We start from the raw sequence: 57,671 nt of genomic DNA, 5'->3' as shown, positions 1-57,671 counted from the left end.
GCGACGCGCTTGACGATCGCCAGCCCGAGCCCGCTGCCCGACACGTCGGCGCGCGCCCGCGCGGAGCTGTCGCGGTAGAAGCGGTCGAACACGCGCTCGCGCTCGTCGGCCGGGATGCCGGGGCCGCTGTCGCCGATCTGCACGCACACGCGGCCGGCCGCGTCGCGAGTCAGCGACACGTCGATGCGGCCGCCGTCCGGTGTGTACTTCACCGCGTTGTCGAGCAGGTTGCCGAACATCACGCGCAGCGCGCCGACATCCGCGACGACGGTCGCCGCGCTGCTTTCCTCGAAGCCGAGATCGATGCTGTGCCGTTGCGCGAGCGGTGCATGCGCGGCCACGCATTCGACGAGCAGCGCCTGCAGATCGACCGGCTCGCGCATCGTCGCGCCGTCCGGTTCGGCGCGCGCCAGCGCGAGCAACTGCTCGGCGAGCCGCGTCGCGCGCGTGACGCCGGCCTGTAGATCGGCAACCGCCTCGCGGCGCGACGTGTCGTCCTTCGCGCGCGCGACGAGCTGCGCCTGGATCTGCACGGCCGCGAGCGGCGTGCGCAGTTCGTGCGCGGCATCGGCGACGAAGGCCTTCTGCGTGTCGAGCGCCGCCGACAGCCGCGCGAGCAGCCCGTTCAGCGCACGCACGAGCGGCTGCACCTCGAGCGGCAGACGCGCATCGGGCAACGGATCGAGCGCTTCGGGCCGGCGCGCCTCGACCGCGCGCGTCACGCGGCCGAGCGGCGCGAGCCCGCGCCCGACGATCACCCAGACCGCCGCCCCGAGGAACGGCAGCAGTACGATCAACGGCCACAGCGTGCGCAGCGCCACGTTCGCCGCGAGCCGGTTGCGCACCGACAGCGGCTGCGCGAGCTGCACGACGTTGTCGCCGACGATCGCGCCGTACACACGCCATTCGCCGCGATCGGTGCGCTCGGTCGAGAAGCCGAGCTCCGCGCGCGGCGCGATCGGCGCACGCGGATGCGAGAAGTACATCAGCACGCCGTTGCGGTTCCAGATCTGGATCACGATGCCTTCGTCGCCGTTGGTGCGCGAACCGAACACCTGCGAGAACGGCTCGGACGGCAGCGCCGCGGCGATTTCCTGCAGCTGGTAGTCGAACAGCTCGTTCGCCTCGGCGAGCGCCTGGCGATAGATGAGCCAGCCCGCGGCGCCCACGCCCGCGACGACGATCGCGAGCAGCCAGATCAGCAATTGATGACGAATCGACCTCACGCGTCAGCTTTCCTTGACGACCATGTAGCCGAGCCCGCGCACGTTGCGGATCAGGTCCGAGCCGAGCTTCTTGCGCAGCGCGTGGATGTAGACCTCGACCGTGTTGCTGCCGATCTCCTCGCCCCAGCCGTACATCTTTTCCTCGAGCTGGCTCTTCGACAGCACCGCGCCGGGCCGCGCGAGCAGCGCCTCGAGCAGCGCGAACTCGCGCGCGGACAGCGCGACGGGCGCGCCGTCGAGCGTCACCTGATGCGACGCGGGATCGAGCGTCAGCGCGCCGTGACGGATCAGCGACTCGCTGCGCCCCGCCTGGCGGCGGATCAGCGCGCGCATCCGCGCGCCCAGTTCGTCGAGGTCGAACGGCTTGACGAGGTAGTCGTCGGCGCCCGCGTCGAGCCCCTTCACGCGATCGGCCACCGCATCGCGCGCGGTGACGATCAGCACCGGCAGCGACAGCCCGCGCGCGCGCAAAGTGCGCAGCACGTCGATGCCGTCGCGCTTCGGCAGGCCGAGGTCGAGCAGCAGCAGGTCGTACGTCTCGCCGCCGAGCGCCGTGAGCGCGGCGTCGCCGTCCTGCACCCAGTCGACCGCGAAGCCGTCGGCGCGCAACGCCTTGCGTACGCCCTCGGCAATCATTCGATCGTCTTCAACAAGCAGAATCCGCATCGGAGCTGGAACCCATCGGGCGAGTGAAACATGGCGACCATTGTAGCGCCGCGAATCGCGTGCGCCCCGTGCAATGCAACAGAAAGGCGGATTGCAAGGGACGTGTGCGCACTTGTCTCTACAATGTGCGCTCCGGCGCCGCGCGCGCCCTGCCCGAATCCCGTGCTTTTCCCGTATTCGCCCATGCCGATTTCCGACCTTTCCGTCCGGTTCGCCCCCCGCGCCCGCCCGTTCCTGCGCGCGGCCGCCGTCGTCGCCACCTGCACGGCCCTTGCGTTCGCACCGTCCGCGCAGGCCCGCAAGAAGTCCCACAAGGAAGCGCGCAAGACCGCCGTCGTGTCGCCCGCCGCGCGGGCGGCCGGCCTGCCGGCGTCCGTGCTCGTCGCGCTGCAGCGCGCGAAGGTGCCGGCGTCTGCGATGAGCGTCGTCGTCGAGCGCGTCGGCGATCCCGAGCCGCTGATCGCATGGAATGCGAACCGACCGATGATGCCGGCGTCGACGATGAAGCTCGTCACGACCTTCTCGGGCCTGTCGATCCTCGGCCCCGACTACCGCTGGCGCACCACCGCGTATGCGGACGGCCCGGTCGATCCGGACGGCACGCTGCAGGGCAACCTGTACATCAAGGGCACCGGCGATCCGAAGCTCGTACCGGAGGAACTGATCGACCTCGTCGACAAGATCCGCAAGGCCGGCGTGAAGCGCGTGGCCGGCGGCCTCGTGCTCGACAAGAGCTATTTCGCCGCGTCGACGCGCGACCTGCCGTCGTTCGACGACGACGCGAGCGCACCGTACAACGTCGGCCCCGATCCGCTGCTGTATGCGTTCAAGGCCGTGTCGTTCACGGTCACGCCGGGCGACGACGGCAAGATCGCCGTCGACGTGCTGCCGCCGCTCGCGAACCTGTCGATCGACAACCAGCTGTACGAGGGCACCGGGTCGTGCGGCGCGGCGGCGGCGGCCGCGCGCCCGACGCTGTCGGCCGGCGGCGGGATCATGACCGCGTCGTTCGCCGGCGACTATCCGCTGCGCTGCGGCGCGCACACGACCAACCTCGCGATCCTCGATCACACGACGTTCTTCGCGCGCGGCTTCCTCGCGCTGTGGCAGCAGGACGGCGGCACGATCGCGGGCCCCGTCAGCGAAGGCAAGGTGCCGACCGCCGCGCGCCCGCTCGCCGTCCATCACAGCCCCGTGCTCGGCAGCATCGTCTACGACATCAACAAGTTCAGCAACAACGTGATGGCGCGCAACCTGTTCCTGACGATCGGCGCGGCCGCCGGCAAGCCGCCCGCGAGCCCCGAGCAGTCGAGCCGCGCGATTCACGCGTTCCTGCAGAAGAGCGGAATCGCGATGCCCGACCTCGACCTCGAGAACGGCTCGGGCCTGTCGCGCGAGGAGCACGTGAGCGCGCAGTCGCTCGCCGCGCTGCTGCAGGCCGCGAACGCGAGCCCCGTCGCGCAGGCGTTCATCGATTCGCTGCCGATCGCCGGCATCGACGGCACGATGAAGAACCGCCTGACCAACGCCGGCGTGCTCGGCAACGCGCACATCAAGACCGGCACGCTGCGCGACGTGCGCGCTATCGCGGGCTACGTCGCGGGCGCCGACGGCCAGAGCTACATCGTCGTCAGCTTCATCAACGACGATCACGCGGAAGCCGCGCGCGCCGCGCACGACACGCTGCTCGAATGGATCTACGCGGGCGCGCACTGACGACGCACTCGCCGCGACGCGGCGCGGCGCACGCATGTCCGGCTGTTGGCTTGCGTCGATCGCAGGGAGACACCGTGCGTCGGGCGCCCCGCCGCCGGCGATTTCGCCCCGTGCGGTTTGAAACGACCTCGGCCGCGGCGCGCCGCACACGGCCCGCCAGCCGTGCCCAAAAAACGGGGCCGCACCGCGTAGCCCCGTTGCGCATGACTTCCGTAGAAACCCTGTCCTCTGAGGGAACCCTCTACGCTCCCCCCTCGCCTAGCGCGTGGCGATTGCGTAGGCTGTTGGCCTGACCGATATCTACAACGGGCCGTACGCCCGGCTTCACGGCTTGCAGGGGAAAGGAGGAGACACGTCCATGCGATTCGACGTCGAATTGCTTCTGCTCGCGCTGGCGCCCGTCTTCCTGCTCTGCATCGCGTGGGAAGCCTGGCACCTCGCCCGCACGCGTGCGCAGGACCATGTCTATGCATGGCGCGACACGCTGTGCAACGCGGCGCTCGCACTGATGCACCAGGGCGCCGACAAGCTCGCGTGGCTGTTCGTGATCCCCGTTTATGCGTACTGCTACGCACATTTCCGGCTGTTCACGTGGCACGACGGCTGGCTGTCGTTCGCCGTGCTGTTCGTCGGCCAGGACTTCCTCTACTACGTGTTCCATCGCGCGAGCCATCGCGTGCGCTGGCTGTGGGCCGCGCACGTCGTGCATCACTCGTCCGAGCGGATGAATTTCTCGACCGCGTTCCGGCAGAGCCTGATGTATCCCGTCGCGGGCATGTGGGCGTTCTGGCTGCCGCTCGCGTTCCTCGGCTTTCCGCCGCAGCAGATCGTCGGCATCGTGCTGATCAACCTCGCGTTCCAGTTCTTCGTGCACACGCAGGCGATCGGCAAGCTCGGCTGGCTCGAATACGTGTTCAACACGCCGTCGATCCATCGCGCGCACCATGCACGCAACCCGCGCTACATCGACCGCAATTACGCAGGTGTGCTCGTGATCTGGGACCGCCTGTTCGGCAGCTACGTCGAGGAGTCGCCCGACGATCCGCCGCAATACGGAATCGTCGAGCCGCTCGGCTCGAACAATCCGCTCGTCGCGACGTTTCACGAGTGGGTGTCGATGGCGGCCGACGCGTTGCGCGTCCACGGATGGCGCAACAAGCTGCGCGCGATTTTCGGCCCGCCCGAATGGGCGAGCGCTTATCATGCGCAGATCGCCGAGGCCGCGAATCGCGATCCGCGCACCGTGCCGCTTGCGGCCGTGCGCGACCAATAACCGTTTCAGCCAACGGCCGCCGCGCAGCCCGGATCCGAGCCGGCGCGCGGCAGATGAGAAACACATCGGGCCATATCTACGAGGAGATCGAACGATGCAGTCACAACGACAATTCCCGTCGCGCACCCGTCAACGCCTGCTGCGCACCGCGCAGGTCGCGATCGCGGGCGCCGCGCTCGCCCTGCTCGCCGCGTGCGGCGGCGGCGACGACAACAACAGCAGCGCGTCGAACACGCCGCCGTCCGGCGTGAAGATGCAGGTCGTGTCGTTCGGCGACAGCCTGTCGGACGCCGGCACCTACTCGCAGATCAAGCTCGGCTTCGGCGGCGGCCGCTTCACGACCAACCCCGGCCAGGTGTGGACGCAGGACGTCGCGCAGTACTACGGCGACACGCTGCAGCCCGCGAACCAGGGCGGCTTCGGCATTCCGCTGCAGGCCACGGGCGGCCTCGGCTACGCGCAGGGCGGCTCGCGCGTGACGCTGCAACCGGGTATCGGCCACGCCACCTCGAGCGTGCCGAACGCCGACTACGCGCAGGCCACGACGACCCCGATCGCCGACCAGGTCAAGCAATACCTGACGCAGCACGGCAGCTTCAACGCCGGCCAGATCGTGCTGATCAACGGCGGCGCCAACGACATCTTCTATCAGGCACAGGTCGCGCAGGCGCAGGGCAACACGCCGGCCGCGCAGCTCGCGGCCGCGCAGGCGATCGGCCTCGCCGCGCAGCAGCTCGGCGGCATCGTCCAGCAGATCGTCGCGGCCGGCGCGTCGCACGTGTTCGTCGCGACGGTGCCGGACATCGGCGGCACGCCGCTCGCACTGCAAGGCGGCCCGCAGACGCAAGCCGCGTTCACGCAGCTGTCGGGGCTGTTCAACCAGACGCTGGTCGGCACGCTCGCCGCGCTGAAGGTCGACACGACGAAGTACGCGGTGGTCGATGCGTTCAAGTGGCAGGACGGCATCGCGGCCAACTACCAGGCGAACGGCTTCAGCGTGTCGAACACCGACACCGCATGCAACCTGAAGGCGATGGTCGCGGCGGCGACCCAGTACGGCGTCGCGGACGCGACCGCCTTCGGCTCGTCGCTGTTCTGCTCGCCGCAGACCTACACGACCGCCAACGCGGACCAGACCTACATGTTCGCCGACACGGTCCACCCGACGACGCGCCTGCACGCGCTGTTCGCGCAGTACGTCGAACAGCAGATCGCGGCCTCGGGCGTCGGCAAGTAAGCCGGGCGCCACGCGCGCAAGCGAAAACGCCCGACCGGTTCGCCGGTCGGGCGTTTTTCATTTCATGAGCGGATACGAACGACTGCGTCAGTCGCGCGCTTCGAATGCGGCGGCCGCACGACCGAGACGATCGTTGACCGCGATCCATTCAACGGTCTCGGGCAGTTTCTCAACGAGGATGCGAGCGACCTGCGCGCGGTCCAGCGCGCGCAGCATGCCGTACAGGTCGCGCGCATACGCCTGCGGATCTTCCGGCGCCGCGACGAAATGCACGCCGTCGGCCTGCGCCCAGCGTCCCGCGCGCGACGCGCGTGCGACGAGCGCGACACGTTCGCCATCGGTCTGCGCCGCCGCGAGCAGCGGCTCGAGCGCATCGAACGGCAGCAGCGCGAGCGGCGTGCGCGGCGCGTAATGCGCCTTCAGCGTGCCCGACGCGCGCGGTGCGGTCGCGTCGCTGCCGTCGGGCAGGCGCGGCGCGCGGCCGAGCACGTCGGCGATCTGCTGCGGCGTCACGTGGCCGGGGCGCAGTAGCGCCGGGAAGCCGCGCGACAGGTCGAGGATCGTCGATTCGATGCCGACTTCCGATGGGCCGCCATCGAGCACGTGCACGGTGTCGCCGAATTCGTCGCGCACGTGTTGGGCGGTGGTCGGGCTCACGTGACCGAAGCGGTTCGCGGACGGCGCGGCGACGCCGCCGTGGCCGCCGCGCCGCGCGCTGAACGCGGCCAGCAGCGCCTGCGCGACCGGATGCGACGGACAGCGCAGGCCGACCGAATCCTGACCACCGCTCACGGCGTCCGGAATGCGCGCATGGCGCTTCAGGATCAGCGTCAGCGGGCCTGGCCAGAATTCATCGATCAGCGCCCGCGCATCGGCCGGCAGGTCTTCGACCCAGTAACCGGGATCGCCGCCGGGCGGCAGGTGCACGATCACCGGATGGTTCGCCGGACGCCCCTTCGCCGCGTAAATGCGCGCGACGGCCTCGGGATTCGCCGCGTCGCCGCCGAGCCCGTACACGGTTTCGGTCGGGAACGCGACGAGTTGCCCCGCGTCGAGCAGCGCGGCAGCCGCGTCGATCTGAGCGGGCGTCACGGAGTTCGGGAGATCGATGGACATCGGCTGGCGCCTCAGTCGAGCGGCACGCGCAGCAGCTGCGCGCACGCGGTGGCGGCGGCAACGGCATCGTCGCGCGTCTCGGCCGTGAAGTTCACGTGGCCCATCTTGCGGCCGACGCGCGCTTCTTCCTTGCCGTACAGGTGCAGGTGCGCAGCCGGCATCGCGGCGACCGTGTCCCACGGCGGCGTGACGGCCTCGGCCGCGGCGCCGTTCGGGAACCACACGTCGCCGAGGATGTTCAGCATCGCGGCCGGCGAATGCTGGCGCGGATTGCCGAGCGGCATGCGCGTCATCGCGCGCACCTGCTGCTCGAACTGGCTCGTTGCGCACGCATCGACCGTGTAGTGACCAGAGTTGTGCGGGCGCGGCGCCATTTCGTTCGCGACGAACGAGCCGTCTTCCAGCACGAAGAATTCGACGCAGAGCACACCGACGTAGCCGAGCGTATCGGCGATCCGGACGGCTGCCTGCTGCGCCTCCTCGACGCGCGCGGCATCGGCGGCCGGCGCCGGCACGACGGTCAGCGCGAGGATGCCGTTGTGATGCACGTTCTGCGCGAGCGGGAATGCGGCCGAGCGGCCGTCCGCGCCGCGCGCGATCAGCGCGGACACTTCGTATTTCAGCGGCAGGCGCTTTTCGAGCACGCACGGCACGCCGCCGAGCGACGCATGCGCGTCGCGCGCTTCCCGCGCGGTGTTCACGCGCACCTGGCCCTTGCCGTCGTAACCGAGGCGCGCCGTCTTCAGGATGCCCGGCAGCACCGCGTCGAGCGCGGCATCGTCGAGCGCGGCGAGCGCCGCCGCCGATTCGATCACGACGTGCGGTGCGACCGGCACGCCCGACGCCTCGATGAAACGCTTCTCCGCGATCCGGTCCTGCGCGACCGCGACGCAGCGGCCGGCCGGTGCGACGAACGTCGTGCGCGCGAGGAAATCGAGGCTCGCGGCCGGCACGTTCTCGAATTCCGTCGACACGGCATCGCACAGCCCGGCCAGTTCGGCGAGCGCGGCTTCGTCGTCGTAGGCCGCGCGCAGGTGACGGTCGGCGACCGCGCCGGCGGGGCTCGTCGGATCGGGATCGAGCACGGCGACGCGATAGCCCATCGACTGGGCGGCAAAGCAGAACATGCGGCCGAGCTGGCCGCCGCCGACCATGCCCAGCCACGCGCCGGGCAGGATCGGGGAAACGGAATCAGGAGTTGCGGTCATGTCAGTGGTCGGTCGCGGCGGGCGCTGCCCGCCGCAGTGATGAGGATCAGGCGGCCGCTGGAACGGCAGTGCGGCCGCCGGTGCGCCGTCATGCGAGCGGCGGCAGCACCATCGCGTGCGCGGCTTCGTTCTGGCGCACGCGGAACGCGGCGAGGCGGTTCGCGTAGTCGACCGACGTGCCGGACAGAATCGACACCGCGAACAGCGCGGCGTTCGCGGCGCCGGCCTCGCCGATCGCGAACGTCGCGACCGGCACGCCCTTCGGCATCTGCACGATCGAGTGCAGCGAATCGACGCCCTTCAGGTACTTGCTCGCGACCGGTACGCCGAGCACCGGCACCGTGGTTTTCGCGGCCAGCATGCCGGGCAGGTGCGCGGCACCGCCGGCGCCCGCGATGATCGCGCGCAGCCCGCGCTCGCGCGCCTTCTCCGCGTAGTCGAACATCTCGTCGGGCATCCGGTGCGCGGACACGACCTTCGCTTCGTACGGCACGCCGAATTCCTGCAGGATCGCGACCGCGTTCTTCATCACGTCCCAGTCGGAACTCGAACCCATCAGCACGCCGACGAGCGGCGCGCTGTGCGTGTGGGCAGTCTGGACTTCACTCATTTCGTGCGTTCCTTCCTTCAGGCGAGCGGCTGGCCGGTGATGCGCTCGAGCGCTTCCTGGTACTTCGCGGCCGTCTTCTCGACGACGTCGGCCGGCAGTGCCGGTGCCGGCGCGGTCTTGCCCCACGGCTGCGCCTCGAGCCAGTCGCGCACGAACTGCTTGTCGAACGACGGCGGGTTGGTGCCGACCTGGTACTGGTCGGCCGGCCAGAAGCGCGACGAATCGGCCGTCAGCACTTCGTCCATCAGGTACAGCTTGCCGTGATTGTCGAGGCCGAATTCGAACTTCGTGTCGGCGATGATGATGCCGCGCGTCGCCGCGTAGTCGGCTGCTTCCTTGTACAGGCGGATCGAGATGTCGCGGATCGTCGCGGCCAGCTCGGTGCCGATGCGGCGCTCGGTTTCCTCGAACGTGATGTTCTCGTCGTGCTCGCCGAGCTCGGCCTTCGCGGCCGGCGTGAAGATCGGCTCGGGCAGCTTTTGCGCGTTCTGCAGGCCTTCCGGCAGCTTCACGCCGCACACGGCGCCCGACTCCTGGTATTCCTTCCAGCCGCTGCCGGCCAGGTAGCCGCGCACGACCGCCTCGATCATGATCGGCTCAAGGCGCTTGACGACCACGCCGCGGCCCTTGACCTGCTCGACCTCGTCGGCCGAGACGACCGCTTCCGGCGCATCGCCCGTCAGGTGGTTCGGCACGATGTGCGCGAGCTTGTCGAACCAGAAGTTCGCCATCTGGTTCAGCACGCGGCCCTTGTTCGGAATCGGCTCGCCCATGATCACGTCGAATGCCGACAGGCGATCCGTCGTGACGATCAGGAGCTTGTCGTTGCCGACCGCGTAGTTGTCGCGGACCTTGCCGCGACCGAGGAGCGGCAGCGAGCGGAGCGTGGATTCGTAAAGGGTAGACATCGTCTTTTCGCAGATAAGGAGCCAAACAAAAAGGGAAACGCCGTTCCCCGCGGCAGGCGGGAACGGCGGTCTTGCAATGCGTCGGCGAACCGGCGGGCGATCAGGCCCGCCGGCTGCCGGCCGGCCCTTGTTCGGCCGGACGGAACGGCCGCCCCGAGGGCCGGATCGAATCCGGCGCCCGGGCGGCCAGCCCCGGCCCGGCGGCAAGACCGGGCGGGGCAATCGTACTACAGTCTCAGCGCACGACCTGCGCAAGCGCGCCGGACTTGTACTGTTCGGCGATCTTGTCGAGCGACACCGGCTTGATCTTCGCGGCCTGGCCTTCGCAGCCGAACGCGAGGTAGCGGTCGACGCACACCTGCTTCGCCGCTTCGCGCGCGGGCTTCAGGTAGTCGCGCGGATCGAACTTGCCCGGGTTCTCGAACAGGTAGCGGCGGATCGCGCCGGTGATCGCGAGACGCAGGTCGGTGTCGATGTTGATCTTGCGCACGCCGTGCTTGATGCCTTCCTGGATTTCCTCGACCGGCACGCCGTAGGTTTCCTTCATGTCGCCGCCGAATTCGCGGATCTCGGCCAGCAGTTCCTGCGGCACCGACGACGAACCGTGCATCACCAGGTGCGTGTTCGGGATGCGTGCGTGGATTTCCTTGATGCGCTGAATCGACAGGATGTCGCCCGTCGGCTTCTTCGAGAACTTGTACGCGCCGTGCGACGTACCGATCGCGATCGCGAGCGCGTCGCACTGCGTGAGCTTCACGAAGTCGGCGGCCTGCTCCGGATCGGTCAGCAGTTGCTCGCGGGTCATCGTGCCTTCCGCGCCGTGGCCGTCTTCCTTGTCGCCCTTCATCGTCTCGAGCGAGCCGAGCACGCCGAGTTCGGCTTCGACCGTCACGCCGATCGAGTGCGCCATCTCGACGACCTTGCGCGACACCTCGACGTTGTATTCGTACGAGGCGACCGTCTTGCCGTCGGCTTCGAGCGAACCGTCCATCATCACGCTGGTGAAACCGCTGCGGATCGCGCCCATGCACACGGCCGGCGACTGGCCGTGGTCCTGGTGCATCACGACCGGGATGTGCGGATACGACTCGACCGCCGCTTCGATCAGGTGGCGCAGGAACGGCTCGCCCGCGTACTTACGCGCGCCGGCCGATGCCTGCATGATCACGGGCGCGCCGACCTGATCCGCCGCCGCCATGATCGCCTGGACCTGCTCCAGGTTGTTCACGTTGAAGGCCGGCAGGCCGTAACCGTGCTCTGCCGCGTGGTCCAGCAATTGACGCATTGATACGAGAGGCATTGTGGAACTCCTTGGAATGAAAACCGGTGCGCCCTGACGCCGGCGCGGTGCTCGGCCCCGTCGAAACCGGGGCGGCACGGCGCGGCTGAGCGTCGAATAGCCGCATTTTATCGCGAAGCGCCTCCGATTCCGACCGGCCGGTAGCGCGTACTCGCAATTTGTTACCTTCGCACGGCACAATCCGGCCAAAAAACAGAAAAAAAGCCGCGCGGGGCATCAGACCCCGCACGGCTTTCGTCAAAAAAACGGTGCCCGATCGGCTCGGGCGGCCGGTGAACCGGCCGCCGGGCCGGCCCGGCGCATGCCGGCGCTCAATAATGCTCGCCGACCCGCACAATCTTCAGCGTGTTGGTGCCGCCCGCCTGCCCCATCGGCTCGCCGACGGTCAGCACGACCATGTCGCCGTGCTGCACGTAGCCCTGCTTGACGACGATCTCGAGCGCCGCCTGCAGCGCCGAATCGCGATCGCTGTTGAAGTCGACGTGCAGCGGCGTCACGTTGCGGTACAGCGCCATCGTGCGCTCGCTGCCGACGCGCGGCGTCAGCGCGAAGATCGGCACGTGCGTGTAGTGACGCGACATCCACAGCGCGGTCGCGCCCGATTCGGTCAGCGCGACGATTGCCTTCGCACCGAGGTGATACGCGGTGAACAGCGCGCCCATCGCGATCGACTGGTCGATCCGCGTAAACGTGCGGTCGAGGAAATCCTTGTCCAGCTCGACGTGCTCGGACTTTTCCGCCTCGACGCACACGGCCGCCATCGTCTCGATCGTGACGACCGGGTACTTGCCGGCGGCCGTCTCGGCCGACAGCATCACCGCGTCGGTGCCGTCGAGCACCGCGTTCGCGACGTCCGACACTTCCGCGCGGGTCGGCACCGGCGCGTGGATCATCGATTCCATCATCTGCGTCGCGGTGATCACGAGCTTGTTCGACTCGCGCGCCATCCGGATCATCCGCTTCTGCAGCGCCGGCACGGCCGCGTTACCGACTTCCACCGCGAGGTCGCCACGCGCGACCATGATGCCGTCGGACGCGTCGAGAATGCTCTGCAGCGCCGGAATGGCCTCCGCGCGCTCGATCTTCGCGATCATCTTCGGCTTGATGCCGTATGGCGCGCCCGCGATGTTCGCGAGCTGGCGCGCCATTTCCATGTCCGTCGCATTCTTCGGGAACGACACCGCGACCAGATCCGCGCCGAGCGACATCGCCGTGCGGATGTCTTCCATGTCCTTCGCGGTCAGCGCGGGCGCCGACAGACCGCCGCCCTGACGGTTGATCCCCTTGTTGTTCGACAGCTCGCCGCCCACCTTGACGATCGTGTGGATCTCGTCGCCGAGCACGCGCTCGACGGTCAGCACGATCAGGCCGTCGTTCAGCAGCAGCAGGTCGCCCGGCTTCAGGTCGCGCGGCAGTTCCTTGTAGTCGAGGCCGACGCGCTCGTCGTTGCCGAGTTCGCAGCCCGCATCGAGGATGAAGGCCTGGCCCGGCACGAGGGTCGTCTTGCCGTTCTCGAACTTGCCGACGCGGATCTTCGGGCCCTGGAGGTCGGCCATGATCGCGATCTCGCGGCCGACCTTGCGGGCGGCCTCGCGCACCATCTCGGCGCGCTGGCGGTGATCGTCGGCCGTGCCGTGCGAAAAGTTGAGCCGCACGACGTCGAGGCCCGCCTGCATCATCTGCAGCAGAATCTCCGGCGAACTGGAAGCCGGGCCGATCGTGGCGACTATCTTGGTGGCGCGCTGCATGAAACTCCTCATCTGGATCAAGGTGGATGCGCTGGGTGAAACGCTGCGAGAGCCGGAATCGGCGGGCCCAGCGGCGGCCGTTCCGGGGGGCGTGCCGGTGCTTGCGCCCGGCATCGCTTTGTTCTGAATCTCGTGGTGCTGCACGACCGCGTCGCCGGCGGCCGCCGGTGCGCGCGGGGTCGAGTTCGCCCGCGCGGGCGCGCGTTTGCGCTTGCCCGCGCCGGCCGGCTGCTCCGCCTTCGCGGAGCGCGCGGCCCTCGTCACCCCTGCGCGCGCCGCCACGCTCAGGCCGCCCGCGTTTCGAGCACTTCCACTGCCGGCAGCTTCTTCCCCTCGAGGAACTCGAGGAAGGCGCCGCCGCCCGTCGAGATGTAGCTGACCTGGTCATGGATGCCGTACTTCGCGATGGCCGCGAGCGTGTCGCCGCCGCCCGCGATCGAGAACGCGGACGATTTGGCGATCGCTTCGGCGAGCGTCTTGGTGCCGTTGCCGAACTGGTCGAACTCGAACACGCCGACCGGGCCGTTCCAGACGATCGTGCCGGCCTTCTCGAGCTGGCTGGCGAGCGCCTTGGCCGTATCCGGGCCGATGTCGAGGATCATGTCGTCCGCTTCGATGTCGGCGACCTGCTTCACCGTGGCCGCGGCCGTCGGCGAAAATTCCTTGGCCGTCACGACGTCGGTCGGGATCGGCACCGACGCGCCGCGCTCGCGCGCCTCGTCGATGATCGCCTTCGCCTCGGCGACGAGATCGGCTTCCGCGAGCGACTTGCCGATCGACAGGCCGGCCGCGAGCATGAACGTGTTCGCGATGCCGCCGCCGACGATCAGCTGATCGACCTTGCCGGCGAGCGACTTGAGAATCGTCAGCTTGGTCGACACCTTCGAACCGGCGACGATCGCGACCAACGGGCGAGCCGGGTTGCCGAGCGCCTTGCCCAGCGCGTCGAGTTCGGCGGCCAGCAGCGGGCCCGCGCACGCGACCGGCGCGTACTTCGCGATCCCGTGGGTGGTCGCTTCCGCGCGGTGCGCGGTGCCGAACGCGTCATTCACGTAGACGTCGCAGAGCTTCGCCATCTTCTGCGCGAGCTCGTCCGAATTCTTCTTCTCGCCCTTGTTCACGCGGCAGTTCTCGAGCAGCACGACCTGGCCCGGCGCGACGTTCACGCCGTTCTCGACCCAGTTCGAGACGAGCGGCACGTCACGGCCGAGCAGTTCGGCGAGACGCTTCGCGACCGGTGCGAGCGAGTCTTCCGGCTTGAACTCGCCTTCGGTCGGACGACCGAGGTGCGACGTGACCATCACGGCCGCGCCGGCGTCGAGCGCGGCCTGGATGGCCGGCACGGACGCGCGCACGCGCGTGTCTTCGGTGATGTTGCCGTGATCGTCCTGCGGGACGTTCAGGTCGGCGCGGATGAACACCCGCTTGCCGGCGAGCTGGCCGGCGGCGATCAGGTCGGTAAGACGCTTGACTTGGCTCATGTTGAACAGATTGAAGTAGTGGATGGGGAAAGGGGGTTCACGCTGGACGTGCGCGGGCTGCCGCGAAAGGGCGCCGGATGCGGCCGTGGCTGGCGGTTCGCATGACGCGCACGGGTAAAAAATCTCGAACGGGCATTCTAGCCGATCCACCCGGCAGACTGACCCGTGCGGCGGCGAATTCCGCCTATTTGGGATCGTAAGCGGCCGTCGACACATTTCCGCAACGCAACAATACGCGCTTGCCCTTGGCCGGCACCCGGTGGGCGGGCACGGCGATTCGTCAGAAGATCAGCCGCAGCACGGTGAAAACGAGCATCCCGACGACGATCGTGCCGAGCATGCTGCGCCGCCACAAAAACCAGCCGAGACCGGCGAGCGCGGCGTAAAACGGATGGTTGGATAGCGCGAACGACAGCCCGGTCGGCGTTTCGAGCACGTCGGGCAGCACGACCGCGACGAGCGCGGCGGCCGGCGCGTAGCGCAGCGCGCGCTGCGCGCGCTCGGGCAGCACGGTGCGTTCGCCGCCGATCAGGAACAGCGCGCGCGTGACGGCCGTGACGATCGTCATCCCGACGATCACGATCCAGATTTCCGTCGCGCTCATTCGATTTCCTTTTCGTGCACGGTTTCGGTGCGGATGCGGCGCCAGTCGGCGCGTTCGACGAAGAAATCGGCCGTGCACCCGGCCGCGAGCGCGGCCAGCACCGCGATCGGCAGCGCGAGCCGGTACGGCAGGTCGAACGCGATCAGCGACACGATGCCCGCGACCGCGACGGCCGCGAGCGTCGAGCGGTTCGCGACCGCCGACACCATGATCGGGAGCAGTGCGAGCGTGCCGGCCAGCTCCAGCCCCCAGCTCGCGGGAAAGAAGCTCGCGAGCAGGATGCCGGCGAGCGACGACACCTGCCACGACGCCCAGCTCGCGAGCGCCATCCCCCAGAAATACGCCTCCTTGCCCGGCGCGTGGCCGTATGCGAAGCCCTGTTTCTGGAACAGCAGGTAGATCACGTCGCCGTTGAAATAGCCGATCGCGAGGCGCCGCCACAGCGGCAGGTAGGAAAAATGGGGCGCAAGCCCGGCGCTGAAGATCACGAAGCGCATGTTGACCATCGTGGCCGTGAGCAGGATCGTCCAGATCGGCAGCTTCGCGACGAGGAGCGGCAGCACCGCGAGCTGCGACGAGCCCGCGTAGACGAAGATCGACATCGCGCTCGCCTGCCCGAGCGTCATCACCGACTTGCTCATCGCGACCCCGGTGACGAGCCCCCAGGACAGGATCGCCATCAGTGTCGGGGAATAGTCGCGCGCGCCCTGGATCAGCGCGAAGCGGTCGGTGGCGGAGAATCGAGCGAGCATGGGAAGCGGGCCGCGGCGGGCGGTTCGTCGGGCCGCCGGCGCCTCCTGCCGGTACGACCCGTCGTTATTGGAATCGGTACCGGGCGATTATAGCGCCGGCCCCGTGCCGACCGACCGGATCGCCTTCAAATGACGCTAAAATAAGCGTCTTTCCGGCTCAATGCTGCACACAACCCGCTGCACAACTGCTTCCCAGGAGAATCCTATGTCAATGGCCGACCGCGACGGCAAGATCTGGATGGACGGCAAGCTGATCGACTGGCGCGACGCCAAGATCCACGTCCTGACCCATACGCTGCACTACGGCATGGGCGTCTTCGAGGGCGTGCGTGCGTACAAGACGGCCGACGGCAGCACCGCGATCTTCCGTCTGCGCGAGCACACCAAACGTCTGCTGAATTCGGCGAAGATCTTCCAGATGGACGTGCCGTTCGACCGCGAAACGCTCGAAGCCGCGCAGCTCGAAGTCGTCCGCGAGAACAAGCTCGAGTCGTGCTACCTGCGCCCGATCATCTGGGTCGGCTCGGAAAAGCTCGGCGTGTCGGCGAAGGGCAACACGATCCACGTCGCGATCGCCGCCTGGCCGTGGGGCGCGTACCTCGGCGAGGACGGCCTCGCGAAGGGCATCCGCGTGAAGACGTCGTCGTTCACGCGCCACCACGTGAACGTGTCCATGGTGCGCGCGAAGGCGTCGGGCTGGTACGTGAACTCGATCCTCGCGAACCAGGAAGCGACCGCCGACGGCTACGACGAAGCGCTGCTGCTCGACGTCGACGGCTACGTGTCGGAAGGCTCCGGCGAGAACTTCTTCCTGGTGAACAACGGCAAGCTGTACACGCCGGACCTGTCGTCGTGCCTCGACGGCATCACGCGCGACACGATCATCACGCTCGCGAAGGACGCCGGCATCGAGGTGATCGAGAAGCGCATCACGCGCGACGAGGTCTACACGGCCGACGAAGCGTTCTTCACGGGCACGGCCGCCGAAGTCACGCCGATCCGCGAGCTCGACAACCGCACGATCGGCAGCGGCGCGCGCGGCCCGGTCACGGAAAAGCTCCAGTCGGCATTTTTCGATATCGTGTCGGGCAAGAACGCGAAGTACGCGCACTGGCTGACGAAGGTCTGAGTGCGCTGCGCCACCGACCGCCCCACAAAAGAGTGATAAGAGAAAGTCTCATGAGTGAAATCAAGGAAATGCCGCTGGTCGAGCTGACGGCCAAGGATCTCCCCGCCTACTGCCCGAACCCGGCCATGGCGCGCTGGAGCGCGCACCCGCGCGTCTTCATCGACGTGTCGCACGGCGAGGCGCGCTGCCCGTATTGCGGCACGCGCTACAAGCTGCGCGACGGCGAGGTGGTCAAGGGCCACTGAGCCCTGGCCGGGCCCGCGGGCCCGCCGCACGCGAGGCGGCGCAGCCGGAACCCCGGCGCGCCGCCCTTTTCCTGTTCTGACAACCCGAACGCGGTGCATGCGCGCCGTGCTTCATTACGACATCGGAAGTCGACCTGATGCGTCGAGCGCTGGTTATCGCACCGAACTGGATCGGTGACGCATTGATGGCGCAGCCGCTTTTTGCGCTGCTGAAAAAGCTCCATCCCCGCATCGCGATCGATGCCGTCGCGCCCACCTGGGTCGCGCCCGTGCTCGAGCGGATGCCCGAGATCCACGATGTCTACGCGACCGACCTCGCGCACGGCAAGCTGCAGCTGCTGCGCCGCTGGCAGCTCGCGACCGACCTGCGTGACGTCGGCTACGACGCGGCGTACGTGCTGCCGAATTCGCTGAAGTCCGCGGTGATCCCGTGGCTCGCGAACATTCCGCTGCGGATCGGCTACACGGGCGAGCACCGCTACGGCCTGCTGAACGTGCGGCACGCGAACCCGGACAAGTCGGCCGAGCGTCCGCCGATGACGACCCACTACGCGGCGCTTGCGTATGCGCCGGGCGCGAAGCTGCCCGAGTCGATGAAGACGCTGCCCGCGCCGCGCCTCGACGCCGACCTGAACGAGACGGCGCGCGTGTCCGCACGATTCAATCTCGATACGCGCAAGCCGCTCGTCGTGTTCTGCCCCGGCGCGGAATACGGCCCGGCCAAGCGCTGGCCGCCCGAGCACTTCGCAACGCTCGCGACGATCGTCCACCAGTCGTTCCCGTACACGCAGATCGTCGCGCTCGGCTCGCAGAAGGACGCCGCCGCTGCGCAGGCGATCGCCGACCACGCGCCGAACGTGCGCAACCTGTGCGGGCAGACGTCGCTGTCCGAGGCGTGCGCGCTGATCGCGCGCGCGAACGCGGTCGTGACCAACGATTCGGGGCTGATGCACGTCGCGGCCGCCTTGCGCCGGCCGCTCGTCGCGCTGTACGGCTCGACGGATCCGCGCCACACCCCTCCGCTGTCGGAGCTGGCGAAGGTACAATGGCTGCATCTCGAATGCAGTCCCTGCTTCGAACGCGAGTGTCCGCTCGGCCATCTGAACTGCCTGCGCCAACTCGGTCCCGAGCAGGTATTCGGCGATTTGCGCGGCATGCTCGTCGGGCAGCGCTGACCCTGGCCGGCAGCGTCGCACGACGCGCCGGGCAATCCGATTCACCGGTGTACGGCGGCTCCATCCGGGCCGCCGTGCTGAATACGGCGCGCGACGCGCGCGAGAGATAACCCCGATGCCACGTTTTGCCCGCCTTTTCGAAGCCGCTGCCGATACGCTGAACGCTTACTACCAGGCCGTCGCCGATGCCAATCTCGACGCGCTGCTGGGGTTGTGGATCGACGAGGACTTCGCCAGCTGCGTCTGGGCCGACGGCGAGCATCTGCACGGCCTCGACCAGATCCGCAGCGGGCTGGCGAACCGCCTCGCGACGCGTCCCGTGACGATCGAACCGCTCGACATCCGCGTATACGATAGTCTCTGCACCGTCGTCTACACGATCGCCGAGGCGCATCAGCAGGCCGACCTGACGGCCGAACCGGACATGGTTTTCGCCACGTACGTGATGATTCACGAACGGGGCGAGTGGCGCATCGCGCATATTCACGCGAGCCCGATTCCCGAACAAGCGGCCGGACAATTCGCCGCGAAGATCCGTCACGGGCAGGGTCCGCTGCACTGACGAAGAACGAAGCAACGCATTAGCGGGGCGATCATGAGTACGGCTTCTCCGCCCACCTCGCCGCTGACCGGGGCCCCGGCCCCCGACGACGATTCATTGCGCTATCGCGCACCGCGCTGGCTGCCGAACAGCCATGCCCAAACCATCGTGCCCGCGCTGTTCGCACGGCGTCCGGCGGTCGCGTACCGACGAGAGCGATGGGAAACCCCCGACCACGACTTCATCGATCTCGACTGGGTCGCGCATCTCGACAGTGCCGCCCCGGCGCCCGACGCACCGCTGTTCGTGCTGTTCCACGGCCTCGAAGGCAGTTCCGGCTCGCATTACGCGCTGGCGATGATGGCCGCCGCGCGCGCGAAGGGCTGGCACGCCGTCGTCCCGCACTTTCGCAGCTGCAGCGGCGAGCTCAACCGGCAGCCGCGCTTCTACCATCTCGCCGACAGCGCCGAGGTCGACTGGATCCTGCGCCGGCTCGCCGCGCAGCATCGCGGGCCGGTCGTCGCGGCCGGCGTGTCGCTCGGCGGCAACGTGCTGCTGCGCTGGCTCGGCGAGCACCGCAGCGACACGTCGATCGTGCACGCGGCCGCCGCGATCTCGACGCCGATCGACGTGCATGCGGGCGGCCTCGCGCTGTCGCAGGGCTTCGCGATGGTCTATACGCGCAGCTTCCTGAAGACGCTGAAGCGCAAGGCGCTCGCGAAGCTCGACCAGTATCCGGGGCTGTTCGACCGCGACGCGATGCTGCGGGCCGTGACGATGCGCGACTTCGACGAAGTCGTGACCGCGCCGCTGCACGGCTTCGCGGACGCCGACGACTACTGGACCCAGGCCACGACGCGCCCGCTGCTGCCCGCGATCGACGTGCCGACGCTGATCCTCAACGCCCGCAACGATCCGTTCCTGCCCGAATCCGCGCTGCCGAGCGCCGCCGACGTGTCGCCGGCCGTCGAGCTCGACCAGCCCGCGGACGGCGGCCACGCGGGATTCATGACCGGGCCGTTCCCCGGCCGCCTCGACTGGCTGTCGGCGCGGGTGTTCGGCTATTGCTCGAAATTCGTCGACCATGGATGACATCGTCAGGCAGGCCCTCGCCAAGTGGCCGAACGTGCCGCACTGCACCGGCTGGCTGCTGCTCGACCGGCGCGGCGAATGGCGGCTGCGCGACGACGCCGCGCAGGCCGCGGGAGCGCTCGGCTCGCCGGTCCGGCATGCGGCGCTGAACGCGTTCATCGGGCGCAACTACGACTGCGACGCGCACGGCCAGTGGTTCTTCCAGAACGGGCCGCAGCGCGTGTACGTCGAGCTCGCCTATACGCCGTGGGTCGTGCGCCTGGCCGAACGCGACGGGCAACTCGCGCTGGCCGACCAGACCGGCGCGCCGTTCGAACCGGACGCCGCGTGGCTCGACGATGCGGGCGGCGTGCTGTTTCGCGCGGCCGGCACGCCGCCGCGCGTCGCGGCGCTGCACGACCATGACCTCGGCCTGTTCGCCGATCACGCGGACTTCGACGCGACGCCGCCCGTGCTGCGCTGGCGCGACGGGTGCACGCTGTCGCTCGGCAATCTCGCCTGCGCCGACGTGCCCGCGACGTTCGGCTTCGTCGCGAGTCCCGCGCAGCGGGCGCGCCGCAGCTCGCCAGATGGCCGCGACGGCAGCGTCGAAAGCTGACGCGCAACCCACCCTGCCCGCCTGACGGCCGTTATCCGCGGCCGTTCTTCTCGTCCTCGCGCTCTTCCTTGTAGCGCGCCTCGAATTCCAGCAGCCGCGCGCCGATGATCGACTGGTCGTAGAACGACACGTCCTTCGCGTCGCGCGCCTCCTTCAGCTGGCGTATCGCCGACGGCCACGCGCCGTCGAGCGCCAGCTTCTCCGCGAGCGAGCGCCGCCGCGCGAGCACGTCGCCCCGGCCGTCGCTCGCCTTCGCGAGATATTCCCACCAGTCCGGCTGCTCGGGGTCCGCCTGCGCCTCCGTGCGCGCGAGCGTCTGTGCTTCGGCGAAGCGGCGCGCGGCGATCAGCGCCTGCAGGTGCGCGACGATCGCCGCGTGCGACGCCGGCCAGCGCCGCTGCGCGAGCGCCGCGAGCCGCACCGCGTCGTCGGTCCGGCCCGCGCGGCGCGCGATGTCGGCGGCGAGCACGTCGAGGCTCGGCGAACTCGTCTCGGGATCGTCCGCGCGCCGCTCGCGCGCGTCGAATGCGGCACGGGCCGACACGAGCGCCTTGTCGGCCGCGTCGTACTGGCCGAGCAGCATGTTCGCGAGCGCGATCCCGTATTCGTTCGCCGCGACGTTCGGCGCCGTGCGATCGTCGAGCTCGAGCTGCATCCGGCGCGCCTCGGCCGCGATGTCGTTCGGCGCGCGATTCTGCAGAATGCGCAGCCGTGCGCGCACGAAGCCGTATTCGGCCGACTGGCGCGGCTGCCGGTATGGCGCGCGGCGTGCGCGATCTTCCATGTCGGCGATCCGTTCGCCCGTCAGCGGGTGCGTGCGCGCATAGGCCGGCACGCCCGCATCGCCCATCGACGCGCGCTCGAGCCGTTCGAAGAAGCCCGGCATTCCGTACGGGTCGTAGCCGGCGCCGGCGAGCAGCTGGAACCCGACGCGATCGGCCTCGCGCTCCGCCGACCGCGAGAAGCGCAACTGGTTGTCGACCGCGTACGCCTGCCCGCCCATCGCGATCGCGCTGCCGAGATCGCCGCTGCGCGCGAGCACGCCCGCCAGCACGCCGAGCAGCATCGTCGCGAGCGCCGTGTAGCCGGTCTTCTCGTTCGCGCCGATCATCCGCGCGATGTGCCGCTGCAGCACGTGGCCCATCTCGTGACCGACCACCGACGCGAGTTCGGATTCCGTCTGCGTCGTGACGACCAGCCCGCTGTTGATGCCGATGAAGCCGCCCGGCATCGAGAACGCGTTGATCTGCGGATCGCGCACCGGGAACAGTTCGAAATCCGGCATGTAGCCGCCGATGTAGCGCGCGGCCGCCGCGGCTGCGAGCCGCTTCGCGATCGCGTTCAGATAGTCGCGCGCGAGCCAGTCGTCGAGATAGTCCGGATCGCGCCTCACCTCGCGCATCACACGCTCGCCGAGACGCCGTTCGGCCCGCGGCGTGAGCGAACCGCCGGAGCCGTCGCCGAGGTCGGGCAGCTCCAGCGCGCGCAGCGGTGCGCGCAGGCTCGCGACGGGCGCGGACGCGCCATCGGCGCCGGAAAACCGGCTCTCCGCGCCGCCGTAGGTGCCGAATACGCCGGTCGCGATGCCGGACGGCACCGTGGAAATCGACGGTGACTCGCCTGCCGCCGGCTCGAGCGGCAGCGCGGACGTGCGCTGTGCATGGCCGCTCGGCGGCAGCACGAGCGCCGCCGACAGCAACACGGCAAGCAACTGTTTGACACGCATGGCAGGATGAAAGCGACGCCATCCCGCGCGCCGGGCGCGCATCGCGGCGTTTGGTCTGAATATTCGGGTCATTGTACCGGCGACATCGCGACTGTCCCGCGCGGCAAATGCGCCATCTGCGCGCTCGGCGCCGCGAAGGCCACTGCTATGATAGGCGCCCGTTGAAACGTTGGATCGGATCGGGGTGCGGATACGGGATTCGGCGCCCCCGACCGATCGCGAAGCCGGATCGAGGGACGTGCTCGCGCGCGCACTCCGTTCCACTGGAGCAAGACATGTCAGGACTCACCCATTTCGACGCCGCGGGCCACGCACACATGGTCGACGTCGGCGGCAAAGAGGAAACGCAACGCATCGCGATCGCACGCGGCACGATCCGGATGCTGCCGGCGACGTTCGCGCTGATCCGCGACGGCAAGGCGAAGAAAGGCGACGTGCTCGGCGTCGCGCGCATCGCCGCGATCCAGGGCGCGAAGCGCACCGCCGACCTCATTCCGCTGTGTCACCCGCTCGCGCTGACGCGCGTGGCCGTCGACTTCGAACTCGACGACGCCCTGCCGGGCGTGCACTGCGTCGCGCAGGTCGAGACGTTCGGGCGCACCGGCGTCGAGATGGAAGCGCTGACTGCCGTGCAGGTCGGGCTGTTGACCGTGTACGACATGTGCAAGGCCGTGGATCGCGGGATGATGATCACCGACGTGAGCGTCAGGGAGAAACGCGGCGGGAAGTCGGGGGACTGGAAAGCGGAAGAGTAAGGCGTTGATTTAATGTAGATTTCCAAATCAAACTAACGCCTCTCCCGCATTGACGGCTGGCCGGTGCCCCATCGCCCCGGTCACCGCGACAAGGTGAAAAATCCGATCTTGCTCCAATCCTGCTCCACTTGGAGACAGGAATGGCAGCGATACAGCGTAGAAACGACAAATGGCAGGCACGGGTTCGCCGTAAGGGATTCCCGATCGAAGTTAAGACATTCAACACCCGAGCCGATGCCGAACAGTGGGCGCGATTCATCGAAACTGAGATGGACAGGGGCAGTTTCGTCAGTCGCGGGGAAGCCGAAGCCAACACGCTCAAAGACATCATCGAACGCTACATCGCTGATGTGATGCCAACCCGAAAGGGCGCGTCAGATGAAATACCGCGACTTCGGGCGACCTGCCGCACCGGACCTATCCGTCATTTTGTGGGCGGGGCATATCATGAGGTGTGGCGGCCATGGATATGCCGATGAAGAAGAGACAAACCGTAGCGCGTCAGGTAGCGGCCCGAGGGCCGCTGCCTGAACTGCCCAAGGAACTGCTGGACCAGTTGGTCAAGGGTCCAATGTCGCCAGCCGAGGTTCAGGACTTGATGCTGGCGTTCAACAAGGCGGTCATCGAACGAGCGATGGGCGCCGAGATCAATCTGCATCTGGGCTACCCACCTGGCCAGCCCAAGCCGGCCGGCCAAGCCAACGAGCGCAACGGCGCCAGCGGCAAGACAGTCATCACCGATCGCGGCCCGGTTCGGGTCGAAGTCCCCCGCGATCGCGACGGCAGTTTCGAGCCGATCCTGATTCCCAAGCACGAACGCCGCTTTACCGGTTTCGACGAACGCATTATCGCGATGTACGCACGTGGCATGAGTGTGCGCGAGATTCAGGCCTTTCTGGCCGAGAGCTACGGCACCGAGGTCTCGCCCGACTTCATCAGCTCAGTCACCGACGAGGTCATGGCCGACGCGTTGACCTGGCAGAGCCGCCCGCTTGAGGTGATGTACCCGGTGGTGTTCTTCGATGCACTACGGGTCAAGATCCGTGACGACGGCGTGGTCAGCAACAAGGCCGTGTATCTTGCCTTGGGCATTCAGGCCGATGGCCAGCGCGACGTGCTGGGCCTCTGGATCGAGCAGACCGAGGGCGCCAAGTTCTGGCTCAAGGTATTCAACGAGCTCAAGACTCGCGGCTGTCAGGATATCCTGATCGCCGTCGTCGATGGCCTAAAAGGGTTGGCCGAGGCCATCGGCACCGCCTATCCCCGGACCACCGTTCAGACTTGCATCGTGCATCTGATCCGCAACAGTCTCGAGTACGCCAGCTACAAGGACCGCAAGGCGCTCGCCGCAGCACTGCGTCCGATCTACGCAGCCGCCAGCGAAGAGGCGGCAAGGCAGGCGCTGCAAGACTTCGCCGACGGTCCCTGGGGTGCGAAGTACCCGACTGTCGTGCAATCGTGGCAACGCGCTTGGGAACACGTCATACCGTTCTATGTGTTCCCGCCGGAGATTCGACGGGTCGTGTACACCACGAACGCCATAGAAAGTTTGAACATGCAGTTGCGCAAGATCATCAAGACCCGCGGTCACTTCCCGAATGACGAGGCGGCCATCAAGCTGCTCTGGCTGGCGCTGCGCAATGTCCTGGCCAAGACCGTGCGGTCCGCCTTCGACTGGAAATCAGCGATGAACCAGTTTGCTATCCTGTTCGGCGAGCGGTTTATGCAGGCGCGCGGATAACCTGTTGTTCAACCGCCTCGCCCACAAAAATGCGGACAGGTTCAATCGCGGTCGCCGACCACGTAAATCACCTATGCCGTCAGCGCATCCGGTTCGCCCTTCGCTTCGACCAACTGACCGACAGTCGGCCCCGACTGCTGAACATCGAGACGCGGCAACGACTTCACGATCTTCATCGTTTCGAGACTGACCGTCACGACCCGTTGGAACAGTTCCAAGGAGTAGCGTGGATTGTTCATCGTCTCGATGGCGTAGTCGTTCGCATCGTTAACGATGCCGCTACCGCTCTTGCCATCATCAACTCTGACACACTGCCGCTCGACCACCCAATCCAACGCGGGCTTGCCATTGACGACATATTCATAAGCTTCCAGCGGGATACCCTTTACCGTGATCTTGTCGTTGTAGATCAGGGTGGTCAGGTCCTTGTCCTTGCCGTTCTTACCGGGCTTCATCTTCTCGACGCGGTAGTCGGCATCGGTCAAGCGCCGTCCGCCGCTGTCGATTTCCAGCGCGTACTTCTCGACCGTCTCGTAGTTGATGTGCAGGTCGGCCAGCTTCCGGCCAGCCTTCGAGAACACCCAAAAATCAGCAGCCAACTTTACGCACGGGATTCGTGGTAACTCTTTACTGAGATTGTCGGCATAGCGTTCTCGATAGTCCGGCGAATGCAGCAACCCATAGACGTAGTAGAACACGTCTTCCTTGCTTATCTGTTCGCCAGAATATAAGCCTTCAAAGTATGCCAGACCTTCGTCAGTGATGGCGTCGCGACGCTTATGCTTCGTTTCCGAAGTATTGGTAAATTCGGGAGCGTCTTCTAGGAACAGATTTCTCTGCGTCTTGGACTCGGCGCGGTGATCCCCACCTGCGTCAGCAGAGTCGATGTCCGCTATATCGTAGAGATACATGGGAAAGCATTGCCCCTTTTCGATTGTGTCCAGACACGGCAATCGGTCAGAAATCAGTGCAGAGAATCCGCTTCGCGCGCCAACCCCCGATACACAGATCACCCGGTTCTCGGCAGCGGCATCCGGGAAGATACGGGGCATTTGCAGCACCATTTCATTGAAGCGGCGGTTGAAATATAGCCATTGCTTCGTGAACGGTCTGTAGAGACTTTGTGTAAGGCACTCGGGTTCGAAGCCGAATCGTCGATCTTTGACAAGTTCCTGTTTCAATCCACGGGTCCAACTTATCTTCGACGGATCAGTGTCTATAAATCCGTCAACCTTGGCTTCCTTAGTTTTCTTGTCGAGACTTCCGAATTGACGAGTGAAACGATCCACTTCGCTGTCATAGAAGGCAATCATTCGCTTCATATTGGCCGCGACATCCGACCTTGACGAGTTGTAACACCAAGCATCGCGGTTGGTAGCCACCCCCAACGAAAAGCTTTCAAATATCTTTTCGCCGCCACCCTTTTTATCCCCCAACGCCATGTACTCCGCGAATCCGGAATCACGCTGACCGATCCAGTCGCCATGCGAATCGGGAACAACATCCCGCCATGCTTGTGCTTGCGAAATTCCGGCCGTACTGCCGAAACCTTGAAGTGCGCCCAGCTTCTCTTCGCGGGTAAGATCGTCTCCAATGTCGTAGTAGTGAACCTTGCCGTGTTGCTCGGCATCCGGGTTCTTCACAAACAACGTAATGGCAACCCCGGTCATGCTACCGCTACCGAAGATATTCTGGCCTTCCTTTGCGCGCCCCTTGCTGAGCATATTCTTACGAATGTCGCCACGTAAATTCACCACGTAAATGCTGGAGAATTCATTGGCAAGACATCGTCTCACTCCGTCCATCGCGGGCTTCTCCACATAACCCGAACCAGACACAAAGCCGATTAGCCCGCTTTTGCCGACACGATCACTGGCCCAGCGTATAGCGCGAACGTAGCTATCGTACAGACCCTTTGAAAGGGTAGCATTTGAATGCGCAGAATAAGTATCAGCGATGCGCTGATCAAGATCCGGATAGTCCACATTCCGGTTGTTGTCATTTTGGCTACCCTGTCCAATCGAATAGGGGGGATTTGCCATGATGACCCGGATGTCCAATTTCTTCTGGCGCTTTCGGCGGGCGCTGTTCTGCGCCAGCGCGGCGTCAACCAAGTCTTCCTTCTCGTAAAGTTGAAAGGTATCAGCAAGGCAGATACCTTCAAACGGCTGATACGCACCACCTACGATGCCGTGATAGACCGCTTCGATATTGATCGCGGCGATGTAATAGGCCAGCAGGACGATCTCGTTCGCATGTATTTCGTGCTTGTACTTGTGCGGCAGTTCTTCCGGCTTGATCAGACCGCTTTGCAACAGGCGGGTCACGAACGTGCCAGTCCCGACAAACGGATCGATGATATGGACACCCTTGCTACCTAATGTCTGACCAAATTCGGTCCGCAATGCATGTCCCACGCTATGAATGATGAAGTCCACGACTTCGACCGGCGTGTAGACAATGCCAAGTTTGTCTCGAAGCAGCGGGAACGCCTTGGCAAAGAAATTGTTATATAGCTCCACCACGATTTTCTGCTTGCCCAATGCATTGTCGATGCCTTCGGCCCGCATCTTCACGCTCTCATAGAACCGTTCCAGCGTGTCGGCTTCTTTATCCAGTCGGAGTTCTTGCAAAACGTCCAACACGCTCTGCATTGCCAGCGACATCGGGTTGTGCTTCGCGAAGTTGTAGTCTTCAAACAGAGCGTCGAACACGGGCTTGGTGATAAGGTGCTGCGCCAGCATCTCGACAATTTCGCCGTCAGTGATGCTGCCGTTCAGGTCGTCACGCAGTTCAACAGCGAATGCATTGAACGCTTCCCGTTCCTTCGTGTTCTCGGGATTCTCGATGATGCCGGTGATGCGGTCGATGTGGGTCCGGGCGATCTTCGCGATGTCGTTCGCCCAGTCTTCCCAGTGGTGTCGGTTGCCGACCTTCTGCACCAGCTTGGCATAGATTGCCTTCTCGATTTCGCCGATCTCGAATTGCAGTTCCTGTTGATCAGGTTCCGTGCGCTTCTTAACCGCTTCGCCGATGGTGAACCCGCCCTTACCGGCATCCTTGTTCTTTGGCCCCTTGCCTTTCTGCTGCTTCTTCTGGATTTTGTCGGTGATCGCGATGACTTCCATCTTGCTGGTGTCTTTCCCGATCAGATCGAGCTTATTCACCATCGCGTCGAAGCGGTCATCGTGCGAACGCAGGGCTTGCAAGACCTGCCAGACCACGGCATAGGTCTTGTTGTCGTTCAGGGCTTCGTGTGGTTCGACGCCAGCCGGGATCACTACCGGCAACACCACATACCCACGCTTCTTCCCCGGTGCGTTGCGCATCACGCGACCGACCGACTGCACCACGTCAACCTGAGAGTTACGCGGCGTCAGAAACAGCACGGCATCCAGCGCAGGAACGTCTACACCTTCCGACAAGCAACGAACGTTACTGAGAATGCGGCAGGTGTTTTCCGGCGTCTCAGCTTTCAGCCACGCCAGTTTCTCTTCCTTCTCGCTGGCATTCATGCCGCCGTCAACGTGTTCGGCTTCGCAGTGAAGTCGGGCGGCCTGTTCAAACTCTTCGGTTTCGTCAGATTCCTGATAGGCTTCGACGACCGCTTGGAACATGTTCTTGATCTGCTTCGAGCTAACCTTGTGCGTCTTCGCTCCCTTCGAGACTTCGATGACCTGACAGAAGGCCACTGCACGCTTCATGGGGTCGCCGTCGCCGACCAAGTCTTCGGTCAATCCCTGCTTCGATAGAGCCTTCCAGCAGCCAACGATCTTGGCCGCATCATCCACCTTCAACTGGTTGTTCTCGTCCTTCAGCAGGTCTTGCAGACGCCGGTTGACGTGCGTCTCTTCGACAGCCAGCACGATCACCTTGTAATCGACCAGCAACCCGCGCTTCACGGCTTCCGAGAAGGTGATGACGAACAATTCTTCGCCGTACAGTGCCGCGTTGTCCATCGAACAAAGCGCCACGTTGTCCCGTTCAGCCGTGGCCTTGGCCGAATCCCCATAGATACGTGGCGTCGCCGTCATGTACAGGCGCTTGGCAGCGCGGATGTAATCAGCGTCGTGGACCCGAACAAAGGTGCTTTCGTCGTCATCGCCGAAGGTCGCGCCGGTCGTGCGGTGTGCTTCGTCGCAAACGATCAGGTCGAAGTCGGCCAACCCGAACTGCTTCTGCGCGCGGCTAATGACATCAATCGAGTGGTAGGTCGAAAACACAACGCTCATGTGCGACACGTCGTGCCGCTTTGCCATCTCAGCAGCCAATCGGGCCGAATCCGTCGTGGCCGGGTAGCGCAGTTCGTGGACAAAAGTTTGCACCATGTCGTCTTCTTTCTTGCGCTTCTTGCCAACGTCGCTGTCGGAACAGACCGCGAAGCTATGAAGCGGCGTCTCACTCTCCTGCGTCCACTCCGTCAGGGACTGCGAAAGCAGCGACAGGCTTGGAACAAGGAACAGTACACGCTTGCCCGCACCGGCCAACGTTTCGGCAATCTTCAGGCTGGTAAACGTCTTCCCGGTACCACAAGCCATAATCAGCTTGCCACGGTCTGCATCCGCCAGACCATGAACAACGGCGTTCAGTGCATTGGCCTGGTGCGGGCGTAGCTGCTTCTTCGCCTTGATGACCGGCGCAGCCTTGGGCTGATACTGGGCCCAATCGATCTGGCTCTCTTCAAGAGCCGTCAGGTCGATCTTGCTAACTGGCGGCTGCTGATCCAGCAAGGCATCTTCGGCGTGTTCGCTCCAAAGATTCGTCGTGGCGACGATGATCCGGCGCGTGAATGGCTTCTTGCCCGATGCCGTGAAGAAGCTGTCGATGTCGCCTTTCTGGACCTTGTGGTTCGGCGCGAACAACTTGCACTGGATCGCATGGAACTCGTCCGTGCCACGCGTCTTCGCCACAAGGTCGATACCCGTGTCGCGCTTGTCCAGCCCTTGCAGGTCAGCCCATTCCGCATAGGTCCAGACATCGCTGTACAGGTCGCGGTACGTAGCTTCGTTCCGCAAATAGGTGACGATCAACTCTTCGAAGTAGGTTCCCTTCTCCCGTTCAGTAACGGCGGCTTGGCGGAAGGTATCGAGAAGCATTTCGAGTGCGGTCATAGTGCTGAGGTGCTTGTTATTGTGACGAATACGCCACGAAGCCGACATTATGCCTTTCGGCCAATCAGTACACATCTGAGGCATTCACGAAGCACGGGCGAGCAACGCGGGCATCGAGACTGACGTAGTGCCAGTGCTGCGCATCACCCAGCTTCGGTGCATGTCCAAGAATGCGACTCTGGCATCCCATACGACTCATCGCGTAAACTTTTGCGCTGGCGTCGGAATAGCAGATTTTCTTGTTCTAACCCTGCTCCAACGCCGCTCCACCCAACCAACCGGATTGGTCGAGATCGAATGCAAAATCACCAATAAGTCTTTGATTTATAACTATAAAATCAGGGATAGAATCCGCACCAAGACATGTGCAAGGCCGTGGATCGCGGGATGATGATCACCGACGTGAGCGTGCGGGAGAAGCGCGGCGGGAAGTCGGGGGACTGGAAAGCGGAGGACGCGGCGGGCTGAGCGGCCGCGGGGGCGGTCGGTTGGGGCCCGGTACGACCCACGCCCGACCGTCGTTCGACTGCATGACGTGCGCGGCCTCCCCTGTCAGGCCAACGCGCTGACCGTATTTGAAATATCGTTGAAAGGCAAATTCGAGATAACTGCCGTTTATCTCATACAATTACCGGATTCCGCACGGGAGAGCGTGCGACCCAGCACAAAAAAAGCGAGCACGGGTGATGAATTCGCAAGCATTGAGAAACGCGCTGCAGGCCGGGCCGATCCAGGACGAACGACTCGTCAAGCTGGAGACGCCGCTCGGCCCTGACGTCCTGCTGCCCCATCGCGTCAAGGGACGATCGCGGCTTGGGCGTCATTTCGAGTTCACCGTCGACGCCGTGTCGGTGTCCGACGATATCGAGCTCAAGAAGCTGATCGCACAGCCCGTCACGCTGCGGATCCAGCAGGCCGACAAGTCGTACGCGCCGCACCACGGGTATGTGCACGCGGCCCGCCGGCTCGGGTCGGACAGCGGCCTCACGCACTATCAGATCGTCTTCGCGTCGTTCCTGCACTTCCTGAAGTTCCGCCGCGACCAGCGCATCTGGCAGGACAAACCCGCCGACGAGATCATCGCCGACGTCCTGAACCAGCACCCGCAAGCCAAGGGCTGCTTCGACTTCAGGCTCCACCGGCCGCTGCCGTCGCGCTCGTTCTGCATGCAATACGAGGACGACTGGAACTTCGTGCACCGCCTGCTGGAATCGGAAGGCCTGTACGGTTTCTGGGAGCAGGCGCAAGACGGCAAGTCGCACAAGCTCGTCGTCGTCGACACGATCGACGCGCTGCCCGCGCTGTCGCCGCAGACCCTGCGCTTTCATCACGCCGGCGCACACGACGAGGCCGACACGCTCGTCCAGTTCTCCGGCACGCGCACGCTGCGCAGCGTCGAGCGCACGACGCGCACGTTCGACTACAAACAGCCGCCCACTGCGTCGAATCCGAAGGCAACCCACACGCCGACGATCGCGAACCAGGGCGACCTGCCGCAGCAGCTCGAAGTCTACGAATACACCGGCGCCTACACGTACCCCGAACAGTCTCGCGGCGACCATCTGTCGAAGATCTGGATGGAGGAGCAGGAGTCGCTTGCGAAGCGCTTTCACGGCATCGGCGGCGTCCGGCGCATGGACGCGGGACGCACGTTCGAGCTAGCCGATCACCCCGAACACGACAAGGACGATGCCGGCCAGCGCCGCTTCGCCGTGATCGAGACAGTCTGGCGCATCGCCAACAACCTGCCCGTCGGCAATCGGCAGGCCAGGTTCCCGCATAGCCTGCAGACCGAAATCGACGATCTCGTGCGGGCCGGCGGTGCGGACCTGCCGCACGTCCGGCATCCGGATGGCAGCGAGGGCATTTTTCAGGTCAGCATCGAAGCGCAGCGCACGACGGTGCCGTTCCGCAGCCCGTTCGAACATTCGAAGCCGCCGATGCATCTGCAATCGGCGATCGTCGTCGCGCCGCAAGGCGAGGAAGTCCATACCGACGAACTCAACCGCATCAAGGTTCGCTTCCACTGGGATCGTCTCAACGACGGCGACGAGAAGGCCTCGTGCTGGCTGCGCGCCGCCGCGTCGGATTCGGGCAATGGCTATGGCGCCGTTCACCCCCATCGCAGCGGCGAGGAAGTGCTGGTCGATTTCCTCGGCGGCGACTGCGATCGTCCGATCGTCGTTGGAAAGCTGTACAACGGCGCGACCCGTCCGCAATGGCACAGCAACGGGATCCTGTCCGGATACCGGTCCAGGGAATATTCGGGCGTCGGCTTCAACCAGCTGGTGCTCGACGACGCGACGTCGCAGAACCGCGTGCACCTGTACAGCAGCCAGGCAAACACGCACCTGCACCTGGGCTATCTGATCGACCATACGGGCAACGACCGCGGCAGCTATCTCGGCAGCGGCTTCGACCTGCGCGCCGACGCATTCGGCGCGGTTCGCGCGAACCGCGGCCTGTACGTCACGACGCATCCGAAACAGCCGGCGAGCCAGCCGCTCGACGTGAAGGAAACGCAAGAGCAGCTCGTCAGGGCGGAAGGCCTGATGGAAGCGATGTCGGAGGTCAGCGCGCAGCATCAGGGCGAGTCGCTCGACGCCGGCCACTCGGCGCTGAAGCAGTTCAGCGACGCGACGCAGAACAGCGTGAGCGGCAGCGCGTCGGGCGGGCGAACCGGCGGCGGCGGAACCGGCAGCGCCAATGCGTTCAAGGAACCCGTGATGCTGTTCGGCAGCCCGGCCGGCATCGCGCTGTCGACGCAGCAATCCGTGCAGTTCGCCGCGGACCGGCACGTCAACCTCGTCAGCGGACAAAGCACGCACGTCGCTGCCGGGAAGTCGCTGATCGCGAGCGTCCTCGACCGGATCAGCCTGTTCGCGCAGAACGCAGGCATGAAGCTGTTCGCCGGCAAGGGCAAGGTGGAAATCCAGGCGCATGCGGACAACATCGAACTGACTGCGCAGAAGGCGCTGAAACTGGTGGCGGCCACGCAGTCGATCGAAGGCGCGGCGGCGAAGGAAATCCTGCTGACGTCCGGCGGCGCCTACATCCGCATCGCGGATGGCAACATCGAGGTGCACGCACCCGGCAAGGTCGACATCAAGGGCGCGCAGCACGTGTTCGACGGCCCCACGCACCTGTCGCAAACCCTGCCGACGTTGCCGAACTCGAGCGGCAACTACGACCAGGCGTTCATCGCGCACTGGGCCGGCACCGACATTCCGGTCGCGAACACGCGATACCAGATGTTCTCGAACGGCGCGCTGATCTCGGAAGGCGTCACCAACGCGGCTGGCGAGACGGGGCTCACGCAGAGCCACGTGCCGCATGACGTCATCGTCAAGTTCTTAGGGAAATCGAATGGCTGACGTGCAACAGAAGGACAACGTGCTGGGTACCGGCGCGGGGATGCTGACGCCGACGGGGTACAAGGATCGGCCGAAGGTGGCTATCCAGATCTGCGACAAGCATGTCACGCCGGCACCGAAATGGATCGTCGGCACTTGTCCGTTCTACTATCGGCCACTTCATGGCGCCTATCTGGAGACGGTCGAAAAGGTCAGCATGTCGAGCATTTGGTCGACCATCAAGGGCTTCGCGCTATCGTGGGATCCGTGGACCGACTCCGATGTTGCGCACAAGCTCCTGCACCGGCGCGAGCGATTGATAGAGCCGGAGAGTTCGGATTCCGACTGGTCGCGGCATGGAAACTTCATGATGCGTCATGTCGGATGCGGGCATAAGCCGCCCGACTACTACATCAGCTACGGCTACTACTACTGTTCCGACTATGGAGCGAACCTCTACCCTCGACTCAGCCCCCAGGGAAAGGCGTGGTTGAACAAAGCGAGGAAGCTGCTTCAGGTCAACATGGAAGACGGACTGAATCAAAACATGATGGGCAATACGATCCAGATGGCCAGCCCAACACCGGGAAACGGTGGCGTCGATATGACGTGGCCGCAGTTCGAGCTGGAAATGAACACCGAAAAGTTCAAGGAATTCGCATTCAAGACGCACCCGATGGCCTATCTGGACGGCGGGCTGGCGGACCTGCCGATCATGGATCTCGTCAGGATCGGAACGCGTCCAAACATTCAGGAATGGGGCGACGGCAGAACGTGGGGACAGGCGCGCGATTCGGCCATTCCCGTTCTCAGGAACAAGGCCGAGGGGTGGGACGTCGACGATCCGGTCGGCAAGGCGCTCGGAAGGCTGCTGGTGAAGTGACATGCAAATGGGAAAACGATGGCTTTGGGTCGCGGGATGCGTTCTTGTTCTCCCGATCGCTATTTACGGATACACGGAAATGACTTCAGGGTGGGAAACGGTATCGACCGAATTCATGCGCAACGACAAGCCGTACGGGGCAGGCGCATTTCGCGTGCAACGCAACGACTTCATGTCGCTGAAGGTTGCGAGACCGGAGCTCAGGTTCAAGCCGGAGAGCGAGCAGAAGAGTCCTGACGTCGCGGAATTTGCCGAACCCTGGATGGACGATTCGAACCAGCGGCTGAACCGGTCGACCGTCAGTTTCCTGCGCGGCACACTGGGCGGTAGCGTCGCGCGCCACTTCCAGCAACCGGGCCAGACCGCTTCATGGTGGTACACGCCTGACTGGCAGGTCCTGTACGTCAGTACCGGCTGGATGGACTACGCGGCACCGCGTCCCGGTGACGGGGCTTCGCCTCAGACAACCAGGCTCTGGAAGTCGAGCGATGGTGGCCAGCATTGGTCCCAGCTGGAATGGGCGACGGACCGCAACATCAATCGCTTGCTGTTCATCGATGCGCAACGGGGTTATGCGATCGGCTGGGGACCACACGTATGGCGCACGGCCGACGGCGGGCAATCGTGGCAGGAAATCAAGCTGCCGCCCGGTGCCACCATCCCAAGCAAGCCGCGCCGGACTTTCGATGGTACCAATCTCGGTCCCGACGGTGTACTACGCATTGCATGTCAGATCGAAGACGCCGAGCATCCGCAACCGATGACAGTTGTGTGGCGGCTCGCGTGGAGTCAGCAGGACTTCGTCCGGGAAGCGGTGCTTCCCGGACAGGTTATCGTCAGCCTCGAATCGCCGCCGGCACCCGCCCGGGATTACGCACTGTATGCGTTGTCGCGTACAAATGGCGAATCCGGCAGCGGTCGTGGTACGGGCGTCGTTTCGACCTGGACCAGTGAGCACCCCGACCACATCCAGGCGCTACATGCGTTTGACAGCCCGCTGACGCTCAACGGACTGAGCGCGGGTCGCAACGGCGTCCTGTTGGTCCACGCGACCGACCCGAACACCGCGAACGGCGGTGGCGCCCCGATCGACCTGACGATCAGCAGCACAGACGGCGGAAAGACGTGGCAGCAGACCACCGACAAGGCCTCACAGGGCGGCTACTTCGACCCACAAACGAACACGCTCTATTCAGTGTTCGCCTATACGCTGCGCAAACGGCAATTCTGATCGCCGCCTGACGCGTTTGCCGCGGGCCGCGTCCGCAGAATCGGACGACGTCCGCGGCACGGCCAGCCACATGATCCCTGTATCGACTTCAGCCAGTCCCATGCGCAATCGATCCCGACTGAAGCGGCTGGCCGCCGTCACGATCGGAAGCATCGTACTGATTCTGCTGTACCAAAACTCCGGCCCCCGATGGGAAACCGTTTCGTCGCAGGTCACCTGGCCCGACCCGCCGACAGGTATCGGTGATTTCTACATCACCGGCAACGAAATCATGTCGCTCACGATCGCCGATCCCGTGGTGACGCTGAAGCCTGCGGACGAGTGGAAGAATCCGACGGTTGCCGAACCCACCGAACCATGGATGAACAACGCGGCGGAAACCCTCAATCGGCGGACCGCGAATTTCTTCCGCGGCACGCTCGATCGCGGACTGCAGCGCGTCTTTCAAGCGCCCGGCCAGCACATCGCGTGGTGGCATTCACGAGGCGGTCATGCCCACTTGATCAGTGTCGGCCGGATGAACTATACGTCGCCGCGCCCCGCTGACGACTTCATCTGGCAGCAAACCCGTGTCTGGAAATCGCTCGACGGTGGCCGCCATTGGTCGCAACTTGAATGGCACGAGGACGAAGACATCGATCAGCTCCTCTTCATCGACGCACGGCACGGCTACGCGATCGGCCGGGGCCCGGCCGTCCGGCGAACATCCGACGGCGGCGAGTCCTGGCAGCGGATTGCACTACCGCCGGATGCAGTGGCCCCCGGTAGCCCCTGGCGCAATTTCAACGCGGTGAACCTTGGCCCCGACGGCGCCCTGCGAGTTGCTTGCCATGTCAAACGGTCGGCCACGGCCCCCGCTCGCAGCGTCGTATATCGGCTCGCGCCGGATCAGCAGACGTTCGTTCCCGATACCGTCCTGCCGAACCAGACCGTCATCCGTCTCGCGTCGACACCGGCCACGACCGGTGGTTACGCGCTTTACGCACTGTCTCTCGTCGACGACGAGAGCGGCGGCGATACCGATCCCGATCGAGCACGCCGGCCCGGCGTGCTTTCAACGTGGGCAGACACGCACCCCGAGCGAGTCCGGCAAGTGACCACGTTTGACAGGAAGCTCATCCTGAGCGACCTCGACGTGGGCCGCGACGGCCTGTTGCTCATCTATGCGACCGACCCCAGGCAGGCAATCGATGATCCCCCGGTCCCCCTGATGGTCAGCAGCACTGACGCAGGCAGGACCTGGAAACAGAAAGTCGACGAAATCGTCGATAACAGCCGGTACTTCGATCAGGATACGAACACGCTCTATTCGCTGCTCGATGAAAGACTGGAGAAACTGTCGTTCCCTGTCCGAATGACCACTGCCTCACACGACTGAATCCCCTCGCGACGCCCGCAGACTCCATTCAATGAACAAATCGCTGCAGCGCGCCGCACTCGTGCTGTGCGTTACCGTATCGCCCACCATCTTCGCCGCCAGCCCCTGCCCCGCCGCCGACACCGCCGCGCGCGCCGCCGTCGACGCGCAACACCGCGTGCAACAAGTCCGCAATCCGCGGCCGCCGCGGCGGCGCTGGATGACCGAGAGGCGTTCCACGCCGCAAGCAACGCTGCCGATACCGGGTTCGCGTCCGGCCCCGTGCGCGGCTGCTGTGACAGCAAGGATCGCTTCGAGGTCGAACTGGATCTGACCGGCGAGGACGGAAACACGGTGGCGCGGCGCTATGCGCTGATCCGCCAGGAGCGCAACGGGTTCACGATGCTCGGACTGCGCAAGGCAGCCGAGCCGGCTTGTCACGGCGCAAATCTGATGCCGCAGCATTGAACCGCGGCTGCGCACAGCGGCGGAGAAGAAACGACAGCGAGCGGCTGGCGCGACGCGGCATAACCGGCAGCGCCGGCCGCCCCTCACTCACCGCGACGCGGCTCGAACACGAACGGTTGTGTCAGCAAGAAAGGATTCGCGGTCGCGCCCGTCTGCGTGCAGGTGGCGTGCGTCATCGCTTCGACTGCCGCGCGATCCGCGGCCGTGTTGCGACTGCTCGTCGTGATCGTGACGTTCTGCGCTTCGCCCGACGTCGTCATCAGCGCGCGCACGAGCACGGTGACGGGACGCGTAAGCGGCTTCGCGCTATCGGGGTAGACGGCACGCGGAATGTGGCACGTCAGCTTGCTATCCTGCGACGACGACATCATCGCGCAGCCTGAAAACAGCATGGCGACAGCGGGCAGGATCAGGTAGGTCGAGCGAATAGTCATGGTCGATATCGTTCTTCAACACTGTTCTGGAGGAGCGCCGCACGCCGGCCGGTTTCGTCCAGAATGCACCGCATTGCGCCGCGGCCCTCGGACCGGCGCCCCGTGACGGCCGCGCGACCGAAGGCTGTCCGATCGCGATCCTGCCTGGCGGTTCCCGGAGATCCGGGCGCTGCGCTCGCGCCGGGCGGCCCACACCAGGCGACCTTGCATGCGAACGCTTTCGCGCATTGTGCACGTGCCACCTCGCGCGTGGCGGCGATTTGACAATGGTTGACGCGAATCCTGCCGGATTCGGCAGTGATCCATTCCCTGCAGGAAGCAATCGCCGCACCGTCCCGTGCCGCCATCGCTCGCCTACCTCACCGCGATCCGACCAGCACCGGGATTCCCCGCCCGGCGCTGCGCGGCGTCACTCGGAATCGTCGTCCGAGTCGTCTTCGTCCGCGTTGGCCGGGACTTCCCCGTACTTCGCGACGACGGCCGCCTTGAACGCTTTCAGCTCCGGCTGCTGATCGCACAGCTTGTACAGCGACGCGAGCTGCTGCGGCCAGTCCTTCAACTCCTTCGCGAACACATGCAGGCGCGCGACCGTATCGAGCGCGTCGGCTTCGCGACCGGCCAGCGCCTGCAGCACCGCATAGCGGCGCAGCACCGTCTCGCCGGGCAGCAGCGCGATCGCGCGCTCATGCGCGACGAGCTTGAGCGGCAGGTTGTCCGGCGAAATCGCCAGCAGCGTGGCCGCCCCGTAGTCGCCCCACGCGCCGAACAGCAGCGACGGCGCATCGCGGTACTGTGCGGCCGGATCGCTGCCGTAATACAGCACTTCCGCGCGCTGGTAGTCGCGCAGCACGGGCACCGCCGCCAGCACGCCGCCGAACGACAGCACCGCGAACAGCCCGAACGCCGCGCGGCCCGGCAGGATGCGCAGCGGCTTCACCTCGAGCAGGCCGATCACGAACATCGCCGGCAGCAGGAAGAACATGTACTGCTGCGGATATTCGACGAGCGCATGCATCAACAGGATGCCGATCAGCGCGAGGCCGAACACGCGCGTGCTCGATTGCGGCGCGCGCACCGCGCGCACGAACCATGTCACGAGCGCGACGACGAGCACGCCGAGACCGACGAGGCCGGACTTCGCGAGCAGGTCGATGAAGATGTCGTGCGAATTGTTCGCGATCTCGACACCGCCGAGGGTGCGCACGAGCGCGAACTGGTGCGACGGGAACTCGCCCCAACCGACGCCGAGCACCGGATGCTCGCGGAACATCGCGAGCCCGTACTTCCACAGCGCGAGGCGCGGCGCGATCTGCCCCGCGTCGCGCATCCGGTCGGCCGCCGACTCGGCGAGCCCCAGATGGAAATGCACGTTGGCCCAGCGCACCGCGACATTCACCGCGACGAAGGCCACCGCGAGCGCGACCGGGATCACCCATGCGCGGCGGTTGCCCGGCGCGCGGCGCGACTCGAGCCACGCCATCCAGAAACCCGCGACGACCAGGACTGCAACCTGCAGCCACGGGCCGCGCGACACCGTCAACGCGAGCCCGACCGACAGCACGATCGACAGCGCGAGCCACGCCCACACCGCGAGCCGGCGCGTCTGCACCAGATACAGCGCGCCCGCGAGCGCGAACGCGATGTAGGTCGCCAGGTGATTCGCCTGCGCCATGTTGCCGTACGGACGGCGATCGACCGCGATGTTGTACACCACCACGAACGGCGACACCGCGGATTCGAGATGGAACAACTGCATGACCTGGCTCGCGACCGCGAGCATCCCGCCGAGCAGCAGCGCGCCGGACATCATGCGCGCGGCGGCTTCGGCGAGCCCCTCGCGCGCGAGCGTGTAGCCGGCCTGCATCGCGACCAGCGCGGCGGCCAGATAGCCGACCGCCAGCCAGTTCATCGACGGCACCTTCAGCGGCATGAGCGCGACCTGCGCGATCAGCACCGCCGCGAACCCGAGCGGCGCGACGAACGCGGCTGGCGCGGCGAACGGCTCCGCCGGACGGCCCGTGCGTGCAAGCAGCACGACGGAGAGACCCACCAGCAGATACAGCACCAGCGCGGCAAACTCGGAATAGAAGGTCGGGATCGGATACGTGTGATTCGTGATCGAGTACGGCACGATCAGGGCGACAGCCAGCGCAACGAGCGGCAACGAACGGGAAAAAGTAGAAGGCATGAGCGAACCGGATGTCAGCAACCGGCGCACTATACAAAACTTTCCCCCCTCTGTGCGGCCGCGTCGTGCCATCACCCATGCCGTGGAGCGAGCGCAGCCGGCCGGCGGACACCGCGCCATTCACGCGGCCACTGACTTGCCGGCATGCCCCCGGCACTACGCGCGGCACTCCGCCGGCGCATATTGCGCGGGCAACGTCGCGGCTTCCGCCGGCAACGGGCCCGCTCCCGGCGCCGGGAGCGACGACGCAGACTTGCCGGCGGCAAAACACTCCCATGCGATCGCACCCGCCTGCATCGCGCCCTTTTTCAGCGGCACGCGCGCGGTCGGCGTGTCGGCCTTGTCCGGGGCGGACGGCACCAGGACGAGCGTATTCGCACCGGCCGCGGCGACGCGGGGGGTGAACGCCACCGTGATCTGGCCGGTGTCGCCGTCGATGGCGACGGATTCGACGTTGCGGGTGGCGGCCGGCGGGCTGTAGCCGCCGTCGAGGCCCGCGCCGCTCGCGGCGTTGTCGGCAACGGCGAGCCGCGCGGACGAAGCGAGCGCGAGCCCCTCGCCGACACGCGACCGCGCGAGGTAATCCTGGTACGCGGGAATCGCATAGGCCGCGATCACGCCGACGATCGCGAGCACGATCATCAGCTCGATCAGCGTGAAGCCGGCCGGCCGCCAGCGCGGCACCAGCCGGCTCGCGCGCCGCAGATCGGCGGCGATGCGACGGAACAGGGAAACGGAAAAGGCTTCGAACATGACTGGCTCCGGAAACGAAAAACGCCTGCCGAATCAGGCAGGCGTTTCGATCGTAGCCAGCGGGCCGCGGCCCCGGCAGTCGGCCGGACGGCCAACGTCAATGCGCGTGCATGGCGCTGCGGCGGCGCCGGAGCGTGTAACCGGCGGCGACGACGAACAGCGCGCCGGCGATGCTCGCGCCGTAGATCGCCGCCGGCGTATCGAGCACCGGCCAGCGGTCGCCGATCGGGTCGTGCACCATCAGCCCGCCGGCGATCCAGCCCAGCAGCCCGGCACCGAGCGCCACGACGATCGGAAACCGGTCGAGCAGCTTCAGCACCAGCGTGCTGCCCCACACGATGATCGGCACACTGACGACGAGCCCGAAGATCACCAGCGCCAGCCGGTGCGACGGATCGGCCTGTTCGGCCGCGCCGGCGATCGCGATCACGTTGTCGAGGCTCATCACCGCGTCGGCGATCACGATCGTCTTCACCGCATCCCACAGCCGGTCGGCCGGCTTCACGTTGTCGTGTGCGTCGGCGTCGGGCGCCATCAGCTTGACGCCGATCCACAACAGCAGCAGGCCGCCGCCGAACTTCAGGAACGGCACGTCGAGCAGCACGACCGCGAACGCGATCAGCGCGACGCGCAGCAGGATCGCGCCGGCCGTGCCCCACACGACGCCGCGCAACCGTTGGTTGGCCGGCAGGTTGCGGCACGCGAGCGCGATCACGACCGCGTTGTCGCCGCCGAGGAGGATGTCGATGATGACGATCTGAAACACCGCGCCCCAATGGAGCGACGTCAGGAATTCAAGCATGAGCGGTATCGGGTGCGGGGCAACGGCTGTCTGACAGGCGCGCCGGGTGAACGCCGGGACATGCATCGCGCATGCCCGGTGCTTACAAATTCATTGCGCGAGCATAACAAAAAAAACGCCGGCGAGGCCGGCGTTTTTTGCAGGACGAACCACTCGGAAATTACAGCGCCTTCTTCAGCAGGCGGCCCATTTCCGACGGGTTGCGCGTGACGGTGATGCCGCACGCTTCCATGATTTCCAGCTTCGCTTCGGCCGTATCCGCACCGCCCGAGATCAGCGCGCCGGCGTGGCCCATGCGCTTGCCCGGAGGCGCCGTGACGCCAGCGATGAAGCCGACGACCGGCTTCTTCATGTTGTCCTTGATCCACTGAGCGGCGTTGGCTTCGTCCGGACCGCCGATTTCGCCGATCATCACGACCGCGTCCGTATCCGGATCGTCGTTGAACATCTTCATCACATCGATGTGCTTCAGACCGTTGATCGGGTCGCCGCCGATACCGACTGCCGACGACTGGCCGAGGCCCAGTGCCGTCAGCTGAGCAACGGCTTCATACGTCAGCGTGCCCGAACGCGACACGACGCCGATGCGGCCCTTGCGGTGGATGTGGCCCGGCATGATGCCGATCTTCAGTTCGTCCGGCGTGATCGTGCCCGGGCAGTTCGGCCCGAGCAGCAGCGTCTTGCGGCCTTCGCGACGCATACGGTCCTTCACTTCGATCATGTCGCGCACGGGGATGCCTTCCGTGATGCAGATCGCGAGATCGAGGTCGGCTTCGACCGCTTCCCAGATCGCAGCGGCTGCGCCTGCCGGCGGAACGTAGATGACCGACACGGTCGCGCCGGTTTCTGCCTTCGCTTCCTTGACGCTCGCGTAGATCGGAATGCCTTCGAAGTCTTCGCCGGCCTTCTTCGGGTTCACGCCCGCGACGAATGCTTCGCGGCCGTTTGCATATTCACGGCAGGCGCGCGTATGGAACTGACCGGTTTTGCCGGTAATGCCCTGCGTGATGACCTTCGTGTCCTTGTTGATCAGAATCGACATGTATTTTGACCTCTGTTCGATTGGCGTCGCGTATCTGCCGCGCCGCCATGCGTATTCGATAGCGTTACTTGCCTTCGGCAGCCGCGACGACCTTCTGCGCAGCCTCTTCCATGCTGTCCGCCGAGATGATCGGCAGGCCCGAATCGGCCAGCATCTTCTTGCCGAGGTCCTCGTTCGTGCCCTTCATGCGCACGACGAGCGGCACGTTCAGGTTCACGGCCTTCGAACCGGCGATCACGCCTTCCGCGATCACGTCGCAGCGCATGATGCCGCCGAAGATGTTCACGAGGATCGCCTTCAGGTCCGGGTTCTTCAGCATCAGCTTGAACGCTTCGGTGACCTTCTCGGTCGTCGCGCCACCGCCGACGTCCAGGAAGTTCGCCGGCTCGCCGCCGAACAGCTTGATCGTGTCCATCGTCGCCATCGCGAGGCCTGCGCCGTTCACGAGACAGCCGATGTTGCCGTCGAGCGAGATGTACGCGAGGTCGAACTTCGACGCTTCGATTTCAGCCGGATCTTCTTCGTCCAGATCGCGGTACGCGACGATTTCCGGGTGGCGGAACAGCGCGTTCGAGTCGAAGTTGAACTTCGCGTCGAGTGCGATGACCTTGCCGTCGCCGGAGACGTTCAGCGGGTTGATTTCAGCCAGCGACGCGTCGGTTTCCCAGAATGCCTTGTACAGGCCTTGCAGGATGGCGCGCGCTTGCGGAATCGAAGCAGCCGGCACGCCGATCTTCGCGGCGAGGTCGTCGGCCTGGGCGTCGAGCAGGCCCGTCGACGGCTCGACGATGACCTTGTGGATCAGTTCCGGGTGCTTTTCGGCAACTTCTTCGATGTCCATGCCGCCTTCGCTCGAACCCATCAGAACGATCTTTTGCGACACGCGATCAACGACGAGGCTGACGTACAGTTCCTGCTTGATGTCGGCGCCTTCTTCGATCATCAGGCGGTTGACCTTCTGGCCTTCCGGACCGGTCTGGTGCGTGACGAGCTGCATGCCGAGGATCTGGTTCGCGTATTCGCGAACCTGCTCGATCGACTTCGCCACCTTCACGCCGCCGCCCTTGCCACGGCCACCCGCGTGAATCTGAGCCTTCACGACCCACACCGGGCCGCCCAGCTCTTCTGCCACCTTGACGGCCTCTTCAACCGAGAACGCCGGCTTGCCGCGCGGTACCGCGACTCCGAATTTCCGCAGGATTTCCTTACCCTGGTACTCGTGAATCTTCATGCGTGATTCCCTTCAGTCTGAGAGTTGGATGAAATGTCGCTTAAGACGCTTCTTCGAATGATTTCCGTTCATTCCTTCGTGCTGCCCTCACCGGGCAAGTCCGGCCGGTTCGTGCCATACCAGCGCGGGTAGTACTGCCGCACGACCTCGCCGTCGAACCGCAACGCCCGGCAACGGCCGAGCTGGAAAGGCGGTTCGGCGTGCTCGCCGTCATGGTCCGGTCCTTCGCCGCCCTCCTCGCGCACGTTCCATACGTCACCGGCGAACGCCTGGATCGCTGCCGTCGGCAGCACGGCGCACAGTTCGGTGAGATGGGAACAGCCTGCGACGCCGGCGAGCAGCCGGTTCGCGTTGCGGCGGAAATTGCGGAAGAGATTGAGCCCGATGAGGGCCCGGTAGGCGGGAGGGGCGGATTGACAGTGACCGGGATAGGGAACCCACTCCGAAGACGCTTCGGCGTCGACGACATTGAGGTCACGATCGATAGTCACGCGCAGCCAGAGTTCGTGGATCGGCAGGCCTTGGGGCCGGATGCCCGACGCAAGCGCGACATCGCGCGGCTTGTGGTCGGTCAGGCAGGCTTCGATGTCCCACAAGCCGTCGCCGCGCTCGTAGGCTTCCGCTCGGATTGCGCGTCGATGTCGCAACTGACGGGGCACGGGCTCGGATAGCGGCATGCTGGAGGTTGAGGCCGAAGAGGAAAACCCGTGGATTTTAGCATATTGGGTATTTGAGGCATCCGGCCGCGACGGCGGGTATTCCCGCCTGTCCGGAAACGGTTGCGTTGCAGCAAAATCGCGCGCAGCGCGCGCGACCGAACCGGTCAGTCGTCGGTCGGGAAATCGTCGCCGACCTTCAGCAACTTCACGATGGTCGAGCTCGAGAAGCCGCGCGCGGCAAGGAAGCGCGCCTGCTTCGCGCGCTCGGCGGGCGTTTGCGGCAGTGCACCGAATTTCTTGCGCCAGACGGCCTGCGCGCGTGCCCACTCGGTCTCGCGCAATTGCGCATTCACTTCCTCGACGAGACTGTCGCCGACCGCATGACGCTTCAGTTCGCTGACGATGCGCGCGACGCCGACGCGCGATGCGCGGCGATGCACGAGGCTCTCGGCAAAGCGTGCGTCGGACAGCCAGCCTTCCTTTTCCAGTGCATCGAGCACCGGCTCGACGGATTCGTCCTCACCGACGTACGGTGCGAGCTTGCGCGCGAGTTCGGCCCGGCTGTACTCGCGCCGGGACAAATAGCCGAGCGCGCGGCCCTTCAGCGAACGCAGCGGTTTCGACGACTTGCGCTCGGCGGCACCGGATGCGTCACCTGAAGCAGTGTCGGCGGAACCGCCGGACGCACGGCGCGTGCGACGCGGATGCTGGCTACTGCGCGTATACACATCTTCCTTGACCGACGCAGACGCATCGGCCGCGCGCTCGCCCGGAAAGCTGACACCGGACACGCGACGGCGCGACCGGTCGTGCGCGTCGAACGATTCGTCGTCGTCGAACGGATCGACCGGCGCGGTCATCTCAAACGAAACGAGGGCATCCTCGGATGCCCTCGTCGCGGTGCGGGTCGCGGCATGACTGCCCGCGCTCCGCCGGTTGGCCCCCGAGGATTCGGCTTGCCGGCCGGAGCGACCCGCCGTGTCGGGCGCGTCGCTCGGTTCCGGTTCGCCAGCCTGACCTCGGCGCCCGACCATCACTCTTCTTCGTCCATCGCCTCGGCTTCGTCGAACCCTGCACCATCCGGCATGGCGGCAACGCCGAGCGATTCGCGAATGCGGTTTTCGATCTCGCGCGCGATTTCCGGATTCTCGCGCAGGAATTCACGCGCGTTGTCCTTGCCCTGGCCGATCTTCTCGCCGTTGTAGCTGTACCAGGCGCCTGCCTTGTCGACGATCTTCGCCTGCACGCCGAGATCGATGATCTCGCCCTGACGCGAAATGCCCTCGCCGTACAGGATGTCGAAGATCGCTTCGCGGAACGGCGGCGACACCTTGTTCTTGACGACCTTCACGCGGGTTTCGTTGCCGATCACCTCGTCGTTCTTCTTGATCGAACCGATGCGGCGGATATCCAGACGCACTGACGAGTAGAACTTGAGCGCGTTGCCGCCCGTCGTGGTTTCCGGGTTGCCGAACATCACGCCGATCTTCATCCGGATCTGGTTGATGAAGATCACGAGGCAGTTCGTGCGCTTGATCGTGCCCGTCAGCTTGCGCAGTGCCTGCGACATCAGGCGAGCCTGCAGGCCCGGCAGCGAATCGCCCATCTCGCCTTCGATTTCGGCCTTCGGCACGAGCGCCGCGACCGAGTCGATGACGATCATGTCGATCGAACCCGAGCGCACCAGCGCGTCGGTGATTTCGAGCGCCTGCTCGCCGGTGTCCGGCTGCGAGATCAGCAGCTCCGGCACGTTCACGCCGAGCTTCGCCGCATATTGAACGTCGAGCGCGTGCTCGGCGTCGATGAAGGCTGCCGTGCCGCCCAGCTTCTGCAGTTCGGCGATGACCTGCAGCGTGAGCGTGGTTTTACCGGACGATTCCGGACCGTAGATCTCGACCACCCGGCCGCGCGGCAGGCCGCCGACGCCGAGCGCGATATCGAGACCGAGCGAGCCCGTGGAGACGACCTGGATGTCTTCGGCCGCTTCGCCGTCGCCCATCCGCATGATCGATCCCTTGCCGAACTGCTTCTCGATCTGCGCGAGTGCGGCCGCCAGCGCCTTGCTCTTCTCGGCGGTCATCCCGGAGCCCTTCTTGCTATCTTCCATGAATCGTCCTTTGCTATGATGAGCAGCGTCTGTCAGAGGCGCGCCCGCTTTCAAGCGCTGCCCACGAATGCAGACACTGTATAAAAAAACAGTGTTTTATGCAAGCCCGCAATGCAGGCTGCGTTGTACACGGATAACTTCGGAGACAGCCGCGCCGGCGCGAACGCCCCGCCGGCCATCGGTCAGCAACATGCGAATTCTCATCGCCGAAGACGACAGCATACTCGCGGACGGCCTCACCCGGTCACTCCGCCAATCGGGCTATGCCGTCGACCACGTGAAGAGCGGCGTCGAGGCCGATACCGCGCTGTCGATGCAGTCCTTCGACCTGCTGATCCTCGATCTCGGGCTGCCCAAGATGTCCGGGCTCGACGTGCTGAAGCGCCTGCGCGCGCGCAATTCCAATCTCCCCGTGCTGATCCTGACCGCCGCCGACAGCGTCGACGAGCGCGTGAAGGGGCTCGACCTCGGCGCGGACGACTACATGGCCAAGCCGTTCGCGCTCAACGAGCTCGAGGCGCGCGTGCGCGCGCTGACCCGGCGCGGCGCGGGCGGCGGCCCGACCGTCGTGCGCCACGGCTCGCTCGCGTTCGACCAGGTCGGCCGCATCGCATATGCGAACGACCGCGTGCTCGATCTGTCCGCGCGCGAGCTCGGGCTGCTCGAAGTGCTGCTGCAGCGCATCGGCCGGCTCGTGTCGAAGGAGCAGCTCGTCGACCATCTGTGCGAATGGGGCGAGGAAGTCAGCAACAACGCGATCGAAGTGTACGTCCACCGGCTGCGCAAGAAGATCGAGCCGAGCGGCGTGCGGATTTCCACCGTGCGCGGCCTCGGCTACTGCCTCGAGAAAGTCGCGCCCGCGGCGCCGGCCGACTCGCCCGCGCCCCAGTCCGCGGCGGCCGGCACGCCGCTGCGCTGACCCCGGCCGTCGCCGCGATGGCCACGCCGGCCCACCCCCGCCATCCGACCGGCGATCAACCGTCCGCCGCCGACGCCGCGCGCGACGCGCGCTACGAGAACCCGTTCGCGCCGCCCGACGAAACCGACACGCCCGAGGCCGCGCGGCCGCGCTCGCTGTTCGGCGAAATCCTCGACTGGATGCTCGCGCCGCTCCTGCTGCTGTGGCCGATGAGCATCGCCGTCACCTATCTCGTCGCGAAGACGATCGCGAACGGCCCGTTCGACCGCGCGCTCGAGACCAACGCATACGTGCTCGCGCGGCAGATCCATCCGGTCAACGGCGTCGCCGAGCTGACGCTGCCGCAGCAGACGCGCGACTTCCTGCGCGCGGACAACGTCGACAGCGTGTACTTCCAGGTGCTCGGCACGCGCGGCGAGCTGGTCGCGGGCGAGGCCGACATGCCGCTGCCGCGCGACGAGGACCGCCCGCCGCCGGGCGTCGTCGTGTTCCGCGACGACCTGCTGCGCGGCAACGACGTGCGCGTCGCGTATACGACTGTCGCGCTGCCCGAGTCGAACAGCACGCAGCCCGTGCTCGTGCAGGTCGGCGAGACGCTCGACAAGCGCAACGCGCTCGCGAACGACATCATCAAGGGCGTGATCCTGCCGCAGTTCGTGATCCTGCCGCTCGCGATCCTGCTCGTCTGGTTCGGGCTGTCGCGCGGGCTCGCGCCGCTCAACGCGCTGCAGGCGCACATCCGCGCACGGCGCCCCGACGACCTGTCGCCCGTCGAGGCGCAGCGCGCGCCGCCCGAGATCGAGCCGCTCGTCACGTCGTTCAACGACCTGCTCGCGCGCCTCGAACAGAACATGGCGCTGCAGAAGCGCTTCATCGCCGACGCCGCGCACCAGATGAAGACGCCGCTCGCGGGGCTGCGCACGCAGGCCGAGTTCGCGCTGCGCCACCCCGTGCCGCCCGACGTGCAGCGGTCGCTCGAACAGATCGCGACGAGTTCCGAGCAGGCCGCGCGGCTCGTCACGCAACTGCTCGCGCTCGCGCGCGCCGAGAACCGCGCGAGCGGGCTGACGTTCGAGCCGGTCGAGATCGCCGCGCTTGCACGCCGCACGGTGCGCGACTGGGTGCAGGCCGCGCTCGCGAAACGCATGGACCTCGGCTACGAAGGCCCGGAGGACGACGCGCCGCTCGAGGTCGACGGCAATCCCGTGATGCTGCGCGAGATGCTCGGCAACCTGGTCGACAACGCCATCCGCTACACGCCCGAAGGCGGCCGCATCACCGTGCGCGTGCGGGCCGAGCGTGCGGCGCGGCGCGTGCATCTCGAAGTCGAGGACACCGGGCCCGGCATCCCGGCCGCGGAACGCGACCGCGTGGTCGAACGCTTCTACCGGATCCTCGGCCGCGAAGGCGACGGCAGCGGCCTCGGGCTCGCGATCGTGCGCGAGATCGCCGCCCAGCACGGCGGCACGCTGACGCTCGACGATCACGTATACCAAAGCGCACCGCGCCTCGCGGGCACGCTCGTGCGCATCAGCCTGCCGCTGTCGGACACCGCGCCGGATCAATCCTGATACGCGCGGGTCCGTACCGCACCGCGATCGCATCGAAATCGGCGCTTTACCACCCGATTGCGACACGATCGGAGCGCGAAACGACCGATTCGGCGCGGGTTAACGCGCAGTCGTTTTGTGCCCGCGAGTCAGTGCGCCGTAAGTTTCCGTGCCAATAATCGTCGACAGGCCCGCCCACCCAAGGTGGCCGCATATCTATATCAAGGGACTTGGAGACGATTCATGGCAACGTTAGGCGAGCAAATTTCGCACTCGCCGATGACGGGCGAAGAGAAGAAGGTGATCTTCGCGTCGTCGCTCGGCACCGTGTTCGAGTGGTACGACTTTTATCTGGCCGGATCACTCGCGGCCTACATCAGCAAGAGCTTCTTCTCCGGGGTCAATCCGACCGCTGCATTCATCTTCACACTGCTCGGCTTCGCAGCGGGCTTCGCCGTGCGTCCGTTCGGCGCGATCGTGTTCGGCCGGCTCGGCGACCTCGTCGGCCGCAAGCACACGTTCCTCGTGACGATCGTGATCATGGGCATCTCGACCTTCGTGGTCGGCTTCCTGCCCGGCTACACATCGATCGGCATCGCGGCGCCGGTGATCTTCATCGCGATGCGGCTGCTGCAGGGCCTCGCGCTCGGCGGCGAGTACGGCGGTGCGGCGACCTACGTCGCCGAGCATGCGCCGGCGAACCGTCGCGGCTTCTATACCGCATGGATCCAGACGACCGCGACGCTCGGCCTGTTCCTGTCGCTGCTCGTGATCCTCGGCGTGCGCACGTTCATCGGCGAGGAAGCGTTCGGCAACTGGGGCTGGCGCGTGCCGTTCGTCGCGTCGATCCTGCTGCTCGCGGTGTCGGTGTGGATCCGGTTGCAGCTGAACGAATCGCCGGTGTTCCTGCGCATCAAGGCGGAAGGCAAGACGTCGAAGGCGCCGCTGACCGAAGCGTTCGGCCAGTGGAAGAACCTGAAGATCGTGATCCTCGCGCTCGTCGGCCTGACCGCCGGCCAGGCCGTCGTGTGGTACACGGGCCAGTTCTACGCCCTGTTCTTCCTCACGCAGACGCTGAAGGTCGACGGTGCCAGCGCGAACATTCTGATCGCGATCGCGCTCCTGATCGGCACGCCGTTCTTCCTGTTCTTCGGGTCGCTGTCGGACAAGATCGGCCGCAAGCCGATCATCCTCGCGGGCTGCCTGATCGCGGCGCTCACCTACTTCCCGCTGTTCAAGGCGCTCACGCACTACGCGAACCCGCAACTCGAACTCGCGACGCAGAAGGCGCCGATCACCGTCCTCGCCGATCCGGCCACCTGCTCGTTCCAGTTCAACCCGGTGGGCACGTCGAAGTTCACGAGCTCGTGCGACATCGTGAAGAGCGCGCTCGCGAAGGCCGGCCTGAACTACGAGAACGTCGCGGCGCCGGCTGGCGCGACCGCGCAGATCAAGGTCGGCGATACGGTGATCCCCGCGTATGACGGCAAGGCGGCCGACGCGAAGGCGCAGGGCGCGGCGTTCGACAAGACGCTCGCGTCGACGCTGAAGGCGGCCGGCTACCCTGCGAAGGCCGACCCGTCGCAGCTCAACTGGCCGATGACGATCGTGATCCTGACGATCCTCGTGATCTACGTGACGATGGTCTACGGCCCGATCGCGGCGATGCTGGTCGAGATGTTCCCGACACGCATCCGCTACACGTCGATGTCGCTGCCGTATCACATCGGTAACGGCTGGTTCGGCGGCTTCCTGCCGGCGACCGCGTTCGCGATCGTCGCGGCGAAGGGCGACATCTATTCGGGGCTCTGGTATCCGATCGTGATCGCGCTGGCCACGTTCGTAATCGGTCTGCTGTTCGTCAAGGACACGAAGAACTCGAACATCTACGCGCAGGATTGAGGTCGGGCGCGGGCGGTACCCCGCCCGCAACCCGTGCCGGCGCCGGCCGTCGGCACCTTTTTTCAGGAAAGTGAAAAAAGGTGTTGACAGCCCGGCGGTACATCTACATAATTCAAGTCTTCGGCGAATTAGCTCAGTCGGTTAGAGCGACGGAATCATAATCCGCAGGTCCGGGGTTCGAGTCCCTGATTCGCCACCAAATGCGAAAAGCCGCTGTTCCGCAAGGATCAGCGGCTTTTTTCATTGCTTCATCCGGGCGGGCGCGGATTCGCGCACCGCCTGTCCATCAGGCGTGCGTCCCGCGCGTTATGCCACCACCGCCCCGCGCTGCGCGTCCGGCACCTCCGCCCGCACCTTCCCCCGCCAGTTCTCCCCGCCCTCCAGCGCCGGCGTCGACTCGAACAGCTCCGCGATCCAGTCCGCGAACACGCGCACCTTCTGCGACAGATGCCGGTTGTGCGGATACACGATCGAGATCGGCTTGGGCTTCGGATTGCAGTCGGGCAGCACCTCGACCAGCGAGCCGTCGCGCAGGTGCGGCAGCACCATGAACAGCGTCGGCTGGATCATCCCGAATCCTTCGAGCCCGCACGTCACGTACGCATCCGAATCGTTGACGGTGACACTGCCGTTCATCCGCACTTCGACCGGCTTGCCCTCGATCATGAACACCCACGGAATCGCCCGTGCACCGTGGCTCGCGCGGAAATTCACTGCATGATGGTCGGCCAGGTCGGCGATCTCCTGCGGCTCGCCGTGACGCGCGAGATAGTCGGGCGACGCGCAGGTCACGCGCTTGAGCATCCCGATCCGCCGCGCGACCATCGACGAATCCTCGAGCGGCCCGACCCGGATCATGCAGTCGATGCCCTCCTCGACCGGATCCACGTAGCGGTCCGACAAGCCGAGGTCGAGCGTCATGTCCGGATAACGCTGCCGGAAGATCGACAGCGCCGGCAACACGACGCGCCGCCCGAGCGAACTCGGCATGTGGACGCGCAGCACGCCGCTCGGCTTGCGGTTGCCGGTCTGGAAACTCGCGTCGGCTTCCGCGATCTCCGAGATGATCTTCATGCAATGCTCGTAATACGCGGCGCCCTCCGGCGTCAGCGATAGCCGCCGCGTCGTCCGGTGCATCAGACGCACGCCGAGCAGCGCCTCGAGATTCTGGATGATGGTCGTCACCGATGCGCGCGGCATCGCAAGCGTGTCGGCCGCGCGCGTGAAGCTGTTCGCGTCGACCACGCGGGTGAAAACTTCCATTGCCTGAATGCGGTCCATGCTGCGCCCCCTTCGAATCGCCAACGGAACAGAATAGAGCGCGCAACCCGCGCGGCACAAGCCCCCGCCTATTGTTTGCCGCTTTTGAATAGTCTCAGCGTTTCGGACTGGAAAGTGATGCGGATCCGTGCAGTTCCAGACGCGACGACCCCATCCCCGGTCGCCATGCGCGGCGCGCTCACCGCTCACCGCTCACCGGCACGTTACCGCACGAACCGCTCGCGATAGCCCTGCGGCGATACGCCGAGCACGCGCACGAAACTGCGCCGCAACGTCTCCTCCGAGCCGAAACCGCACCGCGTGGCGATCCGCTTGACGGGCCACGCGGTTTCGCCGAGCAGACGCTGCGCGGCCTCGACGCGAATCTGCTCGACCGCGCGCGCGGGCGTGCGGCCGGTGCCCGCGCGGTAGTGACGCACGAAGCTGCGCTCGCTCATGCTGACGCGCTCGGCAAGCGCCGGCACCGACAGGTCGGCCGTCAGGTGCTCGGCGATCCACGCATGGAGTTCGCCGAAGCGGTCGTCGGTACGTTGCATCGACAACATCGCGCTGAACTGCGCCTGCCCGCCCGGCCGCTTCAGGAACACGACGAGCTCGCGCGCGGCGTCGAGCGCGATCGCCCGCCCGAGATCCTCCTCGACCAGCGCGAGCGCGAGATCGATGCCGGCCGTCACGCCGGCCGACGTCCACAACGCGCCTTCGCGAATGAAGATCGGATCGGGCTCGACGCGCACGTTCGGATAGCGCGCCGCGAATTCGTCGCAGCGCGCCCAGTGCGTGACCGCGCGCCGCCCGTCGAGCAGGCCGGCCTCGGCGAGCAGGAACGCACCGGTGCAGACCGATGCGACACGTCGCGCGCGCTGCGCCTGCTGCCGCACCCAGCGCACCGTCCGCGCATCCCGCGAAGCGGCGTGCACGCCCTTGCCGCCGGCCACGATCACCGTATCGGGCCGCCCGGCCGAGCGCAGCGAATCGGCCATCACCACGAGGCCGGAGGACGTCTCGATCGGCCCCGCCTCCGCGGCGACGACACGCGGCGCATACGGCACGGGCTGCCCGCGCTCCTGCGCGAGTTCGTTGACGGATGCAAACACCTGCAGCGGCCCGGTCACGTCGAGCAACTGCGCACGGGGAAACGCGAGGACGATGATCGAGCGCGGAGCGGCAGACATGGCGATTGGCTGAAAACGTGGGTGATATGGCAATTTCGCCAAACACTACGCGCCTAGAATCGATCTGTCCATCGTGCGCCGGCCGTGGCGCATCCCCTTCCCTTCGGAGCGTTCGCATGACCCTGCATATCGGCCTTCTCGTGTTTCCCGGCGTCCAGCAACTCGATCTCACCGGCCCGCACGACGTGCTCGCGTCGTTGCCCGACGCGACCGTCCATCTGGTCTGGAAATCGCGCGACACCGTCACGTCGAGCAGCGGCCTCGCGCTCGCGGCGACCTGCACGTTCGACGATTGCCCGCCGCTCGACGTGATCTGCGTGCCCGGCGGGATCGGCATCAACGACCTGCTGCTCGATGCCGAAACGATCGCGTTCGTGCAGCAGCGCGCGGCCGCCGCGCGCTACGTGACGTCAGTCTGCACGGGTGCGCTGCTGCTCGGCGTGGCCGGCCTGCTGCGCGGCCGCCGCGCGACGACGCACTGGGCATTTCATTCGCTGCTCGCGCCGCTCGGGGCGGTGCCCGTGCGCGAGCGCGTGGTGCGCGACGGCAACCTGATCACCGGCGGCGGCGTAACGGCCGGCATCGACTTCGCGTTGACGATCGCCGCCGAACTCGTCGGCGACGAAGAGGCGCAGTCGATCCAGCTGGCGCTCGAATACGCGCCCGCGCCGCCGTTCGATGCGGGCTCGCCGGATACGGCGCCGGCGTCGGTACTGAAGCGCGTGACCGAGCGCTCGGCGGCAGGGCTGGAGAAGCGCAGGCAGACGATCGACGCGGCGTTGCGCGCGATGTCCCGCTGAAGACAAGCACACGAAAACCGAAGGGCGGGCGGGCCGCGCGGCCACGCAGCCTGCCCGACTCGGCAGCATTCGCATTGACCGACCGGACCTATCGATGAACATCATCCGCAGCACCGCATTCACCGCGCAACGCCCGTGGGGGGCGCTGGACATCGCGAACCTGAACGGCATCACGGTCCGCCTGCACTGGACCGATCGGCCGTACCGCTGGCATGTGAATGACGGCGAGGAGGTTTTCGCGGTGCTCGACGGCCGTGTCGAGATGCGCTACCGCGCAGCAGGTGTCGAGCACGCGACGGTGCTCGAGACGGGAGACGTCTTCCACGCGACGATCGGCACCGAACACGTCGCGCACCCGCTCGGCGAAGCGCGCATCCTCGTGATCGAGACCGAAGGCAGCGACTGACGACGGGGCGTCAGCCCGAGATGGTGCCCGTCCCTTGCGACGGGATCAGCTTCGGCTGCGGCGTGCACAGGCACTGGCACAGGTCGTGTTCGAGCGCGACGACCTTGCCCATCACGGTCATCGTCCGCTCGCCGCCGTCGGATACGATCACGCCCTGGGTCTTGCACGCGGCGCAGAACACCGGCGCGCCGAGATAGGCGAGTTCGCGGCCGTCGAACGACGAATTGGCGATTCCGTCGAGCACGACACCGCCATGGTCGGTCGTGTCGCCCTTCAGGATGAATTTGCGGCTCATGCTTCGGCTCTCCCTCGGAAACGCCGCGCAGCGCGGCATCGGGCCGCGCGCGGGCAGTCGGTATCCGCCCGTCGGTCGCGGGCGTTTCGCGAGGATATCACCGCGCGGCCGATCGTCGAATGCATGTCGTTCAGCGCGGCGTTCACGGTGTCGTCGTACGCCGACACCGTGTCATGCACGCCGAAGCACTTCATGGAAGTCGACTCGATACGCGAGCGGATGATCGCGATCGCGTGCGACTGGCTGATTCATTGCTTCGTCGAAGCCATGCGCCGGCACGATCCCGCGAAGCGGCGATAGCGATGGCAACGCGCTCAGACGAACAGCGCGACGCAAAGCGCGGCGCCGCACAGATACGTGCCGAGCGCGCCGATGAAACGCAGGGGATTCGGCCTGTCCATCGTCGGCCACGCGAGCAGTCCAATCACGAGCAGACAGCGGCACGCGGTTGCCGCGACGATCAACGAGACGATCGCGCGCGACGGGTCGTGTGCGCCGAAATAGAGAAACAGCACCGCGAGAAACGGCGCGTATTCGGCCGTGTTGCCGTGCGCGCGCACGATCTTGTGCAACCCGTCGGTCGGATCGGACGCACATCCGGAACCGGTGGTGCGCCGGAAGCGCGCAACGGACACGATCAGGCCGAGCCCGAACAGCAGCAACCCCAGGATCGTCGTGCAAACGAGCGCGACGGGATGGATCGACATGGCACCCCCGATGCATGCGGACATGCGCTGCACATCGGGCGATCGTACCTGCGGCCGGTGCACCCGGCTATCGCGGAAACCCGTAGCGTCTTCACACACCGGCAACGGATTCGGACAGGATCGGACCCGATTTGCGGTCGATACGGCGATGCACAAGACCGGTGCGTGAGCCGCCGGCGCCGCCACGCGCCGTCGTTCCCGGCGGCCAGGCGGTGCGCGCAAACGTTACGCCACGGCGACACGCGCCACCGCGTCGCACCGCCCATTGCCGCACGTCACAGGCATGTGCGTTGCGTCGACGCATCTCGGTAGTGAACCGCCCTTGGCAGCCCGCTGCGGAGGACTACACTAATCCTTAATGAGGTGCGGCCGGAGCCTGCGCCTTCAGGGAGACGCCGCCATGAATCGGCCGCTGAATCGCATCCTGCCGCGCGTGACCGGTAGTGCCTCGGTCTGGACGTGGATCAAGTGGTCCTTGCTGGCCGCGCTGGTGATCGCAATCGCGATCGTCGCGCGACTCGTGATGACCGAGATCGCGACATCGCGCCTGCAGGCGCACTACCTGTCCGAGCTCACCCGTGACGTCGGCTACACCGTCGAGGCCGGCGCAAGCGACCACATCCGCTTCCCCGCCAACGGGCCGTACGACCAGCGCCTCGGCTACGCGATGATTCCTGCGTTCCAGCAGCATCTGCTCGCGCGCGGCTTCGTCGTCGGCAAGCAGGCGCGCGATTCGCAACGAATGCTGTCGCTCGCCGATCACGGCCTGTTCCTGCCTTACGAAGAAAAAGACCAGGCCGGGCTGATGCTGTTCGACTCGACCGGCGCCCCGCTGTTCGCGACCGTGTTCCCGCAGCGCGTCTACGCCGACTTCGACACGGTGCCGCGCGTGATCGCGGATTCGTTGCTGTTCATCGAGGATCGCTACCTGCTCGACGCGAACCAGCCGAACCGCAATCCCGCGATCGACTGGGGACGCTTCAGCCGCGCGCTCGCCGACCAGGCGATGCACGTCGTCAACCATCATCAGGCGCGTCCCGGCGGCAGCACGCTCGCGACGCAGATCGAGAAGTTCCGCCATTCGCCCGACGGCCGCACCGCGACGCCGCCGGAGAAGCTGCGGCAGATCGCGTCCGCGTCGGTCCTCGCATACCTGAACGGCCCGCAGACGATGCTCGCGCGGCGCGCGATCCTGGTGCGCTACCTGAACTCGGTGCCGCTCGCCGCGCGGCCGCACGTGGGTGAAATCACCGGCATCGGCGACGGTCTCGCCGCGTGGTACGGCCGCGACTTCAACGACGTGAACCGGATCCTGTCCGCGCCGACGACCGGCGACAACGTCGACGAACAGGGCAAGACGTTCCGTGAGGTGCTGTCGCTGATCATCGCGCAGCGCGCGCCGTCGTACTTCCTGAATCGCGGCTATCCGGCGCTGCAGAAGCTGACCGACAGCTACCTGCGGCTCCTGTCGACCGGCGGCGTGATCTCGCCCGCGCTGCGCGACGCGGCGCTCGCCGCGCAGATCGAGCGCAGCGCGCCGCCGGCCGCCGCGCACGTGCAGTCGTTCGTGTCGCGCAAGGCCGTGTCGTCCGCGCGCGCGTCGCTGCTGTCGGCACTCGGGATCAGCGACCTGTACCAGCTCGACCAGCTCGACCTCGAAGCCACCAGCACGCTCGACAACGGCGTGCAGCAGGCGGTCGCCGAACGGCTCGCGCGGGCGTCGACCCGCGACGGCGCGCAGGCCGCCGGCCTGTACGGCTTCGAGATGCTCGCTCCGAAGGACGACCCGTCGCACCTCACGTACAGCTTCACGCTGTACGAGCACCGCAACGGCGCGAACATGCTGCGCGTGCAGACCGACAGCGTGAACCAGCCGTTCGACGTAAACCGCGGCGGCCGCATCAACCTCGGCTCGACCGCGAAGCTGCGCACGCTGATCACCTACCTGCAGATCGTCTCCGACCTGCACGCGCGCTACGGCAACCTGTCGAACGCGCAACTCGCGAAGGTGAAGCCCGACCCGATCGACGGACTGTCGCGCTGGGCGCTCGATTACCTGTCGCATACGCGCGATCGCTCGCTGCAGGCGATGCTCGACGCGGCGGTCGAACGCAAGTACTCGGCGAGCCCCGACGTGTTCTACACGGGCGGCGGCGCGCAGGTATTCTCGAAC

The 57,671-nt window shown here is 66.0% G+C and carries 50 protein-coding genes, 1 tRNA gene and 2 pseudogenes (2 of these 53 cut by a window edge); 27 read left to right on the top strand and 26 right to left on the bottom strand.

The genetic code is table 11. The features are described from left to right. Positions 1–1,226: the 5' portion of an ATP-binding protein gene (locus tag HWX22_RS14720; RefSeq protein ID WP_175915887.1), read on the bottom strand. 121 nt of this gene lie to the left of the window's left edge; 1,226 of the gene's 1,347 nt are visible here — the first part of the coding sequence; the start codon lies at positions 1,224–1,226; its stop codon lies beyond the left edge, outside the window. A gap of 3 nt (positions 1,227–1,229) precedes the next feature. Continuing rightward, positions 1,230–1,892 carry a response regulator gene (locus tag HWX22_RS14715; protein ID WP_040141750.1) on the bottom strand — a complete coding sequence of 221 codons (663 nt, stop codon included), beginning with the start codon at positions 1,890–1,892 and terminating at the stop codon, positions 1,230–1,232. A 183-nt stretch (positions 1,893–2,075) separates the two neighbouring features. Between HWX22_RS14715 and dacB the strand changes: the two genes are divergently transcribed. From dacB to HWX22_RS14700, 3 genes are all read left to right on the top strand, one after another. Next, positions 2,076–3,608 (top strand): D-alanyl-D-alanine carboxypeptidase/D-alanyl-D-alanine-endopeptidase, encoded by a 1,533-nt coding sequence (gene dacB, locus HWX22_RS14710; RefSeq protein WP_175915886.1) that lies wholly within the window; start codon positions 2,076–2,078, stop codon positions 3,606–3,608. A 358-nt stretch (positions 3,609–3,966) separates the two neighbouring features. Then, a complete protein-coding gene (locus HWX22_RS14705) occupies positions 3,967–4,881 on the top strand; it encodes a sterol desaturase family protein (RefSeq protein ID WP_059527973.1) in 915 nt (304 codons plus the stop codon). A 94-nt stretch (positions 4,882–4,975) separates the two neighbouring features. After that, positions 4,976–6,118, top strand: coding sequence for an SGNH/GDSL hydrolase family protein (locus HWX22_RS14700; RefSeq protein ID WP_175915885.1), 1,143 nt, complete (start codon positions 4,976–4,978; stop codon positions 6,116–6,118). Positions 6,119–6,205: 87 nt separating this feature from the next. On the opposite strand, the gene HWX22_RS14695 is transcribed toward HWX22_RS14700, so the two are convergent. The 6 genes from HWX22_RS14695 to pyk all read right to left on the bottom strand — a co-directional run bounded on the left by HWX22_RS14695 (position 6,206) and on the right by pyk (position 13,008). Beyond that, complete coding sequence (locus HWX22_RS14695) at positions 6,206–7,234, bottom strand: L-threonylcarbamoyladenylate synthase (RefSeq protein WP_175911275.1); 1,029 nt, start codon at positions 7,232–7,234, stop codon at positions 6,206–6,208. A gap of 11 nt (positions 7,235–7,245) precedes the next feature. Next, positions 7,246–8,442, bottom strand: coding sequence for a 5-(carboxyamino)imidazole ribonucleotide synthase (locus HWX22_RS14690; protein ID WP_059527982.1), 1,197 nt, complete (start codon positions 8,440–8,442; stop codon positions 7,246–7,248). A gap of 88 nt (positions 8,443–8,530) precedes the next feature. After that, on the bottom strand, positions 8,531–9,052 hold the full coding sequence (purE, locus tag HWX22_RS14685) for a 5-(carboxyamino)imidazole ribonucleotide mutase (RefSeq protein ID WP_012364611.1): 522 nt from the start codon (positions 9,050–9,052) through the stop codon (positions 8,531–8,533). A gap of 17 nt (positions 9,053–9,069) precedes the next feature. Next, positions 9,070–9,960, bottom strand: a complete 891-nt coding sequence (locus HWX22_RS14680; RefSeq protein WP_059820348.1) for a phosphoribosylaminoimidazolesuccinocarboxamide synthase — start codon at positions 9,958–9,960, stop codon at positions 9,070–9,072. Positions 9,961–10,195: 235 nt separating this feature from the next. After that, positions 10,196–11,260 (bottom strand): class II fructose-bisphosphate aldolase, encoded by a 1,065-nt coding sequence (gene fba / locus HWX22_RS14675; RefSeq protein WP_059690613.1) that lies wholly within the window; start codon positions 11,258–11,260, stop codon positions 10,196–10,198. A gap of 311 nt (positions 11,261–11,571) precedes the next feature. Then, positions 11,572–13,008 carry a pyruvate kinase gene (gene pyk / locus HWX22_RS14670; RefSeq protein ID WP_059447904.1) on the bottom strand — a complete coding sequence of 479 codons (1,437 nt, stop codon included), beginning with the start codon at positions 13,006–13,008 and terminating at the stop codon, positions 11,572–11,574. On the opposite strand from pyk, the gene HWX22_RS32245 reads away from it, so the two are divergent. Beyond that, on the top strand, positions 13,007–13,135 hold the full coding sequence (locus HWX22_RS32245; RefSeq protein WP_256097633.1) for a hypothetical protein: 129 nt from the start codon (positions 13,007–13,009) through the stop codon (positions 13,133–13,135). The two genes, pyk and HWX22_RS32245, sit on opposite strands and share 2 nt — an antisense overlap. A gap of 157 nt (positions 13,136–13,292) precedes the next feature. Here HWX22_RS32245 and HWX22_RS14665 read toward each other — a convergent pair whose 3' ends face one another. The 3 genes from HWX22_RS14665 to HWX22_RS14655 form a co-directional block, all read right to left on the bottom strand. Next, a complete protein-coding gene (locus HWX22_RS14665; protein ID WP_006481732.1) occupies positions 13,293–14,489 on the bottom strand; it encodes a phosphoglycerate kinase in 1,197 nt (398 codons plus the stop codon). A 280-nt stretch (positions 14,490–14,769) separates the two neighbouring features. Then, positions 14,770–15,093 carry an AzlD domain-containing protein gene (locus tag HWX22_RS14660; RefSeq protein ID WP_175915884.1) on the bottom strand — a complete coding sequence of 108 codons (324 nt, stop codon included), beginning with the start codon at positions 15,091–15,093 and terminating at the stop codon, positions 14,770–14,772. After that, positions 15,090–15,845, bottom strand: a complete 756-nt coding sequence (locus HWX22_RS14655; protein WP_175915883.1) for an AzlC family ABC transporter permease — start codon at positions 15,843–15,845, stop codon at positions 15,090–15,092. Before HWX22_RS14655 ends, HWX22_RS14660 begins: the two co-directional genes overlap by 4 nt. A gap of 205 nt (positions 15,846–16,050) precedes the next feature. Here HWX22_RS14655 and HWX22_RS14650 point away from each other — a divergent pair, with 205 nt between their 5' ends. The 6 genes from HWX22_RS14650 (at position 16,051) to HWX22_RS14625 (ending at position 20,625) form a co-directional block, all read left to right on the top strand. After that, a complete protein-coding gene (locus HWX22_RS14650; RefSeq protein ID WP_059447778.1) occupies positions 16,051–16,974 on the top strand; it encodes a branched-chain amino acid transaminase in 924 nt (307 codons plus the stop codon). Positions 16,975–17,024: 50 nt separating this feature from the next. Further along, on the top strand, positions 17,025–17,219 hold the full coding sequence (locus HWX22_RS14645; protein ID WP_006749970.1) for a zinc-finger domain-containing protein: 195 nt from the start codon (positions 17,025–17,027) through the stop codon (positions 17,217–17,219). A gap of 137 nt (positions 17,220–17,356) precedes the next feature. Then, complete coding sequence (waaF, locus tag HWX22_RS14640) at positions 17,357–18,394, top strand: lipopolysaccharide heptosyltransferase II (RefSeq protein ID WP_059527997.1); 1,038 nt, start codon at positions 17,357–17,359, stop codon at positions 18,392–18,394. 115 nt (positions 18,395–18,509) lie between these two features. Continuing rightward, positions 18,510–18,956, top strand: a complete 447-nt coding sequence (locus tag HWX22_RS14635) for a nuclear transport factor 2 family protein (protein ID WP_175915882.1) — start codon at positions 18,510–18,512, stop codon at positions 18,954–18,956. 33 nt (positions 18,957–18,989) lie between these two features. Continuing rightward, positions 18,990–20,027 (top strand): hydrolase, encoded by a 1,038-nt coding sequence (locus HWX22_RS14630; protein ID WP_059528000.1) that lies wholly within the window; start codon positions 18,990–18,992, stop codon positions 20,025–20,027. Further along, a complete protein-coding gene (locus HWX22_RS14625; RefSeq protein ID WP_175915881.1) occupies positions 20,020–20,625 on the top strand; it encodes a DUF2946 family protein in 606 nt (201 codons plus the stop codon). Before HWX22_RS14630 ends, HWX22_RS14625 begins: the two co-directional genes overlap by 8 nt. 31 nt (positions 20,626–20,656) lie before the next feature. On the opposite strand, the gene HWX22_RS14620 is transcribed toward HWX22_RS14625, so the two are convergent. Further along, positions 20,657–22,351 (bottom strand): M48 family metalloprotease, encoded by a 1,695-nt coding sequence (locus HWX22_RS14620; RefSeq protein WP_175915880.1) that lies wholly within the window; start codon positions 22,349–22,351, stop codon positions 20,657–20,659. A 275-nt stretch (positions 22,352–22,626) separates the two neighbouring features. Between HWX22_RS14620 and moaC the strand changes: the two genes are divergently transcribed. The 3 genes from moaC (at position 22,627) to HWX22_RS14605 (ending at position 24,847) form a co-directional block, all read left to right on the top strand. Beyond that, the gene (moaC, locus tag HWX22_RS14615; protein WP_175915879.1) at positions 22,627–23,106 is read left to right on the top strand and encodes a cyclic pyranopterin monophosphate synthase MoaC; all 480 of its coding nucleotides are present in this window, start codon (positions 22,627–22,629) and stop codon (positions 23,104–23,106) included. Between the two features lie 140 nt (positions 23,107–23,246). Then, on the top strand, positions 23,247–23,585 hold the full coding sequence (locus HWX22_RS14610; RefSeq protein WP_175915878.1) for a hypothetical protein: 339 nt from the start codon (positions 23,247–23,249) through the stop codon (positions 23,583–23,585). Beyond that, a complete protein-coding gene (locus HWX22_RS14605) occupies positions 23,576–24,847 on the top strand; it encodes an IS256 family transposase (RefSeq protein WP_175915920.1) in 1,272 nt (423 codons plus the stop codon). The genes HWX22_RS14610 and HWX22_RS14605 overlap by 10 nt, the downstream gene beginning before the upstream one ends. Before the next feature lie 71 nt (positions 24,848–24,918). On the opposite strand, the gene HWX22_RS14600 is transcribed toward HWX22_RS14605, so the two are convergent. Further along, a complete protein-coding gene (locus HWX22_RS14600; RefSeq protein ID WP_175915877.1) occupies positions 24,919–29,958 on the bottom strand; it encodes a type ISP restriction/modification enzyme in 5,040 nt (1,679 codons plus the stop codon). A gap of 360 nt (positions 29,959–30,318) precedes the next feature. Here HWX22_RS14600 and HWX22_RS14595 point away from each other — a divergent pair. From HWX22_RS14595 to HWX22_RS14570, 6 genes and pseudogenes are all read left to right on the top strand, one after another. Further along, a pseudogene (locus tag HWX22_RS14595) lies at positions 30,319–30,426 on the top strand (cyclic pyranopterin monophosphate synthase MoaC); the annotation flags it as partial. A gap of 218 nt (positions 30,427–30,644) precedes the next feature. Continuing rightward, entirely contained in the window at positions 30,645–33,332 is a 2,688-nt protein-coding gene (locus tag HWX22_RS14590) for a type VI secretion system tip protein VgrG (RefSeq protein ID WP_175915876.1), read from the top strand. After that, entirely contained in the window at positions 33,325–34,194 is an 870-nt protein-coding gene (locus HWX22_RS14585; RefSeq protein ID WP_059690619.1) for a hypothetical protein, read from the top strand. The genes HWX22_RS14590 and HWX22_RS14585 overlap by 8 nt, the downstream gene beginning before the upstream one ends. Before the next feature lie 79 nt (positions 34,195–34,273). Continuing rightward, positions 34,274–35,425 (top strand): glycosyl hydrolase, encoded by a 1,152-nt coding sequence (locus HWX22_RS14580; protein ID WP_175915875.1) that lies wholly within the window; start codon positions 34,274–34,276, stop codon positions 35,423–35,425. A 100-nt stretch (positions 35,426–35,525) separates the two neighbouring features. Further along, positions 35,526–36,803 carry a glycosyl hydrolase gene (locus tag HWX22_RS14575; RefSeq protein WP_244135228.1) on the top strand — a complete coding sequence of 426 codons (1,278 nt, stop codon included), beginning with the start codon at positions 35,526–35,528 and terminating at the stop codon, positions 36,801–36,803. Between the two features lie 180 nt (positions 36,804–36,983). Continuing rightward, positions 36,984–37,250 (top strand): annotated as a pseudogene (locus HWX22_RS14570) (hypothetical protein); the annotation flags it as partial. Positions 37,251–37,333: 83 nt separating this feature from the next. Here HWX22_RS14570 and HWX22_RS14565 read toward each other — a convergent pair. From HWX22_RS14565 to recA, 9 genes are all read right to left on the bottom strand, one after another. Continuing rightward, entirely contained in the window at positions 37,334–37,684 is a 351-nt protein-coding gene (locus HWX22_RS14565; RefSeq protein WP_059528021.1) for a TonB family protein, read from the bottom strand. 409 nt (positions 37,685–38,093) lie between these two features. Beyond that, positions 38,094–39,872, bottom strand: coding sequence for a Wzy polymerase domain-containing protein (locus HWX22_RS14560; protein ID WP_175915873.1), 1,779 nt, complete (start codon positions 39,870–39,872; stop codon positions 38,094–38,096). 156 nt (positions 39,873–40,028) lie between these two features. Further along, positions 40,029–40,625 (bottom strand): pilin, encoded by a 597-nt coding sequence (locus HWX22_RS14555; protein WP_175915872.1) that lies wholly within the window; start codon positions 40,623–40,625, stop codon positions 40,029–40,031. 97 nt (positions 40,626–40,722) lie between these two features. Further along, positions 40,723–41,427: a TerC family protein gene (locus HWX22_RS14550; protein ID WP_059820357.1), complete on the bottom strand. Its 705-nt coding sequence runs from the start codon at positions 41,425–41,427 to the stop codon at positions 40,723–40,725. A gap of 160 nt (positions 41,428–41,587) precedes the next feature. Continuing rightward, positions 41,588–42,469, bottom strand: a complete 882-nt coding sequence (gene sucD, locus HWX22_RS14545; RefSeq protein WP_010090788.1) for a succinate--CoA ligase subunit alpha — start codon at positions 42,467–42,469, stop codon at positions 41,588–41,590. Positions 42,470–42,533: 64 nt separating this feature from the next. Further along, positions 42,534–43,700, bottom strand: coding sequence for an ADP-forming succinate--CoA ligase subunit beta (gene sucC, locus HWX22_RS14540; protein ID WP_059528034.1), 1,167 nt, complete (start codon positions 43,698–43,700; stop codon positions 42,534–42,536). A 68-nt stretch (positions 43,701–43,768) separates the two neighbouring features. Beyond that, the gene (locus HWX22_RS14535; RefSeq protein WP_059528036.1) at positions 43,769–44,377 is read right to left on the bottom strand and encodes a DUF2889 domain-containing protein; all 609 of its coding nucleotides are present in this window, start codon (positions 44,375–44,377) and stop codon (positions 43,769–43,771) included. A gap of 146 nt (positions 44,378–44,523) precedes the next feature. Further along, entirely contained in the window at positions 44,524–45,393 is an 870-nt protein-coding gene (gene recX / locus HWX22_RS14530; protein ID WP_175915871.1) for a recombination regulator RecX, read from the bottom strand. Continuing rightward, positions 45,393–46,466, bottom strand: coding sequence for a recombinase RecA (gene recA / locus HWX22_RS14525; RefSeq protein ID WP_059820359.1), 1,074 nt, complete (start codon positions 46,464–46,466; stop codon positions 45,393–45,395). Before recA ends, recX begins: the two co-directional genes overlap by 1 nt. Positions 46,467–46,656: 190 nt before the next feature. On the opposite strand from recA, the gene HWX22_RS14520 reads away from it, so the two are divergent. The 4 genes from HWX22_RS14520 (at position 46,657) to HWX22_RS14505 (ending at position 51,036) form a co-directional block, all read left to right on the top strand. After that, positions 46,657–47,385 carry a response regulator transcription factor gene (locus HWX22_RS14520; protein WP_059528042.1) on the top strand — a complete coding sequence of 243 codons (729 nt, stop codon included), beginning with the start codon at positions 46,657–46,659 and terminating at the stop codon, positions 47,383–47,385. A 17-nt stretch (positions 47,386–47,402) separates the two neighbouring features. Beyond that, a complete protein-coding gene (locus HWX22_RS14515) occupies positions 47,403–48,956 on the top strand; it encodes a sensor histidine kinase (RefSeq protein WP_059820360.1) in 1,554 nt (517 codons plus the stop codon). 222 nt (positions 48,957–49,178) lie between these two features. Further along, positions 49,179–50,837, top strand: a complete 1,659-nt coding sequence (locus HWX22_RS14510; RefSeq protein ID WP_059820361.1) for an MFS transporter — start codon at positions 49,179–49,181, stop codon at positions 50,835–50,837. A gap of 122 nt (positions 50,838–50,959) precedes the next feature. After that, positions 50,960–51,036 (top strand) — tRNA-Met (locus HWX22_RS14505). Positions 51,037–51,143: 107 nt separating this feature from the next. Here HWX22_RS14505 and HWX22_RS14500 read toward each other — a convergent pair. After that, entirely contained in the window at positions 51,144–52,118 is a 975-nt protein-coding gene (locus HWX22_RS14500) for a LysR family transcriptional regulator (RefSeq protein ID WP_059690628.1), read from the bottom strand. Between the two features lie 203 nt (positions 52,119–52,321). Continuing rightward, positions 52,322–53,290: a GlxA family transcriptional regulator gene (locus HWX22_RS14495; RefSeq protein WP_175910697.1), complete on the bottom strand. Its 969-nt coding sequence runs from the start codon at positions 53,288–53,290 to the stop codon at positions 52,322–52,324. Between the two features lie 116 nt (positions 53,291–53,406). Here HWX22_RS14495 and HWX22_RS14490 point away from each other — a divergent pair, with 116 nt between their 5' ends. Together HWX22_RS14490 and HWX22_RS14485 are read left to right on the top strand one after the other, a co-directional pair. Beyond that, positions 53,407–54,090: a DJ-1/PfpI family protein gene (locus HWX22_RS14490; protein WP_175915870.1), complete on the top strand. Its 684-nt coding sequence runs from the start codon at positions 53,407–53,409 to the stop codon at positions 54,088–54,090. 94 nt (positions 54,091–54,184) lie between these two features. Further along, positions 54,185–54,496, top strand: a complete 312-nt coding sequence (locus HWX22_RS14485; protein ID WP_059528060.1) for a cupin — start codon at positions 54,185–54,187, stop codon at positions 54,494–54,496. Positions 54,497–54,506: 10 nt separating this feature from the next. On the opposite strand, the gene HWX22_RS14480 is transcribed toward HWX22_RS14485, so the two are convergent. Then, positions 54,507–54,791, bottom strand: coding sequence for a PAAR domain-containing protein (locus HWX22_RS14480; RefSeq protein WP_011657840.1), 285 nt, complete (start codon positions 54,789–54,791; stop codon positions 54,507–54,509). A 123-nt stretch (positions 54,792–54,914) separates the two neighbouring features. On the opposite strand from HWX22_RS14480, the gene HWX22_RS14475 reads away from it, so the two are divergent. Beyond that, positions 54,915–55,091, top strand: coding sequence for a hypothetical protein (locus tag HWX22_RS14475; protein WP_244135227.1), 177 nt, complete (start codon positions 54,915–54,917; stop codon positions 55,089–55,091). A gap of 14 nt (positions 55,092–55,105) precedes the next feature. On the opposite strand, the gene HWX22_RS14470 is transcribed toward HWX22_RS14475, so the two are convergent. Beyond that, entirely contained in the window at positions 55,106–55,498 is a 393-nt protein-coding gene (locus tag HWX22_RS14470) for an MAPEG family protein (protein WP_059528067.1), read from the bottom strand. Positions 55,499–55,898: 400 nt separating this feature from the next. On the opposite strand from HWX22_RS14470, the gene HWX22_RS14465 reads away from it, so the two are divergent. Beyond that, a protein-coding gene (locus HWX22_RS14465) for a biosynthetic peptidoglycan transglycosylase (protein ID WP_175915869.1) crosses the window boundary here: on the top strand, positions 55,899–57,671 show its 5' portion. 1,335 nt of this gene lie beyond the right edge of the window; the window shows 1,773 of its 3,108 coding nt (coding positions 1–1,773); the start codon lies at positions 55,899–55,901; its stop codon lies beyond the right edge, outside the window.

It is taken from the genome of Burkholderia sp. BCC1638, from assembly GCF_902833195.1.
GTDB lineage: Bacteria > Pseudomonadota > Gammaproteobacteria > Burkholderiales > Burkholderiaceae > Burkholderia > Burkholderia diffusa.
This window is presented reverse-complemented; position numbering and strand designations above follow the sequence as displayed.

Coding starts and splice junctions, on each gene's coding strand:
- HWX22_RS14495 (WP_175910697.1), bottom strand. CDS start 53,290: ATGTCTGCCGCTCCGCGCTCGATCATCGTCCTCGCGTTTCCCCGTGCG.
- recA (WP_059820359.1), bottom strand. CDS start 46,466: ATGGAAGATAGCAAGAAGGGCTCCGGGATGACCGCCGAGAAGAGCAAG.
- HWX22_RS14475 (WP_244135227.1), top strand. CDS start 54,915: ATGTCGTTCAGCGCGGCGTTCACGGTGTCGTCGTACGCCGACACCGTG.
- HWX22_RS14715 (WP_040141750.1), bottom strand. CDS start 1,892: ATGCGGATTCTGCTTGTTGAAGACGATCGAATGATTGCCGAGGGCGTA.
- HWX22_RS14550 (WP_059820357.1), bottom strand. CDS start 41,427: ATGCTTGAATTCCTGACGTCGCTCCATTGGGGCGCGGTGTTTCAGATC.
- dacB (WP_175915886.1), top strand. CDS start 2,076: ATGCCGATTTCCGACCTTTCCGTCCGGTTCGCCCCCCGCGCCCGCCCG.
- HWX22_RS14485 (WP_059528060.1), top strand. CDS start 54,185: ATGAACATCATCCGCAGCACCGCATTCACCGCGCAACGCCCGTGGGGG.
- HWX22_RS14680 (WP_059820348.1), bottom strand. CDS start 9,960: ATGTCTACCCTTTACGAATCCACGCTCCGCTCGCTGCCGCTCCTCGGT.
- HWX22_RS32245 (WP_256097633.1), top strand. CDS start 13,007: ATGAAACTCCTCATCTGGATCAAGGTGGATGCGCTGGGTGAAACGCTG.
- moaC (WP_175915879.1), top strand. CDS start 22,627: ATGTCAGGACTCACCCATTTCGACGCCGCGGGCCACGCACACATGGTC.
- HWX22_RS14705 (WP_059527973.1), top strand. CDS start 3,967: ATGCGATTCGACGTCGAATTGCTTCTGCTCGCGCTGGCGCCCGTCTTC.
- HWX22_RS14555 (WP_175915872.1), bottom strand. CDS start 40,625: ATGTTCGAAGCCTTTTCCGTTTCCCTGTTCCGTCGCATCGCCGCCGAT.
- HWX22_RS14655 (WP_175915883.1), bottom strand. CDS start 15,845: ATGCTCGCTCGATTCTCCGCCACCGACCGCTTCGCGCTGATCCAGGGC.
- recX (WP_175915871.1), bottom strand. CDS start 45,393: ATGGTCGGGCGCCGAGGTCAGGCTGGCGAACCGGAACCGAGCGACGCG.
- HWX22_RS14580 (WP_175915875.1), top strand. CDS start 34,274: ATGACTTCAGGGTGGGAAACGGTATCGACCGAATTCATGCGCAACGAC.
- HWX22_RS14500 (WP_059690628.1), bottom strand. CDS start 52,118: ATGGACCGCATTCAGGCAATGGAAGTTTTCACCCGCGTGGTCGACGCG.
- pyk (WP_059447904.1), bottom strand. CDS start 13,008: ATGCAGCGCGCCACCAAGATAGTCGCCACGATCGGCCCGGCTTCCAGT.
- HWX22_RS14700 (WP_175915885.1), top strand. CDS start 4,976: ATGCAGTCACAACGACAATTCCCGTCGCGCACCCGTCAACGCCTGCTG.
- HWX22_RS14490 (WP_175915870.1), top strand. CDS start 53,407: ATGACCCTGCATATCGGCCTTCTCGTGTTTCCCGGCGTCCAGCAACTC.
- HWX22_RS14515 (WP_059820360.1), top strand. CDS start 47,403: ATGGCCACGCCGGCCCACCCCCGCCATCCGACCGGCGATCAACCGTCC.
- HWX22_RS14565 (WP_059528021.1), bottom strand. CDS start 37,684: ATGACTATTCGCTCGACCTACCTGATCCTGCCCGCTGTCGCCATGCTG.
- HWX22_RS14510 (WP_059820361.1), top strand. CDS start 49,179: ATGGCAACGTTAGGCGAGCAAATTTCGCACTCGCCGATGACGGGCGAA.
- HWX22_RS14590 (WP_175915876.1), top strand. CDS start 30,645: ATGAATTCGCAAGCATTGAGAAACGCGCTGCAGGCCGGGCCGATCCAG.
- HWX22_RS14635 (WP_175915882.1), top strand. CDS start 18,510: ATGCCACGTTTTGCCCGCCTTTTCGAAGCCGCTGCCGATACGCTGAAC.
- fba (WP_059690613.1), bottom strand. CDS start 11,260: ATGCCTCTCGTATCAATGCGTCAATTGCTGGACCACGCGGCAGAGCAC.
- HWX22_RS14690 (WP_059527982.1), bottom strand. CDS start 8,442: ATGACCGCAACTCCTGATTCCGTTTCCCCGATCCTGCCCGGCGCGTGG.
- HWX22_RS14650 (WP_059447778.1), top strand. CDS start 16,051: ATGTCAATGGCCGACCGCGACGGCAAGATCTGGATGGACGGCAAGCTG.
- waaF (WP_059527997.1), top strand. CDS start 17,357: ATGCGTCGAGCGCTGGTTATCGCACCGAACTGGATCGGTGACGCATTG.
- HWX22_RS14620 (WP_175915880.1), bottom strand. CDS start 22,351: ATGCGTGTCAAACAGTTGCTTGCCGTGTTGCTGTCGGCGGCGCTCGTG.
- HWX22_RS14600 (WP_175915877.1), bottom strand. CDS start 29,958: ATGACCGCACTCGAAATGCTTCTCGATACCTTCCGCCAAGCCGCCGTT.
- HWX22_RS14665 (WP_006481732.1), bottom strand. CDS start 14,489: ATGAGCCAAGTCAAGCGTCTTACCGACCTGATCGCCGCCGGCCAGCTC.
- HWX22_RS14585 (WP_059690619.1), top strand. CDS start 33,325: ATGGCTGACGTGCAACAGAAGGACAACGTGCTGGGTACCGGCGCGGGG.
- HWX22_RS14575 (WP_244135228.1), top strand. CDS start 35,526: ATGCGCAATCGATCCCGACTGAAGCGGCTGGCCGCCGTCACGATCGGA.
- HWX22_RS14535 (WP_059528036.1), bottom strand. CDS start 44,377: ATGCCGCTATCCGAGCCCGTGCCCCGTCAGTTGCGACATCGACGCGCA.
- HWX22_RS14605 (WP_175915920.1), top strand. CDS start 23,576: ATGCCGATGAAGAAGAGACAAACCGTAGCGCGTCAGGTAGCGGCCCGA.
- HWX22_RS14695 (WP_175911275.1), bottom strand. CDS start 7,234: ATGTCCATCGATCTCCCGAACTCCGTGACGCCCGCTCAGATCGACGCG.
- HWX22_RS14645 (WP_006749970.1), top strand. CDS start 17,025: ATGAGTGAAATCAAGGAAATGCCGCTGGTCGAGCTGACGGCCAAGGAT.
- purE (WP_012364611.1), bottom strand. CDS start 9,052: ATGAGTGAAGTCCAGACTGCCCACACGCACAGCGCGCCGCTCGTCGGC.
- sucC (WP_059528034.1), bottom strand. CDS start 43,700: ATGAAGATTCACGAGTACCAGGGTAAGGAAATCCTGCGGAAATTCGGA.
- sucD (WP_010090788.1), bottom strand. CDS start 42,469: ATGTCGATTCTGATCAACAAGGACACGAAGGTCATCACGCAGGGCATT.
- HWX22_RS14480 (WP_011657840.1), bottom strand. CDS start 54,791: ATGAGCCGCAAATTCATCCTGAAGGGCGACACGACCGACCATGGCGGT.
- HWX22_RS14520 (WP_059528042.1), top strand. CDS start 46,657: ATGCGAATTCTCATCGCCGAAGACGACAGCATACTCGCGGACGGCCTC.
- HWX22_RS14610 (WP_175915878.1), top strand. CDS start 23,247: ATGGCAGCGATACAGCGTAGAAACGACAAATGGCAGGCACGGGTTCGC.
- HWX22_RS14625 (WP_175915881.1), top strand. CDS start 20,020: ATGGATGACATCGTCAGGCAGGCCCTCGCCAAGTGGCCGAACGTGCCG.
- HWX22_RS14630 (WP_059528000.1), top strand. CDS start 18,990: ATGAGTACGGCTTCTCCGCCCACCTCGCCGCTGACCGGGGCCCCGGCC.
- HWX22_RS14470 (WP_059528067.1), bottom strand. CDS start 55,498: ATGTCGATCCATCCCGTCGCGCTCGTTTGCACGACGATCCTGGGGTTG.
- HWX22_RS14660 (WP_175915884.1), bottom strand. CDS start 15,093: ATGAGCGCGACGGAAATCTGGATCGTGATCGTCGGGATGACGATCGTC.
- HWX22_RS14560 (WP_175915873.1), bottom strand. CDS start 39,872: ATGCCTTCTACTTTTTCCCGTTCGTTGCCGCTCGTTGCGCTGGCTGTC.